Source organism: Spirochaetia bacterium (assembly GCA_022482625.1).
In the GTDB taxonomy this organism is placed as follows: Bacteria; Spirochaetota; Spirochaetia; order Sphaerochaetales; family Sphaerochaetaceae; genus Pleomorphochaeta.
The window spans coordinates 3,286,767-3,344,437 of record JAKVOU010000001.1; the positions used below are offsets into that span (position 1 = coordinate 3,286,767).

Annotated in this window: 55 protein-coding genes, 1 tRNA gene and 1 riboswitch (2 of these 57 cut by a window edge); of the genes, 27 read left to right on the plus strand and 29 right to left on the minus strand. The window is 44.2% G+C overall.

Annotated elements, in window-relative coordinates; translation table 11 throughout:
• On the plus strand, positions 1-129 hold the final stretch of the coding sequence (locus LKE40_14915; GenBank protein MCH3918719.1) for a mannitol dehydrogenase family protein. Its footprint begins 1,359 nt before the window's first position; only the last 129 of its 1,488 coding nucleotides appear in the window; the start codon falls outside the window, past its left edge; the stop codon is at positions 127-129.
• Positions 130-200: 71 nt separating this feature from the next.
• A complete protein-coding gene (locus LKE40_14920) occupies positions 201-1,265 on the plus strand; it encodes a DUF2786 domain-containing protein (GenBank protein MCH3918720.1) in 1,065 nt (354 codons plus the stop codon).
• Positions 1,266-1,276: 11 nt separating this feature from the next.
• Here LKE40_14920 and LKE40_14925 read toward each other — a convergent pair whose 3' ends face one another.
• Positions 1,277-1,864, minus strand: coding sequence for a hypothetical protein (locus LKE40_14925; protein ID MCH3918721.1), 588 nt, complete (start codon positions 1,862-1,864; stop codon positions 1,277-1,279).
• 10 nt (positions 1,865-1,874) lie between these two features.
• A complete protein-coding gene (locus tag LKE40_14930; protein MCH3918722.1) occupies positions 1,875-3,017 on the minus strand; it encodes a hypothetical protein in 1,143 nt (380 codons plus the stop codon).
• 285 nt (positions 3,018-3,302) lie between these two features.
• Here LKE40_14930 and LKE40_14935 point away from each other — a divergent pair, with 285 nt between their 5' ends.
• The 3 genes from LKE40_14935 to LKE40_14945 all read left to right on the plus strand — a co-directional run bounded on the left by LKE40_14935 (position 3,303) and on the right by LKE40_14945 (position 8,147).
• Entirely contained in the window at positions 3,303-4,607 is a 1,305-nt protein-coding gene (locus LKE40_14935; GenBank protein ID MCH3918723.1) for a trypsin-like peptidase domain-containing protein, read from the plus strand.
• A gap of 141 nt (positions 4,608-4,748) precedes the next feature.
• The gene (gene uvrB / locus LKE40_14940) at positions 4,749-6,734 is read left to right on the plus strand and encodes an excinuclease ABC subunit B (protein ID MCH3918724.1); all 1,986 of its coding nucleotides are present in this window, start codon (positions 4,749-4,751) and stop codon (positions 6,732-6,734) included.
• 102 nt (positions 6,735-6,836) lie between these two features.
• Positions 6,837-8,147 carry an amidohydrolase family protein gene (locus tag LKE40_14945; protein ID MCH3918725.1) on the plus strand — a complete coding sequence of 437 codons (1,311 nt, stop codon included), beginning with the start codon at positions 6,837-6,839 and terminating at the stop codon, positions 8,145-8,147.
• Here LKE40_14945 and LKE40_14950 read toward each other — a convergent pair.
• The 6 genes from LKE40_14950 to LKE40_14975 all read right to left on the minus strand — a co-directional run bounded on the left by LKE40_14950 (position 8,144) and on the right by LKE40_14975 (position 13,808).
• Positions 8,144-9,172 (minus strand): caspase family protein, encoded by a 1,029-nt coding sequence (locus LKE40_14950; GenBank protein MCH3918726.1) that lies wholly within the window; start codon positions 9,170-9,172, stop codon positions 8,144-8,146. The two genes, LKE40_14945 and LKE40_14950, sit on opposite strands and share 4 nt — an antisense overlap.
• Before the next feature lie 83 nt (positions 9,173-9,255).
• On the minus strand, positions 9,256-9,831 hold the full coding sequence (locus LKE40_14955) for a hypothetical protein (GenBank protein ID MCH3918727.1): 576 nt from the start codon (positions 9,829-9,831) through the stop codon (positions 9,256-9,258).
• Positions 9,832-9,867: 36 nt separating this feature from the next.
• Positions 9,868-10,398, minus strand: coding sequence for a hypothetical protein (locus tag LKE40_14960; GenBank protein ID MCH3918728.1), 531 nt, complete (start codon positions 10,396-10,398; stop codon positions 9,868-9,870).
• Positions 10,358-10,933 carry an ABC transporter ATP-binding protein gene (locus LKE40_14965; protein ID MCH3918729.1) on the minus strand — a complete coding sequence of 192 codons (576 nt, stop codon included), beginning with the start codon at positions 10,931-10,933 and terminating at the stop codon, positions 10,358-10,360. The genes LKE40_14960 and LKE40_14965 overlap by 41 nt, the downstream gene beginning before the upstream one ends.
• A complete protein-coding gene (locus LKE40_14970; protein MCH3918730.1) occupies positions 10,930-12,609 on the minus strand; it encodes an iron ABC transporter permease in 1,680 nt (559 codons plus the stop codon). Before LKE40_14970 ends, LKE40_14965 begins: the two co-directional genes overlap by 4 nt.
• A 143-nt stretch (positions 12,610-12,752) precedes the next feature.
• Positions 12,753-13,808: a thiamine ABC transporter substrate-binding protein gene (locus LKE40_14975; protein MCH3918731.1), complete on the minus strand. Its 1,056-nt coding sequence runs from the start codon at positions 13,806-13,808 to the stop codon at positions 12,753-12,755.
• 42 nt (positions 13,809-13,850) lie between these two features.
• Positions 13,851-13,940, minus strand: a riboswitch (TPP riboswitch).
• 61 nt (positions 13,941-14,001) lie between these two features.
• On the opposite strand from LKE40_14975, the gene LKE40_14980 reads away from it, so the two are divergent.
• The 3 genes from LKE40_14980 (at position 14,002) to LKE40_14990 (ending at position 18,259) form a co-directional block, all read left to right on the plus strand.
• Positions 14,002-15,504 carry an NAD(P)H-hydrate dehydratase gene (locus LKE40_14980; GenBank protein MCH3918732.1) on the plus strand — a complete coding sequence of 501 codons (1,503 nt, stop codon included), beginning with the start codon at positions 14,002-14,004 and terminating at the stop codon, positions 15,502-15,504.
• A gap of 415 nt (positions 15,505-15,919) precedes the next feature.
• Positions 15,920-17,044, plus strand: a complete 1,125-nt coding sequence (gene yqeC / locus LKE40_14985; GenBank protein ID MCH3918733.1) for a putative selenium-dependent hydroxylase accessory protein YqeC — start codon at positions 15,920-15,922, stop codon at positions 17,042-17,044.
• 18 nt (positions 17,045-17,062) lie between these two features.
• A complete protein-coding gene (locus LKE40_14990; protein MCH3918734.1) occupies positions 17,063-18,259 on the plus strand; it encodes a DUF2974 domain-containing protein in 1,197 nt (398 codons plus the stop codon).
• A gap of 148 nt (positions 18,260-18,407) precedes the next feature.
• Here LKE40_14990 and LKE40_14995 read toward each other — a convergent pair whose 3' ends face one another.
• The 13 genes from LKE40_14995 to LKE40_15055 all read right to left on the minus strand — a co-directional run bounded on the left by LKE40_14995 (position 18,408) and on the right by LKE40_15055 (position 31,631).
• Complete coding sequence (locus LKE40_14995) at positions 18,408-19,700, minus strand: glucose-1-phosphate adenylyltransferase (GenBank protein MCH3918735.1); 1,293 nt, start codon at positions 19,698-19,700, stop codon at positions 18,408-18,410.
• Complete coding sequence (locus tag LKE40_15000) at positions 19,697-20,089, minus strand: glycosyltransferase (protein MCH3918736.1); 393 nt, start codon at positions 20,087-20,089, stop codon at positions 19,697-19,699. Before LKE40_15000 ends, LKE40_14995 begins: the two co-directional genes overlap by 4 nt.
• Positions 20,058-21,149 carry a glycogen synthase gene (locus tag LKE40_15005; protein MCH3918737.1) on the minus strand — a complete coding sequence of 364 codons (1,092 nt, stop codon included), beginning with the start codon at positions 21,147-21,149 and terminating at the stop codon, positions 20,058-20,060. Before LKE40_15005 ends, LKE40_15000 begins: the two co-directional genes overlap by 32 nt.
• Positions 21,150-21,291: 142 nt before the next feature.
• The gene (trxB, locus tag LKE40_15010) at positions 21,292-22,230 is read right to left on the minus strand and encodes a thioredoxin-disulfide reductase (GenBank protein ID MCH3918738.1); all 939 of its coding nucleotides are present in this window, start codon (positions 22,228-22,230) and stop codon (positions 21,292-21,294) included.
• A 145-nt stretch (positions 22,231-22,375) separates the two neighbouring features.
• On the minus strand, positions 22,376-23,074 hold the full coding sequence (tsaB, locus tag LKE40_15015; GenBank protein ID MCH3918739.1) for a tRNA (adenosine(37)-N6)-threonylcarbamoyltransferase complex dimerization subunit type 1 TsaB: 699 nt from the start codon (positions 23,072-23,074) through the stop codon (positions 22,376-22,378).
• Entirely contained in the window at positions 23,071-23,493 is a 423-nt protein-coding gene (tsaE, locus tag LKE40_15020) for a tRNA (adenosine(37)-N6)-threonylcarbamoyltransferase complex ATPase subunit type 1 TsaE (protein MCH3918740.1), read from the minus strand. Before tsaE ends, tsaB begins: the two co-directional genes overlap by 4 nt.
• Entirely contained in the window at positions 23,462-24,706 is a 1,245-nt protein-coding gene (locus LKE40_15025; GenBank protein MCH3918741.1) for a tetratricopeptide repeat protein, read from the minus strand. The genes tsaE and LKE40_15025 overlap by 32 nt, the downstream gene beginning before the upstream one ends.
• 362 nt (positions 24,707-25,068) lie before the next feature.
• The gene (locus LKE40_15030; protein ID MCH3918742.1) at positions 25,069-28,122 is read right to left on the minus strand and encodes a DUF4981 domain-containing protein; all 3,054 of its coding nucleotides are present in this window, start codon (positions 28,120-28,122) and stop codon (positions 25,069-25,071) included.
• Between the two features lie 553 nt (positions 28,123-28,675).
• On the minus strand, positions 28,676-29,146 hold the full coding sequence (locus LKE40_15035) for an ATG16 family protein (protein ID MCH3918743.1): 471 nt from the start codon (positions 29,144-29,146) through the stop codon (positions 28,676-28,678).
• Between the two features lie 22 nt (positions 29,147-29,168).
• On the minus strand, positions 29,169-29,528 hold the full coding sequence (gene rplT / locus LKE40_15040) for a 50S ribosomal protein L20 (GenBank protein ID MCH3918744.1): 360 nt from the start codon (positions 29,526-29,528) through the stop codon (positions 29,169-29,171).
• A 15-nt stretch (positions 29,529-29,543) separates the two neighbouring features.
• Positions 29,544-29,741, minus strand: coding sequence for a 50S ribosomal protein L35 (rpmI, locus tag LKE40_15045; protein ID MCH3918745.1), 198 nt, complete (start codon positions 29,739-29,741; stop codon positions 29,544-29,546).
• A gap of 80 nt (positions 29,742-29,821) precedes the next feature.
• Entirely contained in the window at positions 29,822-30,376 is a 555-nt protein-coding gene (gene infC / locus LKE40_15050) for a translation initiation factor IF-3 (protein ID MCH3918746.1), read from the minus strand.
• 256 nt (positions 30,377-30,632) lie between these two features.
• A complete protein-coding gene (locus LKE40_15055; protein ID MCH3918747.1) occupies positions 30,633-31,631 on the minus strand; it encodes a class II fructose-1,6-bisphosphate aldolase in 999 nt (332 codons plus the stop codon).
• Between the two features lie 121 nt (positions 31,632-31,752).
• On the opposite strand from LKE40_15055, the gene LKE40_15060 reads away from it, so the two are divergent.
• Both LKE40_15060 and LKE40_15065 read left to right on the plus strand, forming a co-directional pair.
• Positions 31,753-32,238: a hypothetical protein gene (locus tag LKE40_15060; GenBank protein ID MCH3918748.1), complete on the plus strand. Its 486-nt coding sequence runs from the start codon at positions 31,753-31,755 to the stop codon at positions 32,236-32,238.
• Positions 32,216-32,605, plus strand: a complete 390-nt coding sequence (locus LKE40_15065) for a hypothetical protein (protein MCH3918749.1) — start codon at positions 32,216-32,218, stop codon at positions 32,603-32,605. Before LKE40_15060 ends, LKE40_15065 begins: the two co-directional genes overlap by 23 nt.
• Here the strand turns inward: LKE40_15065 and LKE40_15070 are convergent.
• Positions 32,532-33,311, minus strand: coding sequence for a TatD family hydrolase (locus LKE40_15070; protein ID MCH3918750.1), 780 nt, complete (start codon positions 33,309-33,311; stop codon positions 32,532-32,534). The genes LKE40_15065 and LKE40_15070 overlap by 74 nt on opposite strands.
• Before the next feature lie 330 nt (positions 33,312-33,641).
• Here LKE40_15070 and LKE40_15075 point away from each other — a divergent pair, with 330 nt between their 5' ends.
• The 9 genes from LKE40_15075 to LKE40_15115 all read left to right on the plus strand — a co-directional run bounded on the left by LKE40_15075 (position 33,642) and on the right by LKE40_15115 (position 42,596).
• Positions 33,642-34,976 (plus strand): hypothetical protein, encoded by a 1,335-nt coding sequence (locus tag LKE40_15075; protein ID MCH3918751.1) that lies wholly within the window; start codon positions 33,642-33,644, stop codon positions 34,974-34,976.
• A complete protein-coding gene (locus LKE40_15080; GenBank protein ID MCH3918752.1) occupies positions 34,948-35,355 on the plus strand; it encodes a hypothetical protein in 408 nt (135 codons plus the stop codon). The genes LKE40_15075 and LKE40_15080 overlap by 29 nt, the downstream gene beginning before the upstream one ends.
• Before the next feature lie 99 nt (positions 35,356-35,454).
• Positions 35,455-35,527, plus strand: a tRNA-Pro gene (locus LKE40_15085).
• A gap of 108 nt (positions 35,528-35,635) precedes the next feature.
• Complete coding sequence (locus LKE40_15090) at positions 35,636-36,265, plus strand: phage integrase SAM-like domain-containing protein (GenBank protein MCH3918753.1); 630 nt, start codon at positions 35,636-35,638, stop codon at positions 36,263-36,265.
• A gap of 225 nt (positions 36,266-36,490) precedes the next feature.
• Positions 36,491-37,810: a hypothetical protein gene (locus LKE40_15095; GenBank protein ID MCH3918754.1), complete on the plus strand. Its 1,320-nt coding sequence runs from the start codon at positions 36,491-36,493 to the stop codon at positions 37,808-37,810.
• Between the two features lie 46 nt (positions 37,811-37,856).
• Positions 37,857-38,789 (plus strand): JAB domain-containing protein, encoded by a 933-nt coding sequence (locus tag LKE40_15100; protein ID MCH3918755.1) that lies wholly within the window; start codon positions 37,857-37,859, stop codon positions 38,787-38,789.
• 36 nt (positions 38,790-38,825) lie between these two features.
• Positions 38,826-38,993, plus strand: coding sequence for a hypothetical protein (locus LKE40_15105; protein MCH3918756.1), 168 nt, complete (start codon positions 38,826-38,828; stop codon positions 38,991-38,993).
• Positions 38,986-41,442: an MMPL family transporter gene (locus LKE40_15110; GenBank protein ID MCH3918757.1), complete on the plus strand. Its 2,457-nt coding sequence runs from the start codon at positions 38,986-38,988 to the stop codon at positions 41,440-41,442. Before LKE40_15105 ends, LKE40_15110 begins: the two co-directional genes overlap by 8 nt.
• Positions 41,439-42,596: a glycosyltransferase gene (locus LKE40_15115; GenBank protein ID MCH3918758.1), complete on the plus strand. Its 1,158-nt coding sequence runs from the start codon at positions 41,439-41,441 to the stop codon at positions 42,594-42,596. Before LKE40_15110 ends, LKE40_15115 begins: the two co-directional genes overlap by 4 nt.
• On the opposite strand, the gene LKE40_15120 is transcribed toward LKE40_15115, so the two are convergent.
• Both LKE40_15120 and LKE40_15125 read right to left on the minus strand, forming a co-directional pair.
• Complete coding sequence (locus LKE40_15120; protein ID MCH3918759.1) at positions 42,563-43,159, minus strand: hypothetical protein; 597 nt, start codon at positions 43,157-43,159, stop codon at positions 42,563-42,565. The genes LKE40_15115 and LKE40_15120 overlap by 34 nt on opposite strands.
• Positions 43,134-43,487, minus strand: a complete 354-nt coding sequence (locus LKE40_15125; GenBank protein MCH3918760.1) for a hypothetical protein — start codon at positions 43,485-43,487, stop codon at positions 43,134-43,136. The genes LKE40_15120 and LKE40_15125 overlap by 26 nt, the downstream gene beginning before the upstream one ends.
• A gap of 663 nt (positions 43,488-44,150) precedes the next feature.
• Here LKE40_15125 and LKE40_15130 point away from each other — a divergent pair.
• Entirely contained in the window at positions 44,151-45,122 is a 972-nt protein-coding gene (locus tag LKE40_15130; GenBank protein ID MCH3918761.1) for an oligosaccharide flippase family protein, read from the plus strand.
• Complete coding sequence (locus tag LKE40_15135; GenBank protein MCH3918762.1) at positions 45,076-45,483, plus strand: hypothetical protein; 408 nt, start codon at positions 45,076-45,078, stop codon at positions 45,481-45,483. Before LKE40_15130 ends, LKE40_15135 begins: the two co-directional genes overlap by 47 nt.
• Before the next feature lie 90 nt (positions 45,484-45,573).
• Here the strand turns inward: LKE40_15135 and LKE40_15140 are convergent, their stop codons facing one another.
• The 4 genes from LKE40_15140 to LKE40_15155 all read right to left on the minus strand — a co-directional run bounded on the left by LKE40_15140 (position 45,574) and on the right by LKE40_15155 (position 49,476).
• Complete coding sequence (locus tag LKE40_15140; protein MCH3918763.1) at positions 45,574-46,356, minus strand: LicD family protein; 783 nt, start codon at positions 46,354-46,356, stop codon at positions 45,574-45,576.
• 349 nt (positions 46,357-46,705) lie between these two features.
• Positions 46,706-47,764, minus strand: a complete 1,059-nt coding sequence (locus tag LKE40_15145) for an NAD(P)-dependent oxidoreductase (protein MCH3918764.1) — start codon at positions 47,762-47,764, stop codon at positions 46,706-46,708.
• Positions 47,765-47,766: 2 nt separating this feature from the next.
• Positions 47,767-48,483, minus strand: coding sequence for a 2-C-methyl-D-erythritol 4-phosphate cytidylyltransferase (gene ispD / locus LKE40_15150; protein ID MCH3918765.1), 717 nt, complete (start codon positions 48,481-48,483; stop codon positions 47,767-47,769).
• Between the two features lie 105 nt (positions 48,484-48,588).
• Positions 48,589-49,476 carry a VIT1/CCC1 transporter family protein gene (locus LKE40_15155; GenBank protein MCH3918766.1) on the minus strand — a complete coding sequence of 296 codons (888 nt, stop codon included), beginning with the start codon at positions 49,474-49,476 and terminating at the stop codon, positions 48,589-48,591.
• 148 nt (positions 49,477-49,624) lie between these two features.
• Here LKE40_15155 and LKE40_15160 point away from each other — a divergent pair, with 148 nt between their 5' ends.
• Positions 49,625-49,912: a trp operon repressor gene (locus tag LKE40_15160; GenBank protein ID MCH3918767.1), complete on the plus strand. Its 288-nt coding sequence runs from the start codon at positions 49,625-49,627 to the stop codon at positions 49,910-49,912.
• A gap of 173 nt (positions 49,913-50,085) precedes the next feature.
• Here LKE40_15160 and LKE40_15165 read toward each other — a convergent pair whose 3' ends face one another.
• On the minus strand, positions 50,086-51,927 hold the full coding sequence (locus LKE40_15165; protein MCH3918768.1) for a DEAD/DEAH box helicase: 1,842 nt from the start codon (positions 51,925-51,927) through the stop codon (positions 50,086-50,088).
• Between the two features lie 498 nt (positions 51,928-52,425).
• On the opposite strand from LKE40_15165, the gene LKE40_15170 reads away from it, so the two are divergent.
• From LKE40_15170 to LKE40_15190, 5 genes are all read left to right on the plus strand, one after another.
• Positions 52,426-52,653, plus strand: coding sequence for a ferrous iron transport protein A (locus tag LKE40_15170; protein ID MCH3918769.1), 228 nt, complete (start codon positions 52,426-52,428; stop codon positions 52,651-52,653).
• Positions 52,653-54,686 (plus strand): ferrous iron transport protein B, encoded by a 2,034-nt coding sequence (gene feoB, locus LKE40_15175; protein MCH3918770.1) that lies wholly within the window; start codon positions 52,653-52,655, stop codon positions 54,684-54,686. Before LKE40_15170 ends, feoB begins: the two co-directional genes overlap by 1 nt.
• A 79-nt stretch (positions 54,687-54,765) precedes the next feature.
• On the plus strand, positions 54,766-55,383 hold the full coding sequence (locus tag LKE40_15180) for a TetR/AcrR family transcriptional regulator (GenBank protein ID MCH3918771.1): 618 nt from the start codon (positions 54,766-54,768) through the stop codon (positions 55,381-55,383).
• 90 nt (positions 55,384-55,473) lie between these two features.
• Positions 55,474-57,234: an ABC transporter ATP-binding protein/permease gene (locus LKE40_15185; GenBank protein ID MCH3918772.1), complete on the plus strand. Its 1,761-nt coding sequence runs from the start codon at positions 55,474-55,476 to the stop codon at positions 57,232-57,234.
• On the plus strand, positions 57,227-57,671 hold the start of the coding sequence (locus LKE40_15190; protein ID MCH3918773.1) for an ABC transporter ATP-binding protein/permease. 1,289 nt of this gene lie beyond the right edge of the window; the window shows 445 of its 1,734 coding nt (coding positions 1-445); it begins with the start codon at positions 57,227-57,229; the stop codon falls past the right edge of the window. The genes LKE40_15185 and LKE40_15190 overlap by 8 nt, the downstream gene beginning before the upstream one ends.

A 57,671-nucleotide genomic window follows, 5' to 3' on the forward strand; every position in this document is an offset into this window, starting at 1 on the left:
GCAAGTGCTTCCAATCTTTCTGAAGCGCAATGGGCATACCTGTCAAAGACATTTGTCCACTTTTTGGATGATTTCAGGGAGCTTGGTGCACAAGGAAGTCTTTCCAGATTTGAGGAAACACATAGCTGACTTGATATCTGTACTGAAGTCTTGGCTGTCTTACATGGAAAAATTCTCAATTATCAAGTAATATGCATTTCATGGAAAGACTGATAGAAAAATTCAATGGAAGTACCTGCTGTATCCGTGAGTATCTTCTTGGCCAGTCAGCAACAGCCATTGATTTGTTCCGATATGCAAGCGGATACCGGGTATTGCCTGTCAGGGATATCTTCTTTGCACAGATTCCTGTCTTGGGACAGTATAGGATAGGTACCGATTATCTTGTCCTATCGTCCTATCTGCTAGAAACTTCTGTTTCCATGGAATTCAGCAGGTCTGTGATGCTCCATGAGCTGGCCCATTACATCTGCTTTGCCTGTTGGGGAGAGTCAGGGCATTCCAAGAGGTTCGCTGAAGTGGCTTCCGTAATCCATGCACCGGAAGCCTTTGCCCATCCTTCCGTCAGCCTCGATCTTGCGGCGGATACTTCTTCACAGCTTTCGAAGATCAAGAAACTATTGGCCTTGGGCGATTCCAGCAATCCTTATGAAAGTCGCAATGCAATGGAAAAGGCGCGTAAGCTTATGGCCGGACTCGGCATAAAACATATTTCGTCTGACTTTGCTACCGATACAGTCTATTCAGCTGTTTTGGCTTCGATGGACCGTTGTTCTGTCAAGGAAAAAGTCCTGACGTATCTTTGTGATGAAATTGCGGGAGTCTATTCGGTTTTGGAGAGATTGGACAAAGGGTGCCGTGTACGAATATTCGGTACTGTAAGTCAAGTCGAAGTTGCCTGTTACGTCTATGATTATCTTGAAGGATCCTTGTCTGCTGAATACAAGGCCATGCGAAAACAAGGGATGATCAAGGGAAGGGCACTGTCAAGTTTCTACAATGGTGTCTATGCCGAGATGTCCAAACGTTTTGACGTGCGGTCGGTAAGTTCAGATGAAACAGCAAGGGCTTTGACCAAGGTACATGATGACAACAGGCATAAGGCTGAATCGTGTTACTATGGTTCAGGTGTCTTGCATGCCCAGCACAGAAGCTACTATCAAAGGAATGAAGCGGCATATGCAATTGGAAAGAAAGTAGGACAGCATACCCACATACGGAAAGCTGTTACCGTAAGCTCTTCCGGAGGTAGGCTTCTTGAATAATATTGTAGTAATCAGGTTGATGCGATGGTCATCTGTACTTTTATTGAATAATTGCCTGCAGGGATATCTTTCCCTGTTGTCTGCCAGTAGAAATGGAAAGAGAGGATGTTTCCCGATTGGATGCCTGATGAGATGGTGAATTTTGGTTCCAATACGTATGAGTCGGTGGAAATGTTGGTCGAGCCCTGTGTCTCGTTGTTGTAGAAGTACAGTGGAATTCCTGAATCGGAACCTGTGGAACTGACGAAATCCTTTGTGCCATACTGTTCCGTTACTGCAAAGGAAATGTCATAGGATTTTGATTGGTAGTAGTTGCTTTGGTACTCAAGGTAATAGTTTTGGGTTTTTCCATTTTTGCTGAAATCATAATTGTTGCTGTCGACATAATCGGAACCTTCCACATTCGTGTATCTGTCTGATTCCGTGTAGAGTCCAAAAGTGGCTATGGAACCGTCGTAGATGATGTCCATAGGATAGGAAAAAGGAATGGAGAGCTTTGGTCCGGGTAGGTTGATGTACGCACTGCTTACGTTTCCGTAAAGTGGCAGCAGGACTAGGGACATTAAGATTGAAGCTATGCCGAATGTATTGATTTTCATTGCTGCCTCCTTATAAATCTATTATGCTGTCCCAGCCATTTTTGTTGCTTTCGTCGGTAGTGAAATTGAAATAGATGATATCACGATAATGTCCGGCCTCTATGTTCGAAAGACTTACGCCGCTGTTCGGTTTGATCCTTATGTCCAGTCCGAGAGAGTACGACGGTTCAAAGCCTCTGAGAAGGAATTTCGTTGATGTGCTGAATATAGGCGCAGATGCCCGTTCAAATTTCAATTCATAGGGGATGTCCTGTTTGTAATCAGAATCAAGGTCAGGATGGAGGGCGAAATCATTTGCCGTGGAAATCTGGCAACCTATCTTGTATGTTTTGTCAGCCGGAGTATTTCCTGTGACATTCAGGTCAAGCTCACATAACTTACGGAACGTGTCAGCAAAACCGGTACTTTCGAATATGCCTTCAGGGTCCGCACCATATCCCTGCCATATGTTGAAGGTATAAGTTCTGACCTTGGTCTTTCCGCCTGTGATTTCAATGGGGCCGATAGATCTGTTGAGCCATTGGGAATTGATGAGATAGTATTTTGCCTTGTCCTGCGTGGTATTGTCATTCAATACGAAAGCATCATCGTCTTTCAGGTAGAAATAGGCATCAGTACTTTTGGACAGGCTGAATTGGAGTGAGACGGCAGAGCCGGAAGAGAGATTCTCTTCCCAGCTGTAATCGGTAAGCACATAGTAGAAATCGATGGTTTCACCGGCACTGACGTTGCCTAGGCGAAACCATGTCCAGTTGCTGCCTGCTGTATCGAACTGATACTTTGTCTGTGCGTCAGGGCTGAATTCCCCATAGCAGCTCGAATCGGTCTCAGAGGCAAAGAACGTCGAAAAAGTAGCAGAATATGAGTATTTTCCGTCATCAGTTACCACATTCAAGCTTCCGCTTGTTTGGAAATGATACTGTTCAGCTCCGATATAAAGGTTCTTGAAGTCCTTGCTGAAAGTGAATGAAGCAATCTTGATACAGATGATATTGTTCTTGCCTTGGTCTGAAAAACTGGAGTTGAGCGTCGTATAAGGTACCGAATTGAGAGCTGTATCATCCAGTGAAGTTATTTGGGTATTCTGATTGAAAAATAAATTTTCAGTTATGTCAGGATTGGTAAGGGAAGCAAAGAGCGGAGAAATTAACATGCTTAGTGCAAATAGGCAAGAAACACACATCTTCATGTATTTTTTCAATTCAGATTCCTCCTCAATATAAGCTTCTTATGTCAAGAGTTTTAAAACTTGTTAATTCACTCTTAGCTTTATTATACTCTTATTCGACCCATCTTGTCTACTTCTTTCTGGTAGAAATCAGTTTTTTTTGAGATAATGATTTTTTATAATAAATCAAATTATGACATATCTTGCAGAAAACATTCGCGCATGGTGTGATACTTGCCGTTTGTTGGATTTAAAGGTACCATGAAGGACATGAAACGGGATATTGGAACAACAGATGATCATAAAGGCACCCTGATAATAAAGTTGATAATCAGCATAGTTGTCCTGATAGTAGTCCTGGTAGTCCTTGGCAAATGGACCAAGTCCCTGAGACAGAAATATGAAGAAGAAAGACTTCGGACGGAACTTACTAAGGTAATCGACAAGGAAGGAACACAGGGCGTCCTCGGTCTTGCCGGGGTGAAAGTAAATGACATTGTCTATGGTAAGAGCGGTGTATCACTTGTCCTGGATGATGGCTCGGCTTGGCAGTATACCAGTGAAGAAGAACAAAACATGCGGGTATGGCAGAAGTGCAACAAGACTGTAGTCCATATCTCGACCAGTCAAGTCCGTGATAAAAGTAACATAATAGATGCTGAAGTAGTCAATGAATCAGGTTCTGGAGTTCTCTTCAGTACCAAGGGATATGTACTGACCAATTCACATGTCATCAGCAAGGGTGAAGCAATTTCCGTAACTCTTGCCGATGGATCTGCCTTTCCCGCCAAAGTCATCGGCAATGATCCTGTGGATGATCTTGCAGTCTTGCAGATTGATACAAAGTCAGATGTTTCCCTTGATTTGATTTCATTTGGAACAAGCGGAGATTTGAAGATCGGGCAGCGTGTACTTGCAATCGGCAATCCCTATGGATATGACCGGACAATGACCCAAGGTATCATCTCTGGGCTGGGAAGAGCGGTACAGACAAGCCAGAATGGTCTTATCATGGGAATGATCCAGACGGATGCCGCAATCGGTCCGGGAAACAGCGGTGGGCCTTTGCTTGACCTGCATGGAAATATGATTGGGCTCAATGCAGCCATAACGACTGGAACGGAAGGCGGAGCCAGCCTGAACTTTGCCATTCCTGTCGATACCGTTTCTTCAATCCTTCCTGATTTGATTGAGAAAGGCAAGGTTGAAAGAGGCTGGCTTGACTTGGTCCCTATCCAGATGACTCCACAACTTGCTGAATATCTGGGCAGCAATGTGGAGGAAGGGCTTTTGGTCAGTCAGGTAGTTGCAGGAGGAAAGGCCGAGAAAGCCGGTATCAGGGGCGGGACGACTTTGGTCAGCTATGGAGCTTCGAAATTTTATCTGGGCGGCGATATCATAACGGAAATCAATGGTGAAAAAGTGGCATCATACAATGATTATTATAAAGCTTTGCTACCGACCAAGAGCGGGGATAAAGCAGATCTTACCATCATCAGGGATGGGAAGACAAAACATGTTTCCGTGGTATTGATTGAACGTGAACAATCAGATGTGGCTGCCATATTACATTGAGGATGGCGACAGGTGAAGAAAAATAATGAAGCTGACTCCTTGGGAAAAGCTCCGGAAGAAAGCAAGATCGCATTCAGTGAGCCTTGGGCTGATGAAGGCTTCAAGAACCTACATGATGCATTGGGTGGAAAGGACCGGCCTTTGCATGTGGTTTCGCCTTATGAACCGGCAGGGGACCAGCAACAGGCCATAGACAAGCTTGCGGCAGGCATAAAGGCCGGAGACCGGGCTCAGGTACTCAAGGGTGTCACTGGCTCTGGAAAAACCTATACGATGGCGAAGATAATCGAAAAGGTTGACAGGCCGACATTGGTACTTTCTCATAACAAGACACTGGCAGCCCAGCTGTTCAGGGAATTCAAGGACTTTTTTCCCGATAATGCAGTAGAGTACTTTGTTTCGACATATGATTATTATCAACCCGAGGCATATGTACCGGGCAAGGATCTGTACATAGAAAAGACTGCAGATATAAATCAGGAAATAGACCGGTTGAGACTTTCTGCTTCATTTTCTCTGATGGAAAGGAGGGACGTGATCGTCGTCTCGACAGTTTCCTGTATCTATGGCTTGGGCAACCCTGTCAGTCTCCATGATATGGTACGGACTTACAGGAAAGGCCAGGTGTTTGACCATACTGTGGAACTGGAACAGCTGAGCCGCATGCTGTATGAACGCAATGATGCATTGTTGCAGCGAGGTTCCTTTCGTGTGCGGGGAGATGTCATCGAAATCTGTCCTGCATATCTTGAGAATGCAGTCAGGATTTCACTTGATTGGGATGTGATTGATTCCATAATTTGGTTTGATCCTCTTACAGGTGAGAAGCAGGCTTCGGTCGAAGCTTTTACGCTTTATCCCGCAAAGCAGTTTGTCATGCCACAGGATGCCGTAAAGAAAGCTATCGGCAGGATTGAATCGGAGCTTACCTCACAGATTGAGTTTTTCAGAAACAGCGGAAAGATCCTCGAGGCAGAACGGATAAAGACACGGGTGGAATATGACCTTGAAATGCTGAAGGAAATAGGGTATTGCTCCGGCATGGAGAATTATTCCAGGCCGCTTACCGGCAGACAAGAGGGAGAGCGACCCGCTTGTCTGCTTGATTATTTTCCGAAGGATTTCATTACTTTCATTGATGAAAGCCATGTTACCTTACCGCAGGTAGGTGCCATGTACGAAGGGGACCGCGCTCGCAAACTTAATCTTGTCAATTATGGTTTCCGTTTGCCATCTGCCTTGGACAACCGCCCGTTGAAGTACAGTGAGTTCGATACAGTCGTAGGACAGAGGGTATATGTTTCTGCTACACCGGGACAAAATGAACTTTCGCAAGCCAAACAGATAGTAGAGCAGATAATCAGGCCGACCGGTCTGCTTGATCCGAAGATTGAGGTTAGAAGCTCTGAAGGCCAGATGGAAGATTTATATAAGGAAATCAAGCTTACCATTGCAAAAGGCCAACGTGTGCTGGTTACGACATTGACGAAGAAGATGGCAGAGGACCTTACGGACTATTTTGTCAACCTCGGTCTCAAGGTACGTTACTTGCATAGTGAGATTGAGACGATTGAGAGAGTTGAGATCCTTAGGGATCTGCGGCTTGGTACATTCGATGTGTTGATCGGCATAAACTTGCTGAGGGAAGGCCTTGACCTTCCTGAGGTGGCCTTGGTGGCTATCCTGGATGCCGACAAAATTGGTTTCCTTCGTTCCACTACATCCTTGATACAGACGATAGGACGAGCTTCCAGGAATGCTGAAGGCAGGGTATTGATGTATGCTGACAGAGTCAGCGATGCCATGGAGGATGCAATCCACGAAACCGAGCGTCGGCGGACGATCCAGATGGAATTCAATACGGCACACGGGATTACACCGAAAACAATCAAAAAGGCCATCAATGATATCCTTGAAAGAGAAGTCGAAGATGACAAACAGGATGCAAAGAGTGATATTGCCATCCGGCGTGGTGGGTATAACCTCCTGATAAAGAGTGATCGGAACAAATATATCAAGGAATTGGAAAAAGAAATGTTACGTTTGGCAAAGGACCTGGAATATGAGAAAGCAGCAGTACTCAGGGATGAAATTGAGGCTGTGAAGGCAGGTGCCCTGACAAAGTAAGTCTGTGTTGCCATTTGTTGCATTTGACGTTACTATTCAGAGAAAAGTCAGATGCCGGAGTACGTGTATGATCTTATGGCATACGGGATGGAGGAGCAACTGGTGAAAGATAAGATGAATGGTTTCTGCCTCAAAGGCAATTTCATTTATATGAATGATGCAGGACAACTTCAGACTGTCGTAGGCGGATATGGTGTATGCGTTGACGGCATATCACAAGGTGTATTCAAGCAACTGCCTGCTGCGTATAAGGGTTTTCCTATAGAAGACAGGGGTGAAGAACTTATACTTCCCGGACTTGTCGATCTCCATGCACATGCTCCCCAATATGGTTATAGAGGCATAGGAAAGGAATTGGAATTGCTTGATTGGCTTGAAACATATACGTTTCCAATCGAGAAGAAGTTCGGAGATCTTGACTATGCAAGGCAATCCTATCAGCTGTTTGTCGATGATCTCTTGGCGTCTGCTACTACCCGTATCGTACTTTTTGCAACCATACATGTCCCCGCAACCTTGTTTTTGATGCAGTTGCTGGAAACCTCAGGTATGGTGTCGTTTGTCGGTAAAGTCAATATGGACCGTAACAGTCCTGATTATTACCGTGAGACATCTGCACGAGCATCATTGGAAGCAACCAGGAATTTCCTTGACGAAGTTGCATCATCCGGTTTTTCTTCAACGTATCCTATACTGACTCCAAGGTTCATACCTAGTTGCAGTGATGAGCTTATGCATGGATTGGGTAAGATTCAGGAAGACTATGATGTACCGGTACAATCCCATCTTTCCGAGAATCGGAAAGAAATCGCATGGGTCAGGCAACTGTGTCCGGATGCACGGTTCTATGGTGATTGTTACTATCGGGATGGCTTGTTCGGTGGGGGTGCCCCGACAATCATGGCTCATTGTGTCTCTTCTTCGGAAGACGAAATTGAACTGATGGCAAAGCAGGGAGTATTTGTTGCCCATTGTCCTTCGTCAAATGAATGTATTGCCAGTGGCATTGCTCCTATCCGCAGATATCTGGACCGTGGAATGAATGTTGGTTTCGGCAGTGATGTTGCAGGTGGATATACGCTTTCGATTTTCAATGAGATGGCAGAAGCATTGAAGCTGTCGAAGATGTACTGGAGATACCTTGATGAAAAATGTTCACCACTTTCTGTCAGAGAGGTATTTGATATGGCAACGAGAAGGGGAGGCAGGTTCTTCGGTAAGGTAGGAAGCTTTGATCCTGGCTACCAGTTTGATGCCGTTTCCATTGATGACTCGGCAATCAGAAGTTTGGTGTCCCATACGCTTGAAAATCGTCTTGAACGGCTTATATACCTACATGAAACTTGTAAGCTGACGCAGAAATATATCAAGGGAAAATTGGTCTTCAGCTCAAACCGGCACAACGGTCGCTAATAGGCAAATAAGATTAGATCGGATCTGCCTCCGTTTGTCATTGGGTGCTGATGACTGGTACCAGATCCGTTGTCAGATAGCGGAATCTGTTGATGGGTTATGATGTATGCATACAGGCTGTCGGTCGTCAGCAGATTGCAGCTGTCACAGGCGGGAGGCAGTCCATCGGACAGCTTTCCTTGTATGCCGTCTGCCTGTACCGCACTAGGAACGATCGTGTTTTCCAACTGTCCTTTCGTACCGTCACACCATCCAAGACCTTCCAAAAGGGCCTTTGTAAAATATCCATGGATATGGTCATGAAGCAATGGACTGGGCTCATGGCTTGTATTGTCCGATGTTGTTGCACAGAGCACGTAGATGTCGTCTTTATATGTCGGATCTGTACCATATAGCTTTTCCAATGCAGCTTTCCACACATTTCCTGCAGTCAGCTTCGAAATGGTCGTGCTGTTTTGCCTGATGAAATTTCCACAGAAGCAGGAATCTGAAATAATGAGTTTTTTCCCAGGGATCTTTGATAGTTCTGCAAATAGTTCTTCAGGACTGAGCAACTGGCTCTCATTTATATTTCCATTGCAGATTGTCCTGCCTGTCTTTTCATCAGTACAACCGAGAAGCCAGCTTCCTTTTTCCCTGTCACCATGTCCACTGTAGCTGATGATTGTCAGGTCATTTTCACTTGCAATTGTAATCTGCTGTCTCAAGTAGGACAGCAGGTGGTCTTTTGAGGGATATGAGGGACATGTGAGAGTTTCCGTTCCATACAGGGGACCAGCCTGCTGGAATTTTGTACCATGGAAGTTCCTCGCACATCTGGCAGTGTTTTCTTCGAAGGCTTTTGTAAGTTCATTGCTGTCATTGATCGTGCCTTTGAGTGTCGTAACATTTGTGTTTGCATAATCCAATGCTATGGAAAGCAGATATATATCTCCATGCTGTCTGGGGCTGTTGAATTCCATCGAGCAGCTGGTGGTGAGCAAACATGACAAGAGAACAAGTAGGATGCAACCTTTCTTTTTCATATCCAAGCCTCCTTCCTACTTGCATCAATTTCTTCTGTTTTGCTTGTATCGGGAGGAAAAGGAAAAAGTAAGTATGTGGAATGTCAGGTTGTCATGCCGCTGATACTGAGACCGATGCCGAATGCAGGACAGAGCAATTCCTTTCGGTAGATGAGGTTCAATGGTGTTACGATTGCAAGCTGGATATGATTGCTTTCACAAACTATGTAACGGGCAAGGACAGATGCCTGTAGATAAGCTTCAAGGTTGTCTGTTTTTCCCAAAGCTGCCATTCCTTGCATGAATATACTCAGTACAGACAGTTTCTTTGTGATTTCATAACCGATGTTGATACCGCCGGCATAACCATTGAAAGGTCTTTGCCTGTTATTGCCTACGAATGAAGATGAATCTATGTTGAGAAAGCCGATGGATAATCCTATGTAGAACTTATTGTATTTGAGAAAAGGACTGATGACCAGGTTGTTTCCGCCTGCATTGTAGGTTACCGCATCATTGCTTTCGCTGATATCATAAGAAGTTTCTATCAAGCCGGAGAAACTGGCCTCTATGCCTAGTTTGCTATCTACATTCTTTGCATGGAGGGAGGAGATGAACATGCTTAAGCATAATATCAGGAGTATTGTCTTTGTCTGTTTGTTTATATTTTTTCTTTTCATACTTACTTCTATCAACTTGAATAGTGTTTTCTGTTTCTACTCCAGTGAATGACCATCCTTGAATTCAGTGATTGCCCGTTTTCTGATGGAAAGACTGACAGCTTGATCAGCAGGCCGATACGGTGTCATCGCGGTGATAAGATAACCTCTCCATCTGCAGGAAAGCAGATAGGCATTGCCCCTGTATTCCGTTTTTGTTACAGTGGCATCCCGAAGCAGGACATAGGGGAAAAGTTCAGGATTTCCTAATCTCAGGCTATCTATTACCTTGATATCTTCAGGACGGATGAAGGCAAGATGGTCAGTCGTATCTATTTTTTCGGAGGAGGTAGCATCATTGCCAAGTGCAAGTCTTTCATCATTTCCTTGTAGCAGTGTCCATGGAAGGAGGTTGCCTTCACCGATGAAAGAAGCTGCAAACAAAGTCTTTGGATGATGGTAGATTTCTTCTCCCGTACCGACTTGTTCGATTTTTCCATCGTTCATCACGATGATATGGTCGCTGATGGTCAGGGCTTCCATTTGGTCATGGGTAACGTAGATCATCGTGACCTTTGGTACGGTCATGGATGTCTCTGATGGTCTTTCTGAGAATCATACGGAGCTTTGCATCAAGTGCTGAGAGCGGTTCATCAAGAAGCAGGAGCTTCGGATCTGATGCAAGTGCCCTTGCCAATGCTACCCGTTGTTTCTCACCTCCGGAAAGACTGTCAATTTTTCTTTTTCCGAAGCCTTCAAGATTGACTGTTTCCAATAATTCATATACTCGCTTTAATCTTTCTGTTTTCTTGATTTTCCTTAGTTTGAGCGGATAGGCAATGTTGTTTTCAACATTCAGGTGAGGATAAAGTGCATAGTCTTGGAATACCAGGGCCATACCTCGCTGATAGACAGGCTGGTTGGATATATCGATGCCATTCCATGTCAGTGTACCTTCATCAGGCCTTTGGAGTCCCGTGATCAGCTGGAGTGTCGTGCTTTTCCCGCAACCGCTTGGTCCGATGATGGAAACAAGTTCACCTTCCGGTATGTCAAAGGAAACCTCAAGTTCAAATTGTTCATATTCTTTACGTAGGGTACATGACAATCCGTTGTGTATCATATGCTTAGCCTCTTTGTATGTTCGCTTGTTACGAAGACGACGGCACAGACGGCAATAAGTATTGTTCCCAAGGCACATGCGCCGTTATAATTGTATGATCCTATCAGACGATACATGACGATCGGCAGTGTGACCAGATGGGAAGATGCAAGGGTCAGTGTCGCATTGATTTCCCCCATGCTCAAAGCAAAGGCAAAGATTGCTCCGCTGATCAAGGCATTCCGAAGCAATGGGATTTCAACGGTAAGAAAAGCTTGGAATGGAGTTGCTCCCAAGGTCTGTGCACTGCTGTTCAATGCTTGCGGCAGTTTCCTTAATTCAGGGGTTACTGTCCTCAGTACGAATGGCAAGGAGATGATCAGATGGGCCAATACCACCATGATAAAGCCATTGCCATGTATCCGGGCTGCTATAAGATAGTAACCCAGTCCGATGATGACACTTGAAATTGCCATTGGCAACATGCCTAAAAGTTCAATCAATGATGCAGACAATGAGTGTTGTCGTTTTGCTCCCGTAGCTATCATAAGAGACAGCGGCATTGAGAGAAGTGCAACGACTGTTGCTATGATCAAAGAATTCCTTATGGCAGGAAGGGCTTCTCCCATGCCCCCTGTAGCTGTCTTGTAGCCAAAGAGTTCCTTGTACCAGCGGAGCGTCAGCTGCATACCATTGACTTGCGAAGCTTTCGTCAGGAAAGATTTGACTATGATGGAAAGCATCGGTGCAAGGACAAATACAGCTACAAGAAAGGCATAGATGACTGCCGACATTTTACCAAAGGATGAAGCAGGACGTTTTTCCTTTTCAATTTCTTGGGTACTGTATTCACTGGTATGCATGCTTCTTGTTGCTGCATTATAAAGAATCAGGATCAACAGGCATAAGAGTATGGACACGATGGCATATGCACTTGCACCTCCTAAATCAAGGGTAATGCGTGCCCTACGGTAGATTTCCACTTCCATGGTCGTATACTGCGGTCCTCCACCAAGCACCAGGATGATGGCAAAACTGGTAAAGCAGAAGAGAAACACAAGTAGAGAAGAGGAAAGGATAGCCGGTATAAGCCTTGGCAGGGTAATGTACCTGAAGGTCTGCATCCGGGTTGCTCCGGAAACTGCCGAGGAAAGCTCAAGGCGTCCGTCCAGATTATCTTGATATGTAGTCACTAGATTAAGGATAATGGGAAAATTGTAAAATGCATGTGCCAGAATGATGGCTTTGAATGAATAGAGTATTTTCAGGGGAGGATCATCCAGATGGAACAGTTTCATCAGCAAAAGGTTGAGGAAACCGCTGTTACCATAGAAGATTACAAAACCAAGTACGACCAATATGGAAGGCAAGACGAATGGTATGGTGCTGATTCCCAGGATGAAACGCTTTTGCCTGATATTATACGTTGAAAGCAGATAGGCTCCCGGTAGGCCGATGGCAAGTGAGAGCAGGGTTGAAAGCAGTGCCTGATAGGTCGTGAACCAAAGTATTTTCCACGTGTATGGATCATCGAAGGTGTGCTTCAATAAGCTTAGGGTAAAACTTCCGTTGACGTAGAACGCTTGTAGGAGGGTGGACATAAGCGGTAGCAAGAACAACAGTAGCAACAGGACAATTGCAGGAACAGGGAGCAACGTAAGATAGAGTGGGTTGTCAGTTATATTTTTTTTTCTCATGTCCTTGACTCCGAAATGCAATATGATAAAACGGCTGTTTCAATGATACTCTTTTTTGCCATGGATTTACAATTGAATCATGAAAGGAAAAAATGACCCTCTTCCTTGTTTGTAAAGAAAAGAGGGTCTCTTGTCATGTATTGCTATTCGACCATTGCCTTTGTCCAATTGTCCAGCCACTTATCCAGGTTGTCCTGGACCCGCTGGGGATCGATGGATAATTTCTTGGGTTTCGGAGCCCACTTATAGGCATCCGGAAGCTTGATGGATGTATTGGCCGGATACATTGAATTTGCAATTGCTATGTCAAGCTGTGCATCGGTAAGCACGTAGTCAATGAAAGCTTCACTGCTTGCCACATCCTTGCAACTCTTTGTCAAGCCGATACCTTCGATGGTAGTTGCATGACCTTCGGGGAAGATGACATCCTGATAACGTGTCGTATTTTCATTCATGACATGGTAGACCGGACTGGTGGTATAGGAGAGTACCAAAGGAGCTTCTCCTTCAGTGAATGCTCCGTAGGCGCTTGACCAGCCACCGGCGATAGTGAGGGCATTTTTTTTCATTGCTTTCCACCAGTCAAGATAGCCGTTCTCGGAGAATTCCTCGATTGTCCAGATCAGCAGTCCGACACCGGTGGAGGATGTCCTCGGGTCAATCAGTATTACCTTGTCCTTGAAACGGGGATCGGTAAGATCTTCCAGGTCCTTTGGCAATTCATCCTTGCTGAGTTTCTGGCTGTCATAGACAAAACCATAGTTGCCATAGTCGAACGGAAGGAGCCTATGGGTGGGGTCAAAGATCAAGCTGGGATCGATATTGGCCAGGTTTGCTGATTCATAAGGAACGAGAAGATCAGCCTTGTAGGCTTTCGTTGCCATATCATCCGAAATGCCGATGACGACATCAGCTTTCGGATCATTCTTTTCCACTTCCATCCGGGTCAGCATTTCACCTGTAGTTCCGGCACTGACCAGATTGACGCTGATACCGGTCTTTGCCTGGAAATCCTTGATGAGCTTCGGGCCTGGCCCCCAATCCCCGCAGAAGGAATCGTTGGCATAGACGGTGATACTTTTGTTTGCAGGTGAACTGTTGCCTGCAGCAGTTGAAACTGTCTCCGCAGTACCGTTTGCAAACAGTAGAGCTGAAGATAAAACGATGGCAATTCCCATCAAAAATGGCTTATGATACATAAAGCCCTCCTTAATTGGTTTTGCCCTTGGGTATAGAAATTGTACTTGAGATTGGAGTCTCCCTACGCTGGTATTATCCAGATCAGGTAAACGGGTTTGTTCTCAGGCATACGCCACCCCAGGACTAAGTGTTTTCAACCTAAGCCAATGGTCGATTATTGTCAAGACCTGTAAGATGCGGTAGATTGGAAACATGAAGAACTTGTTACGTGGTGAGGATGTCGCGGCCATTGATGCAGATGCACAGAGGCTGTATGGCATCCCGGCTTTGGTCATGATGGAGCAGGCCGGACTCAAGGCCTGGCAGGCAATCAGACAGGATCTGGATGCAGAACAGCCGATAGTCGTCGCCTGTGGCGGGGGTAACAATGGTGGTGATGGACTTGTCATTGCAAGGGAAGCTGTCAATGATGGTTTTGTGCATGTGACGGTAATCTTGGTCGGACATCGGTTAAGTGATTGCAATCGGATCCATCGGTCGATTATCAAGGCTTATGGGATACCTGCATATGAGGAAGAAAGCCGCTTGGAAACTGCAGCTACCCAAGCTTTGTCTGCAGCGTCCGTGATCATAGATGCTGTGACGGGGACAGGACTGAAGAAAGAAATCGGAGGTCTTGCCTCGGAGCTTGTCAAGGCAATGAACGACAATCTGAAAGCAACTGTCTATGCCATTGACTGCCCCAGTGGGATGGGGGATGAGGTTTCTGCTTCATCCCTTCATGTGCATGCCCATTGTACGCTCTGCATGGGACCTCTGAAAAGCATGTTCTACCATCCTGCACTGCGGGCACATTGCGGAAAAATCATAGAGATAAATCCATCTTTTCCTCCAGGACTTGTAGCAAAGTCAAAACTTTCCGGTTATCTTGCGGATGATGAAGTTGCCAGCTTGGATCCTTTGCCTTCCGATGCTTATAAAAAGGATAGGGGACATCTTGCCATATTCGGTGGTTGCAGCAGATACACAGGTGCACTGCGCCTTGCAGGCCGCAGTGCTTTTGCAAGCCGTGCCGGACTGGTGAGTGCTATCTGTGACAGGGATATTTATCCGATCATAGCAGGCGAAAGTCCAAGTGTCATTGTAAGGATGCTTGATGAAACTGATACGGTAGAACCGTATACTGCTGTTCTTGCTGGTCCTGGCTGGGGTGGAGGAAGGGAAGAGTTGCTGACAAAGTTGCTCCGTTGCAGCAAACCGCTTGTCATTGATGCTGATGGTATCAGGGCTTTCGCCAATCTATATGCTGAGGGCAAGGTTGCTTCACATCAAGGTACGGTCATCTTGACACCACATTTGGGGGAACTGCATTGTCTCTGCAAGGCAGTGATGCCCGACAGGGCTGCTGGATTGGGAAAAGAGGACTCTCCTGCTTCTTTTCTTGAGACACTTTCTGCCTTGTCTGAAAAAATCGATGCAATTATCGTGGCAAAAGGAGGGGTTACCTATGTGGCTGTTCCAGGCAAACTTCCTGTTGCAGTCAGCGGAGGCAATCCTAGTCTCGGCGTTGCAGGAAGCGGTGATGTGCTGGCTGGATGCATGGCAGGTCTGCTTGCAGGTGGTTTGTCTCCTTTCAAGAGTGCTTTGTCTGCAGTCCTGTGGCACCAGGAAGCGGGAAGATATGCATTTGCCAAAGAAGGGTATTATTCGAGTGAAGATCTGATACCATTCCTTGCAAAGGTAATAGCCACATGATGCAACTTTGGCTACTGACCATCTTTTATTTGGTTTACACTGGTTTGTTGTTGTCAACGCCATATCTGGGAGTGAGAATTCCTTCGTTGCTCAACCTGCGTGATTTTCTCTTTTCTCATGGCAAATTGATAAAAGTAGTTGCGATAACCGGCTATATCATAGGGACATGCAATTTGGTTTTTCCATTGGAACCGGGTCCCATAGTGCTTGGAGACTTGTTTCCTGCATTGTTTACCTTTTGGTCTGCTATCTGGTATACATTCCGGATTCATAAAGGAGAAGAAGGTGGACAGTTTGGTATGGATGGAGAAGAGTGTAAGAAGTATTGGCGTCGAGCCATAACACTTCTTAGTGTCGCTTTTTTGCATTTTTTACTACCTTTCTGGGTATTGTTATAAACTAAGGAGTGTCTGTCTTGGAAACTGAAAAATGGGAAAGGGAAAGAATCACTACAAGTGGTATCTGCTTTGATGCCACAGGTAGGGTACTGATAGCAAAACGTGAGGATAAAGGTTCCATAGGTGGCAAGTGGGAATTTCCCGGAGGGAAAAACCGTGACCAGATCGGAGAAACCATAAGTGAGACTCTGCAAAGGGAATGGAAGGAAGAACTTGGAAAGGAAATTGAGGTTAAAGGCCTGCTTGCAACCCATGAATTCATCAACAAGGGAACGCTATACCATCTCAAGGCATACGAAGTAAAGCTGAAAGATGAAGGTCCGTTCACGTATGCGGTTCATACACAGTTCAAATGGGAAAGTCTGGATAAGCTTCGTTTCTATGATTTTGCACCGAGTGACAGGGCAATCATCGAAAAATTAGGGGGAAAGCCTTGTTTGCCGCTTATAGCCGATATGGGAAGAAGGCTGGAATCTTCTGATGGCCATACGGTCATTTGCCTGACAGGTGGAGGAGGAAAGACTTCCAGTATGGTAGCCTTGGGGGCATATTACAGAAGCCTTGGGAAAAAAGTGCTTATCGGGACAACTACCAAAGTCCAGTCTCCCCGCTGGTATGATTTCAAGGCGGATACGGTAATCTTGGATGAGGGAGAATTCTTTTCCCATGAACCGGAAGCAGGCAAGACAGTATTCTTTGCACAGGGAGAACTGATGGATCCTAAAAAAGTCCATGCCCCACGGGAAGAGATCTTTGACCTGATGACAAAGAACTATGATGTTGCCATTCTTGAAGCTGACGGAGCAAGGATGCTTCCTCTCAAACTTCATACGTCACGGGATCCTGTAATTCCAAAAAGTACGACGGCCGTCGTTGCCTTGTTGGGAATGAGTAGCTTTGGGCAGGTAGCGGCTGATGTCTGTATGGATGAAATACAATTATGCAGGGTCGATGGCCCGTATCTCCAGGCTCTGCTGGAGGACGAGGAGGGGGTTTGCAAAGGAATGCGACCTGATACGAAAAACCTTGTACTTTTCAATCAATGTGATCTTCTTGATGCACGGCAACTGGCGTCCATCAAGGCTTTGCAGTTTTCCTGCCCTGCTTTGTTTGGTTCTGTCAGGCATGATTGCCTGTGCTGAACATGAATAGGAGGAATTGTGGACAATCTATATGATTATCTGTACTGGCGTGGGGATCTGAGCTTTGATACTGTGGCTCCCAATGAGATAGACATGGTCATCTTTGCCGTGCTTTCCTATGTCGATTATTCCAGTGTGCTTCCTTTGGGCAAAGTAACAGAAGGCTATATGTTACCCGTACTTGTAGAGAAGATGGATAGTGCCGGTGCATTGAAGCCAAAGAAAGGTACTCCCGATTTTGAGGTAGAATGCTTGTCGCTGCTGCCGTTGCTTGCCAGTAAACCTCGTTTCAGCAAGACCCGGGTGTTTGCCTATTCATGCCATCTTGATAAGGACAATGCCCTTCAGTTCGCTGCCGTTTCCTTCCTGCTGGAAACGGGGAGCCTTGTGGTTTCCTATCGTGGTACCGATGCATCCCTCATAGGTTGGAAAGAAGATTTTCTGATGAGTTTCAAGGTTGCCGTCGGTTGTCAGGAGCTGGGCTTTGCTTATCTGAAGGAAGTTGCGTCAAAGACTTCTGGACAGGTATATACGGTAGGGCATTCAAAAGGTGGCAATGTTGCCTCCTATGCTGCAATGAAAGCTGATGCGGGTCTCCAAAAAAGGATCAAGGGCATCTATAGCTTTGATGGTCCTGGTTTCAATGAACAGACACTTTCCACATTGCGCTGTTCCCAAGTATGTGACAGAATTACCACTCTCGTACCACAGGGTTCTGTGGTAGGCATCCTGATGCAACATGAGGAACCGATACAGGTTGTGTATTCGGCAAAGAAATCCGGTATCATGCAGCATTTTCCATTTTCCTGGGAAGTTGAAGTCAACCATTTCAAGAGAATGGAGGAGCGGGACCGCTCTTCTTTGGTCTTTGATACCGGAATGAGAAAATGGCTTGAAGGCCTGAGTAAGAATGAGATGCAACTTTTTGTTGATTCGGTATTTGCCTGCGTCGATGAGGCAGGAGCCAATCGTTTCAGGGATGTCGTGACCAAACCGGGCAAAACACTTTCAAGTATGCTGAAGGTCTATTCTCTTACTGATCCTGAATCCAGGAAACAATTAGAGAAGGTGCTTCGGTCTTTCTTTGCTTCGATGGCTTCTGCTTCTTCTGACCAATATCAGACAAAACGCGAGGCCTTGCTGGACACCTTGCGCAAGAGCCGGAAGGTGAGGTCTGGTATTTCATTCGTAGAGAATAAGATAGGTAAAATATAACGCTTGAATAGATATTGAAAGAGGAAAAGTTTGACTTTTTTCTGTTAGCTATGTAAAGATAAAGATTTTGTTGATAGGAAACAAATCGGACCGAAGCTCTGTCAAGATACCTTTGGCCCGATTTGTTTTTTCCTATAAAGGATATATATTACAGTACTGTGTTGTCAGGAATAATTGCATTCTTTGTGATGACGATGATGCCGTCACGTATGGAATACATTTCCTTGTCGCAATTATCTCTTGGGAAATCATCAATTCCGATGCGGCAACCATTTCCGATTCTGGCGTTCTGGTCAATGATTGCTTTTCTGATCAACGTTCCCTTTCCTATGCCAAGGTTGGGGATATGTTTCCTTGCATTTTCTTTTTTGTCATCTGGCGTTTCATACTTGGAAGCGCCCATGCAGTATACTCCATCCAAGGAAGCTCCGCTTTCAATGATTGTCCGTACGCCTATGATTGAATTGACGATATAGGCATTGGTTATGATCGAACCTTCGCTGGTGAGGGAAGAACTGATATTGCAGAAGTTGAGCTTCGTAGCAGGCAGATGTCGCCTGTGTGTATATATCGGGTGATCCTCATCATAGAAGTTGAATTCCGGTTGCATTGAAGCCAGGTTGAGATTGGTTTCATAGAACGCTTTGATCGTTCCGATGTCCTCCCAGAACTGATCAAAGAGATAAGCGCATACTTTCCTTTCCTTGATTGCCTGAGGGATGATTTCCCTTCCGAAATCGGTCAGGTCATTGTCCAGGACCTGGTCCATGGTCTGTGCATTGAATATGTAGATTCCCATGGAAGCCAGGTATTCATTGGAAGCATCGACATGTTTATGAAGACTGTCCATCATAAGCTTGTCCGGTACTTTGTACTGGCTTATGTCCAGTTCATCTGAAGGTTTCTCAAGAAAGTTCTTTATTACACCTTCCTCATCAGCCCCGATGATGCCTAGTCCGGTTGCCTGCTTGCGGGAAATCGGCTTTGCTGCGATCGTAATCTCAGCACCGCTTGCAATATGATGGTCAAGGGCTTCCTTGAAGTCCATCCGATACAACTGGTCACCGGAGAGGATGATGTAGTATTCAACCTGTTGATCCTTGAAGTGCACAAGATTCTTCCTTACTGCATCGGCGGTACCCTGATACCAAGAATTGTTTGTTATCGTCTGTTCGGCTGCAAGGATTTCGACGAATCCGTCAGTAAAGGGCCCGAATTTGTAAGTGTTGGTGATGTGGTTGTGCAAAGAAGCTGAGTTGAACTGAGTCAACAAATATATCTGCATGACTTCACTGTTTATGCAGTTTGAAATAGGAATGTCTACCAAGCGGTATTTTCCCGCAAAGGGAACCGCCGGTTTCGCTCTGTCTTTGGTCAGTGGATACAGCCGAGTTCCTTTTCCGCCACCAAGGATGATTGCCATTGCCTTGTGTTTTTTCATTTTGTTTCTCCCATAGTATAGATCATATGATATTCTTTTGCAGAACGATCCCATGTGAAATCAGTCTGCATACCTCTGGTCCTCATAGTTTCTATGCAATCACTATCCTCCTCATATACCCTTAGGGCTATTTTGACGGCTTCTTCAATGCCATGTCCGCTCATTTCAGTAAAGAGGAAGCCTGTTGCATGCGTTCTGTCCTGTGTAAAATCAACAATAGTATCGGCCAATCCACCTGTCCTGCGCGCTATGGGTAACGTCCCATACCGCAGAGAATAAAGCTGGTTGAGCCCGCAGGGTTCATACCTGCTTGGCATAAGGAAGAAGTCGCTGCCGCCTTCAATCCTATGTGCAGCTTCATTGGAGAAAAGTATCTGTACAGGAAACATTGCCGTTCCTTTCTCCGATTGCGTGTAATTTGTTCTGGATATACTCATCTCCAGTACCGATGATCAGGAACTGAACCCTCAGTTCCTGGGCCATACGTTCAAGGGCACAAGGTTCTCCCTCAAGCAATTCGACGAACCCTTTTTGTTCTGCCAATCTGCTGATCATGCTGATCAGCGGCACATCTGCATTAGTTTCCAGTTTGAATTCTTTCTGGATTTCTGCCTTGAGCAAGCTTTTGCCATGCAAATCTTCACTGGAAAAATGTTGGGTAAAGAACCTGTCAGTCATACTGTTCCATTCGTTATAGTCAATGCCGTTCAATATCCCGGTAAGCACACCTGACCTTTCTCTTAGTATGCCATCCAGCTTACAGCCATATTCAGGCTCCTGGATCTGTTTTGCATATGTCGGACTGACAGTGGTAATCCTGTCTGCATAGACAAGACCAGCCTTGAGCATGTTGATTCGCTTGCCTGGACCAGTTCCCATAAAAATGCCAGCTTCAGGGATGAAGTCAGCAGAAAAAGCATCCAGTCTGGCAAAATCACCCTGGTAGGCAAGATTGTGGATAGTCAGTATGCTTTTTGTCTTTGCAAAGAAAGTATTTTCTGATGTCCTGAGCAGGAATGGTACAATACCTGCTGTCCAATCATGACAATGGATGACATCAGGCTTCCAATCCAGTTCCAGACAGAGGGGAAGTACCGCCTTGTCCATCAACATGAACCTGACGAAATTGTCCGGATAGGGGGCGAACGAGGTATCTCCGTAGATACCTTTCCTTTCTGTGAACAAGGGGTGACAGAGTGCAAGGTAACTGATACCGTCTATTACCTGTTTCCTGACCGTGACCTGTTCAATTTTGTTCCTGAGGGAAATGGAAAGGGTTGCAAGGGGTTTGGAAAACCCCGTAAGATCAACATTACCATATGCCGGCATCACAATGGCGACTTCATCGCCCTGTCGTACCAAAGCTGCAGATAAAGAGCCGACTACATCTGCCAATCCTCCTGATTTTGAAAAGGGGACCGCTTCACTAGTTACCATGAGGATTTTCATACTTTAATTACAGCATCATAGGGTACGCGCGTCAAGGAAAACCGCATTATTTTCCTTCGATTAGACAAAAGAATGACACGTTTGGGCAACGATGTCCCTTCCGTGTCATTCTCCGATGCACATTTTGTCAGATTATAGCATGTCAATGCGATGCGTAGGCATTACCTTCAATTTCATCAATGTATTCACTGGCAATATGAGCGGCAACAGCTCCGTCCGCGGCTGCAGTAACAACCTGTCTGAAAGGAGTATTTCTGACATCCCCGATAGCAAAGAGTCCGGGCATTTTCGTTTCCATCCTGTCATTCGTCATTACGTAACCTGTTTTGTCCAGCAGTTCCTTGTCAAGCATCTCAGTTTGGGGGAGCATGCCTGCAAAGATGAAGACTGCACTCGTCGGTTTTGTTACATGTTGACCGTCTACGGTAGATTCCAGTTCAATGGCAGTTACCTTTGTCCCATCACCTTTGATGCTGACAGGCTTGAAGTTCATCATTGTCTTGATTTTTGAAGCAGAGATTTGTCTGACCAAGTTGTCCTGGGCTCTGAAACGGTCGCGCCTATGTACGAGCGTGACGTCATCACTCAATTTGGAAAGATAGAGGGCATCAGTCAGGGCTGTGTCTCCTCCTCCAATCACATAGATGGTCTTATTCCTGAAGAAAGGGCCGTCACATGTGCCGCAATAGGATACACCCTTGCCGCTGTAGGTTGCTTCTCCGTCAATGTCGAGCACCCTATGTTTTGCTCCTGTTGCAATGATTACAGTCTTTGCCTGTACGGTTTCTGATTTCAGGTTGACTTCGAAATACTTGTCATCTTTCTTGATGGAAACCAGTTCATCATAAAGCAATTTTGCCCCGAAATTCTCGGCTTGTCTCTGCATCTTGTCTGCCAGTTCAAAACCTGTGATGGCTTCGTCGAAACCTGGATAATTCTCTATGCGGTCAATGAGCATTGTCTGCCCACCGGCAGCAAGTTTCTCTATGATCAGTACATCCCTGCCTGCTCTTGCACCATATTGAGCTGCAGCCAATCCCCCCGGTCCACCACCGATGATTGCTATATCAGTCTGTTTCATTGCGTTTTCCTTTGACCCTATTCATTGTTCTTAGCTATAGGGTAGCATCGAAAATGCAAAAAGAAAAGCGACAATGTCACAAAAAGAGGATGACCGAACTGACGGTACATCCTCTCATATGGTTATGAAAATGTTTGGTTATGGTTTAGCCTTCAGCTCTCAATTGCTGCAGTTTCTTTTCCAGAGCTATTTCAGCATCACTCTTCCTGACATAGACGGGACCTGTTCCCGTTTCATCTGCGCCTTTTTCCTTGAATTGTCTTTCTGCCAGATGTGCGAGCTGGACGCCGATATCCTTTGGCGTATCATCAAGTGACAAGCGATTTGCTTCGACGCCAGCACCGATAAGTTTCTGCTGGAAAATCTGGGAATCTGGACCTGTGATGAGTACAGGTTCCTTGTCTCCTAGCAGTTGGACTACTTCACTCTCATGACAATCCATGTCCCTTGTCAATCTCTTGTCTCCGCGATAAAGGGCTATATAAAATCGCTTTTTCCTGGCATCGATTGCGGTTACTGTAATACCGGAAAAGAATGTCGTAAAGGAAGCAAGCAGATCCATTGTCGAAACAGAAACCAATGGTATTGAAGTTGCACTGCTGATGCCTTTCATTGCACTCATGGCTATACGTAGGCCAGTGAATGAACCAGGTCCGGCTGTGCATGCAAGCAAGTCAAGGTCTTTGAGCTTTAATTCCTGTTCCTTAAGCAAGTCCAGGATTGAGGGGAGCAGGTTTTCACTATGGTGCATGCCATCATCCCTGCATAGGCTTGATGTTCCCTTTTCAGTAACCAGAGCCAGATGCATTAGCTGGGTGCTGGTATCAGCTGCCAATATTCTCATAGTTCCAAACCTCTTATTTCAATCTTCCTTGATTGGTCCGACTGTATTTCCAATGTAACGAAAACAGTATTCTCAGGGAGTAGGTCATCAATCTTTTCGGACCATTCAACCAAGGTAACGCCCTTGCTGTAGAGCATTTCCTCTCCTCCGATCATTTCAAATTCATCATCTCCTGAGAGACGATAAAGGTCCATGTGATAGAGGGGCAATCGTCCTTCATATTCCTGGACCAACGTAAATGTCGGGCTTACGATAGCTTCGCTGATGCCAAGGCTACGGGCAATTCCTTTTGCAATGACCGTTTTGCCGGCTCCAAGGCTTCCTCTTAGGGAAATCACCAGACCCTGCGTACACTTGTCTCCGATTTTTTCACCAAGCTTTTCAGTCTCATTTGCACTGTTGCTGATGAACACACTCATCCTTGTCTTCTCCTTGGTGCCCTTCCTGGTGCTTTTCTGCTTCTTTCAATGTTTCGTCATCAACGACTTCTTCAATGATAGGATCGGAAAGTCTGTCACCGGTGGCACTGCAATAATCCTTGCTCAACTGTATGACCACCGGGTCCCTTTGGTCAACTGCCCTGGCATTTTCAAGTAATTTCCTTGCCATGTCATATTCCTTGTCTTTTAGGCAAAGATAGGCAAGGTTGGACAGAAGCTTTACATTTCCCTTGTCAAGGTCGATGGCAGTGTTGAGGTAAGTCTTTGCCAATTCCCTTTCTCCGCATTCCAAGGTACAGATTGCCAATTCATTGTAGATTTCACCGTTCTTCTGGCCAAGTTTCAGACAGGTATAGAAACTTTCCCGTGCTTCATCGAATCTTTCAAGACGACGAAGTGCCCAGCCCTTCAGGAAATGTGCATTCCATAGCTTTGGATTTTCTTTCAGATATTCATTGAGTAACTCAAGGGCCTTTTCCTCATGGCAGAGCTGAATTTCATCATAGGACTGCAGCAGTTTCGTGTCGTTGCTGATTTTGCTATGGATGTCATCAAGCAGATGGCTTACATGTCCTCTCTGCTTGTCATCCTTGTCTGCAAACTCAAGGTACTTTTCCAGATAATCCCTGGCTGTATCTATATTGTTCTGGTAGACATGGAAATACCCAATCTCACGCAGTAAATCTGGATTTTCAGGAAAACGTTCCGTTCCTTCTTTCAGTGTATCCAAGGCTTTCTGCTGATAAAGATCAAAAGTCTCCGAATTGCCAGCTTCCTTTTCTGCCGTTGCCCTGGTTGAGTAATGGGTAGCCAGGTTGATATATGTGGTACTTTGCGGAAGCAAATGGTTTACAGCAAGGAAAAGCTCTTCGCTGAAATCATAATTCTTGCCTTTTTCCTTTGCAATGGCAGCAATGTTGAGTTCCTCTACGCAATCAGGCTGGGCAGCCAGGATGAAATCCTTGTAGTAGCTATAGAATTTGTTTTCCGGTTGCCAGGCAACGATTTTTATCATTGCTGCAACAATCATTTCGATGGTAATGCCGTCCGATCCAATTTCTTCCTGTCCGTCCGGAAGCTGGACTGGAAGCGGAATACTCGGATTGATGTGAAGATTGCCGATATCCTGTTCCATGCTTGCAGGAAGAGTGATGTACACTATTCCCCTCAAATGGTCATGTTTCATATCCATTGTGTTCTGTTTCCTTGGTAGCTGTCAGAAAAAGTGGTACGGAGGAAGCAAGCTCTTGAACCGTTGGGTTCAAGTGGGAAACCAGTTGGTGCGAAATTCTGTTCCGACGGTAGTCGGAGCAATGCAGTCGCACTATGCCGTGTCCCTTACATGTAGGTTGAGCCAAGAGACTAGCGCCTCTCTACCGTACCACGTGTCAGCAAATATAAATATATCTCTTGGGCCTGAAGCCCATCCAGCTGTACTATACAGTATTTCTCTTGAGTTTCATAGAGGAAAAACAAAAAATCTGAGTTCCTTCCCTGCAGGGTATTGCAGAAAGGGAAGCAACACAAGGAAAAAGGTCCTGTATCTTTTTATTTTTATTTTTCCCTGATTATCTGAAAGCAGACTTTCCAAGGTTCCTTAGGCCCATGATAGAGATATTGGGGATGTACGGGGGCTCCCCAGGTATCATCGCCTCCGATGCCGCAGCTGCCATGCATGATCCGTACGACATTGTAACTGTGGTTTGGTAGGTCTTCCAGATGTCTGGACTCCTCGATTTCGTGACATGACCATGGCAAGACGGAAGTCTCAAAGATGCTGTTGCAGGTAATCCTGAGACCTTTTCCCTTTTTGTTTACAATTTCGATGTATCTGATGTCAGTCTTGTTCCCTGTTTCCTGTGGATACATATAGGGCAATGCCTGGTCTTCTACGATTTCTTCACCGTAACCGAGTTCACACGATTCCTTTCTGTCTGCATAGGCCTCGCAGGTCTTGTTGCCATAGTAGCATAGATGGTCATATTGTTTGTCCATCGCAAAGCTGATTCCAAAGCATGGCATGTCGGAGCCAAAGCCTTCTCCACGGTCAAGTATCTTGATTTCTATCATTGCTCTGCCGTTGCTTGCAAATGAGAAATCCAAGCTGCATTTCATACTTGCCATATCTACGATTGACATACAGTGATTTTTCCAGATTTTGAAATCAATGACCTTCCGATAGAGGGAAGCGCATTTGTATTTTTCCCAGCGTATCGTACTGCCGTTTGCCAATTCATTTGATGTCGGGGCTCTCCATATCTCAAGTGAAATCGGAAGCTTCAGAATGTTTTCCTGTGCTGTCAGAATGGCAGTAAGACTGCCATAGTGCAGTTTGTTTACAAGAAACTGTATATCGTTTGCCTGTGCACCGACATTATCTTTGCCGATGATCAAAGGCAATGCTTCATTGTCTTTGATTGCAACAAAGCAAGGGTTTCCTGCTTTGTCTGACAGCGAAAGGGATGATGAGACGATGATATGCCCTGCAGACAGCCAACCCCGTCTTCTTGCCTGCTGTGCCTTTACACAGAGCACAAGTTCCCCTTTCTCCTGTACTTGGGGGATCTTATCAAGCCTGACGACAGTTTCCTGGCGGGGTAATATTATCCTGTTGATGCAGGTGCTCTGGATTTCTTTCCCGTCAAGCCGATAGGAAAAGATGAAGCGGAGATCGGAGGTATCGGTAAAAGACCTGCGGTTTTCGATCAGCACCTTGTCTTTTTCGATGATAATCCTGATCGGGCTATAGAGTTTCTTTACCTCTTCGGCCTTGGCACTTTTATCACTGTCGGCAAAGAAAAGGCCATTGCAGCAGAAATCTTCATCGGTAGGGTATAACCCATGGGTTCCGCTGTAAACTTTCCTGCTCTTTGGAATCAGAGCAAGTCCCTGGTCACGGAAATCCCAGATGAATCCTCCTTGATAAGCCGGATATCTGTCTTCAAGGTCCGTATATGCTTTCAGCCCACCGCAAGAATTTCCCATTGCGTGGCAGAATTCGCAGAGGATAAAAGGCCTGTCACCATGTATGTTAAGAAAAGTTGCGACATCCTGTGGTTTTGTGTACATTTGGCTTTCTATGTCACTGATTTCCCTGTATGGAGAATCAAAACGTACATTTTCGTAATGGATGAGCCGTCCGTCATGAAGATTCCTCAGGCACTTGCTTTCTTCCATGAGTATCGGTCCATCAAAGCTTTCATTTCCGCATGACCAAAGTAAGATAGAGGTATGGTTTTTGTCTCGCATAGCCATATTTCTTGCTCTGTCCAAGACCAATGGTTCCCATTCCATGTGATTTCCCGGAAGACGGTCCTGAGTCAAGTGCCCATAAGTATCGATGCCTGTTCCATGCGTTTCCATGTTTACTTCATCGATGACGTAGAAACCCATGCGGTCACACAGCCGATAAAACAGGCTTTGGTTGGGATAATGTGAAGTGCGAATGGCATCGATATTGTGTTCCTTCAGCAGCAGGAGGTCCCGGATAATGTCTGATGTCCCGATTGCACGCCCTTTGTCCGGTGCAAATTCATGCCTGTTGATACCATGGAAAACCAATCGTGTGCCGTTGAATTTCATAATGCCGTCGTCAATCTCGATACGTCTGAATCCAAACTCTTCTTCTTTTGTGTCCAATGTCATTCCTTGGGCATCGATAAGCAGCAGCTTGATGCCATAGAGCATAGGTGATTCGCTGCTCCACGCAAGCAAGTTGGACAGATGGAAGGTTGGAAATGTATTGGTTCCTTCCGAGACAGTGTATCGACCAAGGCGGGTAGGATAAGTCTTTTCCGTATGAGCCAATTGTGTTTCACTGATGCAGCTGGAAAGGTCGGCAACCTCACTGAGCCGGATTTCTATGGTTTTGGCCTGGTTGCCAAGAATTTCAGTTTCAATATCCAATGTTCCGTCCGTCAGGTTCTTTGACAACAACGGACGTACGAAGATGTCGTTGATCCTGTCTTGGTTCGGAAAGGAAAGATACACCGGTCTGAAGATACCGGAAAAACGCCAGAAATCCTGATCACCTAACCAACTTCCTGTGGTGTAATGGGCAACAATGCAGCTGATGATGTTTTTCCCTTTTCTAAGAAGTGGGGTGAGGTTGAAGACTGAAGGTGTAAATCCATCTTCCTTGTAGCCGATGAACGTACCGTTGAGAAAAAGTGCAATGCAGCTTTCGACTCCATCGAAAGTGATATGGGTGGCTTGTATTTGTTTTGCTATGAAACTCTTGCAATAGACTGCAATCAGATTGTCATGCTTCGGTATGTCTGGAGGGACCAATGCTTCTTTTCCATCCCATGGATATTGGGTATTGACATACTGAGGCATGTCAAAATCTTGCAACTGAAGTTCTCCAGGGACTTGGACTGGTCTCAGTTTTGCAGGAATCTGTCCTGCGAATACAGCTTCTGGAACTTCTGACGGGTTCCTGTATATTGCTACTTGCCATCCGTCTGCCAGGATGGTGACTTTTCGCCTGTCATAGGGATCTGCACATATTTTTTCCGTGCCTTCATTGAAATGTTCCAACGATGAAAACCAGCTTGCATCGAACATGTTGTCTTCTCCCTCTATCAAATCAAGCAGATAGGTTGCCATACGCTAAGTCTTGGTGCTGTATCGCAGAGCTGTCCTCTGTCAGAATACCTGTAGTGTAGGAAAATTTGAAAACACAGGGAAAGATCAGTCTTTGTTGCCATAGTACTCGTATGTCTCCTAGGATAGTTGCTAATATGTTATTGCCTTCAGTGCTGTAAAACAATTCTATATCTCATGACTACTGTTGAAAAGATATTGGCAGAGGAAAATATAAACGGATCCAACTTTATAAAAGTAGCTTGAAGTCATCTGTTGTTATCAGCCAGAATTTGGCTGGAAATTGCAATAGGCCACTTTGACCGTAAGAAAGTAGACTGACGTTGCGTCATAAATGAAAACATTGTTTCTGGATTCCAGTTCTCGGAGTGACAAGTATGATTTCATACTTGAGCGGACATATGCATTGGCTTACCATCGGAAATAGGGCCATTGACGAATCTATTTCATAGGGAGAACCGTAATATGACCCGAGACGTAATCGATCAGGACTGTCATAGAAAAACGGACCGGTAATCCGGTCCGTCCTAGATTGTCAGTTGACAGTACTGTAGCTTCAGACAGTTTTGTCTTCTTCTACAGGAATGTCTCCAGCGGGTACTTTTCCCTTGGAGTCATCGTCAGCATCCTTGATTTCACCATCAAGCATGGCATCATTGAGTTCAACGGTGTCACTGTTAAGTGCGTCTCCTGCTGTATAATTATCAGCAGCATCAAGTTCTGCATTCTGATTTTCCAAGAAATCAATGTCATCCAACCCATCAATGGAATCGAGAGTCTCCAAAGAACTTGCAATACTCTGAGTAATGAGTTCTTCCTGCTCCTGATATTTGAGAATAGATTCCTCAAGTTCTGCATTGTGCGTCTTGACGAAATTATAATCAGCCTGCAACCTGTTGTACTCAGCCTGAAGTGCATCCTTCTCTTCCTGGAGGTCTGCATTTTCTTTTCTGAGCATTGTAATCAGTGTTGCTGCTTTTTTTGTTCTAAGAGCCAGTTGCTCTATCTGATCAGTCAATGATGCCATTGAATTACCCTCCTTGCTGGTATTACTTTGACAACCCAACTTTTACCTGATTGACCAAGGCTGAAAAAGAAGTCTTGTCCTCAATAGCCATATTGGACAAAGCTTTTCTGTTGATCTGAATACCAGCCTTGTTCAAGCCGTGCATGAACTGGGAATAATTGAGACCCTCAGCACGAACTGCAGCATTGATTCTTGCAATCCACAGTTTGCGGAAATCTCTCTTTCTTTCCTTACGACCCCGGTATGCATATTGTCCGGCTTTTGCAACAGCATCCTTTGCTACACGGTTGTTCGTGCTACGACGTCCATAGTAGCCTTTTGCCTGCTTAAGGATTTTCTTCCTTCGGTCTTTTCTTTTTGTTCCGTCTACTGCTCTCGGCATTTTCTCATTCCTCCCTTAACTGTATGGCAGCATAACCTTGGCGGTCTTTGCTGCTTTCGGATCAAGAATACCGGAATGACGAAGATTTCTCTTTCGCTTGGTAGACTTCTTAGTAAGAATATGACGAAGTCCTTGCTTTTTGTAGCGGACTTTGCCAGTACCAGTTACACGGTACCGTTTTGCAACGGCCTTTCTTGTTTTCATCTTTGGCATTTTTCGTACCTCATATCTGCGCCCACAAGGAACAAGCCCCCTTGGAGCAACATTAATTCCTTATCCATACGGATAAGGTTTTATCCATTTTCAACAGGTTTCTTTACCGAAGGGCCCTTGATAGGAGAGATTGTCATACTCATCATCTTGCCTTCCATTACGGGACGCCTGTCTATATTATAGGATACACCATATCCAGTCAGTGTATCAAGTATCTTTTCTAACACTACTCGGCCCAGCTCCGTATGTGCAAGCTCTCTTCCTCTGAACCTGATGCTTACCTTTACCTTGTTGCCTTCTGCAAGAAAAGCCCCGATGGCTTTGCTCTTTGTTTCCATGTCGTGCTTTTCAATCTTAGGTTGCATCCTTACTTCTTTGATCTTCACGACAGTTTGGTTTTTCTTGGCTTCTCTTATTCGCTTTTCTTGTTCGTATCTATATTTGCCGAAATCAAGTATCTTGCATACGGGTGGTTTTGCATTCGGCGATACTTCCACCAAGTCCAACCCTTCTTCTTCTGCCAGTTTGATTGCGTCGAAAGTACTCATTACACCGCGCTGAACTCCTTCAGCATCAATGACGAAAATATCTCTTGCACGAATCTGTCTGTTGATTCTTAAATCCTTTGTTGCCATCGAACTCCTGTGTGTTTGTTCAAAACAAACACTGTTTGCTAATCTTAATTAATTTATGTATCAGCCATACTGACTTGGATAATATAGTAACATGCAATTACTAGAAATGTCGAGGGTAAATCCTGTACTTAGCTGGTTTTTTTGACTATTTCGGTATCATTGGCAGTATGGCATGCAAATTCTTTGATTGATACCGGACAATTTGAGGCGCTGTCTGTCCAAGGAAAGACAACGCCTCAAGAAGCATCAGTCCTGGTTAGTCAAGAGCATGTCCTGCACTGCCAAGAACGTCTTTGTTCTTATGTTCGTACATAAGCTTAAGGGCTTCACGGGCTGGTCCGAGATATTTGCGTGGATCAAATACACTTGGCTGTTCATCAAGGATACGACGAATGGTCCCTGTCATGGCAAGGCGTCCGTCGCTGTCGATGTTGATCTTGCAGACTGCGCTCTTTGAAGCTTTCCTCAGCTGTTCTTCTGGAATTCCGACATTGTCCTTCAGTTTCCCGCCATGATCATTGATCATCTTGACGAATTCCTGTGGGACGGAAGAAGACCCATGCAGGACAATCGGGAATCCTGGCAGTTTCTTTTCAATTTCTGCAAGGATGTCAAAGCGCAGCGGTGGCGGAATCAGGATGCCGTCAGCGTTGCGTGTGCACTGTTCCGGCTTGAATTTGTTGGCTCCGTGGCTTGTACCGATTGAGATTGCAAGGGAATCAACACCGGTCTTGCTGACGAAATCTATGACTTCGGCAGGCTGGGTATAGCTTGAATGTTCTGCAGATACTTCATCCTCGATGCCAGCCAATACACCCAGTTCACCTTCCACGGTTACGTCGAATTTGTGTGCATATTCAACGACTTTCTTGGTAAGTGCGATGTTTTCTTCATAAGGGAAATGGGAACCGTCAATCATGACGGAAGAGAATCCATTGTCAATACATTCCTTTGCAGTTTCGAAGCTGTCACCATGGTCAAGATGAAGCACGATTGGAATTGCACAGCCCAATTCCTTGGCATATTCTGTTGCACCTCTAGCCATGTTCCTCAACAGGTTGATGTTGGCATAATCCCTGGCGCCTTTTGAGACTTGAAGAATTACAGGTGACTTCGTTTCGACACAGGCCATGATGATAGCCTGCAGCTGTTCCATGTTGTTGAAGTTGTAGGCCGGGATGGCATAGCCACCTTTGACAGCTTTTGCGAACATGTCCCTTGTGTTGACAAGACCAAGTTCTTTGTATGATGTCATTGTTTACTCCTTGATGGTTTTTGTTTTGTTGCGTCCACAATGTTATCTCTTTGTGTACTTTCGGTCAACAAGGAGCATAGGTTTATTGACTTATCAATACGGCTGTTGTTAGACTTTCCGCATGAAACCTGCCGATCGACATCCATGTGTAGCTGTTTTTGTTCCTTTGGGAATTTTTATAGCGTGCTTTGTTTATTATAGCTGTTTTATGCCACGGATTCTCATCGTTACGGACAGCATATATAATGATGCTGTCATTGCCCATGAACAGGGGGCCATACGCAGGAAACTGCTTGCCAGGGGAATGTCTGAAAAGGTCATTGAACTTGATTCGATGGATGAACCGTGGAAAGAAAAAGTCACGCGGCGGGATTTGTTTGTCGTGCTTTCCCCGTTGGTGTCCAGGACTGCATCCCAGTTGCCTGTCGATACGAAGATTGTTTCACTAGCAAAGGGCCTTGACGGTGCTTCCGTCGTCGCTGACCGAGGAAGTGAAGACGATGGGTGGAAGCAACTTGCTGATTGGCTGCACTATAAAGGCGACCCCATATATCTGATAGACAGCAAAGGCTTGGACCGGCAGCTTGGAAAAGGCCGATGCCTTTGAAGCTGCCTTCGGCACAGATGGGCTGACACGGATTGACTGTGAAGGTGATGAGCTTCAAGTCTATGCAGATGACCTGGCTCATACCATCGGACAGAAAAATGTCGCCACGGTAGTCGTTACGGGAAGCAAATTGCTTTCTTTGCTATCAAGTAGTGATACATCCCTGCAGTTCTGTGTCGGACAGTACCAGTATGCCAGTGTTCCTCGTTCGGCGCTCAGTGCCATAGTAGCTGATGACCTTCCTGATTTTCTTGCTTCTTTGAAAGATGGGGATTCCTTGCTGCATCAAAAAGTCATCGACCTGCAAGGAGGGTTCCGAAATTGGTTACAACTGTCTCTGCAAGCTGTTCAAGAGAAACTTTTCTGATTTGTGCAGCAGTCCTGTAGGTCAATGGGATGTTAAGTGGTGTATTGTAACTTCCGCGCAATGGTTCGGGAGAAAGGTAAGGGGCGTCTGTTTCCAATAATAGCCTATCATGAGGGATTTGCCCTAGGATTTCTCTCAGTGCTGTGTTTTTTGCATAGGTAATGGGACCTGCAAAGGATATGTAAAGGTCTTTGTCCAATGCGGTCTTTGCAAGTTCTTGGCTGCTGGAAAAGCAGTGGACGATTCCGGAGAAAGAAAAGGTCCTTTCCTTCAGTATTGCAATCATCTGTTCATCAGCATCCCTGGTATGAATGATAATTGGAAGTTTCAGGCTCTCTGCAAGTTCCAGCTGGTTGATGAAGAGTTCTTCCTGCAGTTCCCTGCTGCCATAATCCCAGTGATTGTCCAGGCCGATTTCTCCTATTGCAACAATTTTCTCTGTAGTAATGTTATTTTTGAGTACTGTAAGCTGTGCATTGGTGGAGCGCTGGTCAAGCAGACCCCATGGGCCGATACCGGCACTAAGACGGATAGACGGATGCTTTTTCAGGAGCTTTTCCCGTTCAGGCAAATCATCGCAGTCAGTACCTACGTCAATGCCGCCGGCAAATCCTGAGTGTTCCATCTTTGTGAGGATTTCTTCAATATCTTTATGTTTTGCAATGCTGTTGCAATGGAAATGGCTGTCTATGAAAGGGCAATTCATTCCCTTCCAACATACTGTTGAGTTCTGCAATTCCTTTTTCTTTTTTGTTCATGTTGACAGCATATGGTAATGTCATGAAAGTGTGAAGGACTGGCAGGATTGTAAAATAAAGAAGTGATATGTGGTATGCGCTGTAACAAGATGGTGCTTGAAGTGTTTGTCCTCTTACATCGTGACTGGAAAAACTCCTGAATATAGTATCGGATGATAACCTGAGATGTGATACCATCATGCAGGTCTTGTCAGACTATACAAAAAACTGTTCATATTGCATTATAATTATGATATCCCTATACTATAGGGCATCAGATGTCTATAAGGGGTCCCTGTTTGAAACGTAAGGCGCTGTTTTTGTTTTTAGTAACTGTTGCTTCTTCCAGTGTGTTTTCAGCTGCATCGAACAAACAGGAGATTATTCCTGTTACTTCAGATTGCCAGGAAGCAATGGATATCCTTTATGTCCGACAGGGCCTTGCCTTACCTTCACAGACCGCCTCCTATAGTGTAGCTGAACTTGAGGGCATGCTTCAAAAAATTGACACAAGTAAGATGGATGCCGATCAGAAAGCTACCTATGCCTATGTCAGAGAGGTGCTTGATGCCCATTCATATGCAGGAAAGGGAGTAGGCTTCAAACTGAATGCCTATCTTAATCCAGAAGCTTATCTACATGAGAATACCGAAGATTTTTCTGGCCGTTATGGTGATGAAACTACGCTACGGGAACAATGGTTCCGTGGGTGGATGCAGCAACAGCCTGCAGCTAGTGTAGATATCGGTTTTTATGCTGCTGATCAATTATATGCACAGACTGATTTCTCATATGGCCCTACATGGGCTTATAAGGCGTTCGGAACTTCAAATTTTTCCATGAATATTCCAGGTGCCTTTGGCATGGCGTTGACTGAAGTTGATGCAAACATACCTTACCATGCCTATACTTCGTTCGGTACGGACTATTGGAACGTAGAGATTGGCCGAGACCGTTTGAATTGGGGACCGGGACAGACGGGGAATCTTCTTATCGGCGATAATCTCAAATACCAGAATATTGCAAAATATACAGTATTCGGGAAGTCGTTCAAGTTTACTTTCTTGGTTTCATTTTTTCCTCATCAGATGAATTATAAAGGTAATGAGGGTACCAACAGCCAGTATGACGAGCTGGAAGGTCTTGAAATGCTTCTGGCCCATAAGCTTGAATGGCGGCTTTTCCATGACAAGCTGAACCTTTCTATTGCCGAGGCCATTATGTATGCCGATGAAGATGGCGTCCTTGACTTCAGTGTGCTCAATCCAATGAATGTTTTCCATAGCTATTTTATGAAAGCGAACTGCAATTCCATTGCTTCCCTTAATTTGGACTTTACTGTTGGAACTACCAATTTTTATTTCCAAGGTGTTATGGATGAATATACGGTTCCATACGTTGAATCCAAGTCTGGTTCATACTATCCGGATGCATGGGGTGTGCTTTTTGGTTTGCGCAATTACCAGCCGTATGGCAAGGTGACGGAGATAACGTCACTTGAAGGAGCTTATACACTTCCATACCTTTATCTCAGAGGTAAGAGCGGTGAGGATGTCCAGGATGGCTATGGTATCAATTTTGTCGTTGCAACACGGGTATTCAGTGATGGTGATACTGACTGGGATTTCCTATGACAAGGAATTCCTGGGGTACAAGTATGGCGGGGATGCCATTGTGTTCAATGTGAATAAGAAGTTCGTACGTTACGGCAAATGGAAATTTGAAATCAATAGTTTTAATATGATTCATGGTACATTTAACATTAACACCTTGTGGCGCACGGTTACCTCTGATGTTTTTACACCGACAACTTCCAATCCTGATGCCGACAAGACGGATCTTGACGCGATTGAATATACTTCTGTATTGGGATTCTATGGAGACTTTTCTCTTTTAAATACAGTCAAACCATATTCCCAGGTGGATTTCGTGGCAATCAAGAACAAGGGCAATGTTTCTTCTTCTTTTGATTTTGACGTACAATTGACGGTAGGAGCCAGAATTAACCTTTGATTTGCTCAAGGGAGGAGTGTTTCATGGCTGTTTTTTACATGATAAGACTTGACATTAATGTACGTTGAAAATATTATCTCACACGTATGTTACAAATATCGGATAGTAGCGCAGGGGCTAGCGCACTTGGTTCGGGACCAAGGGGTCGGAGGTTCAAATCCTCTCTATCCGAATACTAGTTCCTTATAATATATAGACTTACGTTTTATAGTCTCCTAATCTAAAAATGCAGTGCTAACAAAACTGCTAACAAAGATTTTTTAGAGGTAGGGTAAAACGCATGAGAAGTCTGTACACGTTATTCAAACGAAAGAACGTTTACTATGGTATTTTCACTGTTGTATCCGACGGTAAGGAAAAACGTCGGTGGGTATCCACTGGATGTACCTCAAAAGCAAAAGCATCCAGATATCTCGATCAGCTTATAGCATCAGGGCGCATGGCTCCGGAAAGTTCCGATACGTTCGCCTTCTATGCAAAGGACTGGTGGCTTCCTGGCAAGTGCCCCTATATAAAGGAACATGAGCGTAACGGCCGTATCCTCTCAAACAACTTCATCAGGTCTTCCCGCAGTGCATTGTTGCGGTACATCCTTCCTGCATTCAAAGCAAAACACTTATGTGACATCACGACCCACGACATTGACGAGTGGAAGTATGCCCTTGTAGAGAAAAAGGGACTTTCAAACAAGTCTGCCAATTGCTACCTGTCCATAGTGAAGACGATGTTCGACTACTGGTGGCGTCATGGCTTCATCAAGGAGGACCCTGCGAAGAAGGTCAAGCAGATGTATGCCAGATGCAGGGAGCGAGGTGAGGTGTACTACGACTTTGACTATACGAAGACAAAGAAAGAGATCCCTCAAAACCTGTCGGTCTCGACTAACCAGGTCCGGCCGCCCTCAAGCTGAGAGTCTCTCTACCATCAAGGATAGACGACTTCTGCAGCTTTTGCAAGGGGATTTCTCAAAAGTCCTTGATGAAAACGGAGAACCACTTGTTCTGTGTCATGGGATAGGGGAGGAGTTCAAGAAGCAAGAAGGGAAGACACTTGTCAGACAGGTCGATGAATATTTTAAGCAGAACTAATAGGCCTGGGGACGGTAAGCCTGAACTGGAGGGGCATACAATCATCCTTGGCTCATGGTATCGGCCGGAACAAGGCTGTGGCATTTCATGCAGTTCCTGAAGTAATCAAGAATGGCCGTATCCTCGGCGAAACAGCAGATTACAAAGGCAGGGGCTATGATGCCATTGTGATCGCTGCTCCGATTACCATTGGAAATGAATCGTATATCTGCGAAGTAGTTGTCAACAAAAGGAAATCTTCAAATAATTTTTACTTGCATGAGGTCGAGGTGAAAGAAAAACTCCAGCTTGGTAACCAAGTACGAAATTACATGGATAAAAATCCAAACCGTAATACCAAAACTGGAGCTTCCAGACTCATTATAGCAAAGCTGGCGGCAGAAGGCAAGTTCAATTTTTCAAAGGCAGTCGATGAGAACGGTGAACCGCTTGTCCTGTATCATGGGACAGGAGAAAAATTCGACACCTTCAGGAAAGACAAGCTGGGTCCGCATGAGCGGGCATTCTTCTTTACGTCCAACAGGCAAAGTGCCGAAGAATACGGTGCGACTGCCATGCCCGTCTTCCTCGATATGAAGAATCCTGTGTTCCTTGATGATGGCTACAATGATGCCGAAGGGAAATCCTATGATCCGGAATCGGATGGGTTCTGGAAGGAACATGACGGCTATGTAGTGGACAGGGACGAGGACTGGAATGAATATGTCGTCAAGGAACCCAATCAGATCAAGTCTGCAACAGGCAATGCCGGTACCTTCAATCCTGGTACTGACAACATACTGTTCCAGACCATCGAACGCAACTATAATCCGAAGAATTTCAAGGAGAACCAAGAATCACTTGATAAATTCGACAAGCAAATAGAGAAACACGATACTGACAAAAGATACAAGGCAAACGAATACTATACTGCATATGCCCATACTCCCCTGGTGTATCGCGAACTTGGCTATGGTGACCTTCCTCTTGTCCTGTTCAAAAGCAAGGTGAACCAGGTACTTGCCATGCCAGGCAAACCTGCAGGTAAGGGAACACCTTATGGGGACACGATCGACATCGGAATCATCAGAAAAGCTGTCCATGGCCTGTCTGACCCACTGGCAATATTCAACAGTGTAAGACGTGACAAAGATACCAAGACATACAAAGCAGTTCCTGGTTCTTTTGTTACGCTTGTTTCTGCAGTAGACAAGAAAGGAAACCCTGTAGTAGTCCCTTTGCACATGGAACGAAAAGTTGACCGTCTCGATGTAGATGTGATTGCATCTGCTTATGGCCGGATGAAGAAGGACATCAAGGCATGGGCAGATAATGGATCCCTACGATATATTGATCAAGAAAAAGCCTCTGCTTCGGTGCTTATGTAGGGGGGGTCCCTGGGAAGGCCGTGAGTGAGGCTGAATTATACATCATGTGAATAAAAACAAAGCCAGCAGATCCGAATCCATGCAGGTCCAATTCCTGGGGGAGCGACAATCTCTGGTCTCTGATTCCAATATTATCACACGTGACGATATTGTCAACAAGTATGGGCTGACACAACAGAAAAATGACCTTCTTTTCCAAAAAGTACAGGAAAACGCTTCTCAGCTGTCGGAGGAACTGCGGAGTACCGAAGCATTGAAGGGCAAGGATGTGGCCGTAGACAAGTTGGTCAAGCATCTTGGCGATGAGGGCATGTCGCTTTCCAAGGACGATGTCGACATAGTGGACGGGATGCCGATCATCAAGGATGATCCGGGCAATGCCTATGGTCCTGATGACGTGAGAGACCTGAAGGCCGAAGTCTCCGATTCCATGGATGCCTATCCCCAACCACAGGTCCGGCAGTACTATACGGAAGAAAAGGGTTGGTCAGGAGAAGAGCCGGCTCCCATGGCGGTGAAAGACCAATGGGACAAATTCGGCTATGTGAGTTTCTTCGGAACAAGGATTGACTCTCCTGATGAGCTTGCCATGATGTATTCGATCTATCGCAACCCGAAGCTGGAATACTTCCATGTCATCATGGTCAAGGGTGACAGGGTAGTCAGGCAAGTTGCGATGTCGTCAGGTCTGTCAGCATCATCGATAGCTGTGCCGATAGGTGAGGGTTTTGGACCTGTCCGTGTGGCCATGATTGCATCCAATGCCGACGGCTACTATCTGCTGCACAACCATCCGGGTGGTGACATTACCCCTTCCCGAGCTGATATCAACGTAACAGGGCGGTATATACGCGAGCTCGAAGGATACAAGGCCTATGAACTGAAAGCAGACCATGCGAACGTGTGGTTTTTTATTGTACTTATACTTGGCCTGTTGACTGAAGCTGAGTTGGCAAGTACTATGCAGAGTAGACTTTGAAACTTGGATGGACAGATTGTTCCTGATGCATAAACAATGTCAATAGTGGACTTGATTTGTAACATTGCATTCACAAAGATGTATTGGAAAGTGAATGTATTTTCAGGAACATTTTGGTTTGCAAGTTTATTAGCGACTACAGCGGGCAAAAGGTTGCCATTACTTGTGGCAACAAACGATAAGGCTGAAGAAAACTATGATTGAAAGATATTTTGAATTTCAGGAACGGCATAAGAAGATTATCCTAGCTCTTATTATCTTGGTGACTGTTTTCTTTGCTTATCATGCTTCCCAGATCAAAATAGATGCCAATTACAGTGAACTCATTGATTCAGTCAAAGGTGATTTGCAATATGAGGGAGGAACAGGGACTTTCGATGCAACAAAGTTTTCTTTTCCGTCCAAAAAAGAAGTTGACCTTGATTCCATCATAAACACACCCATTCCTAAGGACTTTTCTGCAGAAGCCGAACATGTCTATCCCAAAAGGATAAAACAGGTCGGTGCTGATGAGCCGGTACATTCGAACCTTGTCGTGCTTGTTGATTCTCCGAATCTGTTGACTCCCGTATTCCTGACCACCTTGCAGATTGTCATGGAAAACATGCAGAATCAAACTGATGTCATTTCCATCAGTTCCTTGTTCTCGATGTATACGGTCCAGAAGAAGGGTAGCCGATTGGTCATTGTTCCGCTTTCTCCTCATAAAGGGGACCAACCTTGGACAGATGCAGAGGCTTTGGAATTCAGGAAACGGCTTGCTGCTGATGGAATCGTCAAGGAAAACTTGATCAGCAATGATTTGGATGCCATCATGTTCTCTTTCAAGATTTCATCAATCGGAGATGCACGGTTGCAGGAATTGGTCCAGCAGCTCAAGCCTTTGCAGGATCTTGGAGCTACTATTTCGGTTACGGGGGGAACACCTATACAATTGGCTATGTTCAAATATCTGCAGCATGATTTGGGTGTGTTGCTTGCATTCTGTTTCCTCATGATCTTACTTGTCTACTACCTGTCATTCAAGGCAAAGAGAAGTATGCTTCTTCCTCTTTCCCTGTCAATCATAAGCATTATCTGGACTATAGGTACGATGCAATTGCTTGGGTATTCGATTACCTTGATGAATGTAATTACTCCTTGCATGGTAATGACGTTAGGCAGTTCATATGCAATCCATATGCTTAGTGAATATTATACTGAGGTATTGGGAGGCAAGGGGTGTGTTTCTGTTCCTTGCGTGGCATCCCGTATTTCGTCGACGATTGTTTTGGCGGCAGTAACGACGGTAATGGGGTTCCTGGCTTTGCTTATTTCAGATACGGATGAAATGAAACAGTTTGGCATTGCAGTTTCCCTTGGCATCGTTTATTGTGCCTTCCTTTCGTTGACATATCTTCCTATTTTGCTGTCTTCGATGAGAATTCCACCGCAAAGTCAGCAGGAATCTTATGAGAATGGTTTCTTTACAAGAATCATCAAGAAACTTGCTGTAGCCGTAGTTGAGAAGTGGTGGAAGCTTTGTCTTGTGTTGGTCCTGATTGTTGTTGGTTTTGGGCTGACCTATGCCAAAGTATCGGTCAATTCGAACTATATGTCTTATTTTCCATCCGATGATCCTGTGTACAAGAGTTCAAAAAGCCTTGCAATGAGAATCGGAGGCGATACCTCTCCCCAGATAATCAAATTGACGGCACCCAAAGGCAGTACCCGTTTTTTTGAAGATGCCAAGAATCTGAAGGAAGTTGAAAATTTCCAGAACCAGATTATGAAGAGTCCAGATGTCCGGCAAATACTGTCATTTCCTGGTTACGTATCCTATATCAACAAGGTGTATTCGGGACATGACGGGATTCCTGATAATCCTGCAATGATTAACTTTATCCTTCGTATGATTGAGTTGCTGGAAAAACAGCAAGGTGATACGGCCAGTGTAATCAGCAGCATTATCAGTGATGACGGAAATACCACGGAACTTTTTGTCAGGAATTTTGATTCACAAGCAAAGGATCTGACGACGATAGCCAGCAGTACAAGGTTGAAGCATGTCATTGAAGCCTGTCTGCCTTTGTTGCCTGCAGGGACTTCAGTTACGGTCTCAGGTGCAAACGTAAGTGCTATGTTGTTCAGCAATCAACTGATGCATGACCAGTTCCTTTCTTCCCTGCTTGCTTACCTTTTGGTATTCCTTGTCGCCAGTCTGGCATTCAGGTCCTTCAAGATGGGATTGTATCCACTTGTGCCGGTCGGCATAGCCATAATGATGAATTTTATTTTTATGTATATTCTAGGCATCCCTTTTGATATGGTAACCATTTGCTTTGCGAATGTAGCCATAGGAGCCGGTGTGGATGATTCCATACATTTCTTGATTCACTATAAGGAGAACAAGCATCTGTTTCCCAGTTATTCTGAAAAGCAGACGATCAGATATACTATCGAAACCACAGGCAGGCCTATTGCACTTACGACTTTGTCCATTGTCGCCGGTATGCTGATGTTGGTCTTTGGGAAATATGTGCCGATACGTTACTTTGGGATTCTGATGAGTATTGCTTTGTTCAATTCAATGCTGGCGACGTTGTTGATTCTTCCTTCGGTCTTGATTTTCATTGATTTTTTGAAAAAAAAGGCCCAGAGGACAATTGGATGAAAGTGCTGATTACGACTGATATGTATTTCCCAGAAGAAACCGGTGTTGCTGAGGTTATCAGGACACAGGCTCGAGGACTGAGAAAACTGGGACATGATGCAAGGATACTTACTATATCTGAGTGTAAGAAATCTTTTTATGATACTTCTGGCAATGTGTATCGTCTCAGAGCTGCAAAATTGAAACCCTACAAGGATTCTTGGCTTTCCATTAATTATATTGATTCGCTGATACGTGATATCATCGAATGGAAACCTGATATCATACATTCACAGTGTGAATTCTTCACTATGAATTTTGCCAAGAAGATAGCTGCTGAAACAGGGTGCAAGATCATCCATACCTGTCATACCGATTTCCCTGCTTATGCTGATTATTTCATACGGAATAGGAAAATTTGGAAGACCATAGTACCTAATGTTATCCGTTACCAGCTAAAAACCGTTGAGCTTGTCATTACGCCTTCTGAAAAGAATGCCCAGATGCTTAAGAATTTTGAAATTGACAAACCAATAAAGATATTGCCCAGCGGCATTGATTTGGAAAAATTCAGGCAACGGTTATCCATTGATGAAAAGAAGCAATTGCTGAAAAAATATGGATTGTCCCCGGATGATTTTATTCTTGTCTCCATCTGCAGGCTTACAAAGGAAAAGAATGTCCAGGGAACCATCACTGACTTTTCGCATATTGATATTCCAGGTTGCAAATTGCTTGTTGTCGGTGATGGAGATTACAAAGTACGTCTTGGACAGCAGGTACAGGAACTCGGTTTGTCCGATTCTGTACGTTTTGTTGGTGCGGTGCCATCTGCTGAAGTATGGAAATACTATCAGTTAGGTTCTCTTTTTGTCAGCTCTTCGCAATCAGAAACACAGGGGCTGACGTATTATGAAGCCTGTGCTTCTGGTGTACCTATTATATGCAAACGTGACAAATGCCTTGAAGTGTTGCTTGAAGAAGGCCAGAACGGCTACTACTTTGATGACTGGAAAAGCTTTGTGCGTGTAGTAGAAGAGTGCCTTGATGATTCTCAGCACTTGGCAATGATGCAACAGATGGCTGTTGCATCAGCGGAGAAATTCAGTGAGGAAAACTTCGTCAAGAAATTACTTGCTATTTACCGTGAATATATTCGCGATGGAGCTTCTTGAGACTTTATTTCTTGGTTTTTTTCTTTTTGTAGAAAAATTGTTTCCTCAATCAATTCCCTGCAGAATGCTTCTGTGTCAAATTGAAGTGGCAGATGTTGCAGATTGTTTGCCATTACCTGTTGCTGGCTGTTGTTTTCGCTGTAGGCTTTGAGAGTTTCAACTTGTTTCTTGACGTTGTTTTCTACCCAGCCTACATGATGTTTTGCAAAGAAATCTTTTGTGGAAAGAGCAGCATATAACAGTTCCGAAATCATGAACGGACGCTTGAGGTAAAGCGATTCCATCAAAGAGTTTGCACCGGCTTTCCCTACTTGGACATCACAGGCACAGATGTATTCTCCCATGTTGTGCACGAAACCAGGACGACTCAGATGAAAATTCGGATGATGCTTGACAAACGTGTTGTATTTTGCTGATGTGGTTATGCTGAGTTTACCCAATACGACAATTTGCCAGTCTAGCCCAAGCTTGCATACTTCCTGTACAAATGAAGTATCCCCGATTCCTTCGCCACCCAGATTGAGCAGAATGGTAAATTTATCCGGTTCCAATCCTAATTTCATTCTTGCCTGCATACTTGTCCATAGGAGTGAACTTCTGCAAATCTGCTTTGAGTGGGAATGGACATACACGTACCTGTAAAGGAAGCTGGCCATTTCTGATACAGTTTTCTCTTCCAAGGATTGTAGGTACATAAAGTATGTCAATATTCCTGTTTGTACCGGAAATCGGATTATTGAAGGCATCTGCGGCATAGATGTATACAGGGACAGGCAGATGATATTTTTTTACCAAAGTCGGAAGTACTACACCTCCCAGGAAAATTGGTACAAAGAAGAAAATCAGGTTTTTCTTTTCTATACCAAGCAAGAAAAGAGACACCCATGCCATGATGGAGCCTTACAACCAACGTCATAAGGACTTCACTTATCTTCGTATCCCAAAAACTATGTTGTATATACTCAAAACGTGGATGATGGAGCTGGAAGCGCCAGCTTTTCTTACAGTACCAATTCCAGAAGGGAGAATTGCAGGTTACCAATAGATTCAGGACTTCTGCTTCGTTTCCCATTTCCTTGAATGTATCTGCAAGTGCTGTTGCCGGTGTGTAATGACCCATTCCTGCATCTACATAAAAAAAAGCACCTTTCACGATAGCTCCTACTGTTCAATTTACAATTATCGAGACTTCAGCATACACCTGGCAACTTCTCAAGTCGTTCTGTATCATATGCCTTCCAGGCTACCTTAACCTCGGTCTGAACAATCCTATAAGATGTGCCATATAATTGCAATGGTATTTTGTCATTACGGTTTTATAAAGCAAATAATTCCTTGTGGATTATAAAATATCCCTATGACCTGACATTGCAATGATACAACGTATAAACCATAGCATAATAACACCGTCTTGGTAAAAACGTTACTCCCAAGGATGAAGATTCATGAAAACCACATATAGAAAAAACGTAGATGATAAATCTGCAAATTGTACACAACTATTAGTGAATTCCCTCTAGAATAATTTGAGCAAATTATGTAATGCTATGAGCTATGGCCAAGCATGAAACCAAGCATGAAAGACGAAACATTGCAAAGAAGTCGTTGATTTATTCAATAGGTACATTGGTCTCAATTTCCGTTACTATGATATTGATTCCATTATATTCCCGTTGTCTCTCTCCTGCTGATTATGGTAACTATGAACTGTCGATGACCTTGATGATCCTTTTGACTACTGTGGGTTTTCTAAACATACATACGGTAATGCTGAGGTTTATGTATGGCGTGGAATACGAGGATGAAGAATCTAAGAAAAGTGCCATATACAGCGGTGCTTTGATTCAGGCTTTCTGCCTTGGGTTTTTATTCCTGACCGTTTTTGTTACTGAAAGAATAACTACGTTTCCATATCCTAAAGCCGGCTTGTTTTATGGTATTGCTTTTACCTTGAGTGCTTTCTTCCTTAATTGTACAAGAGGCATGGACAAAGAACGGGAGTATACGATTGGCTTCTCAATTTTCCATATTACCAATCTTGTCTGTTCTCTTGTCCTGTTGGTTTGGAAGGGCTTGGGAGCATATGCAATTTTCATTTCTGCTGGGATTGCCTATCTGGTTCAGGTAATCTATCTTGAAAGCAGAATACATATCATCCCGAAATTCCGGTTCAGGTATATCAAGTTTGTGTTGATGGTTAGAATGCTGAAATTTGCCTTCCCTTTGGCTTTTGCAGCCATTGGAACCTGGGTTATGAAATACTACTCAAGTATTATCATCGTCAAGATCCTTGGTTCAAAAGAAAATGGCATGTATACCATGGCTCTGAATTTTGCCCGTGCAATACCTACGATTGCAAATGGTCTGCTGGTAGCATGGCAGGAAATTGCTTTCTCCACGCGAGGAGAAGCAAGCAACAGGCGTGCTTTTTTCCAGGGCACGCTTGAACAAGGTACTGATAACTTTTGCCTGTACCCTTATGCTTTTCATTCCTGCCATCCATCTGGTGATTCCTTATTACCTTGATTCTGCTTATTCAGGAATCATGCCGTTGATTACTGTCTGTACGGTTGCCTTCCTGTTTGACTGTTTCAGCACGATTTTGGAAGGTGTCTTCGGCAATTCGATAAACAGCATGCCCATATTGATTTCTACTGTAGTAGGTACTGTGACGGTTCTCTGTATCATCGTGCCTTTGGTGACACGGTTCGGGACAGTAGGTGCAGCTGTTACTACGGCAATTGGCTTTTTTCCTTGTTGCCTCAATCAAGCTGATTTGGCTTTCCATAGAAAATCACTTCAGGATGAACGTAAAAAGGATCTTATTCTATTTGCTATCGGCCGGTATAGTTTCCTATTATGCAACCATTGGTTCTGTATCAGTTGATGTATTCCTTCTGCTGGCAGCTCTGGTTCTGAGTTATCCATACTTCCGGCCGATGATCAAATACAAGAAAACTAAAAAACAAGAATAAAACTACTGCACATTTTGTTCTTTCCACCAAACAGTATGTTTTGTATGTGTTGTTGTTCTTTTGTTTTCTGGCGGTAATTTCATGTAATCCCCGTACCATCCTTTTAGTATTTCATCATAACCTCGAGGGATAGGCATTTGTGTATCTTCAAAGGCCATATCTATGGGCTTTCCTAAAAGTTTTTTTCCCATTGGAAGATTACCAAGTGAACCAGATAATATACCTACTCTTTCTGCGGTGTCGTAGCTTCCTGTTTTTCTTGCTGTTTTAACCATTCTACCCATTAAATATGGAGTTGAAGCCCAAAATGAAATAATGTTGAGCCCTGTTATTGCTAATTTTTCTTTGAAAGTATCGTTTTGCTTATAAGTAAGTTCATGAGCCCAACTAAAAAACCGCCTAGCTTTATCTACTTCTTTGGTTAGGCACCCTTTAGGACAAGCGTCAATTGGGTAAACATCGATATATACACCAAGAAGACAATTGCAGCGAAAATGCTCATCTAGCACCGTTCTGTTATCCATAATTTTTCCAAACGGAAGATAATAGTTTTTGTTGTTCTCAAAACAAATGAATGAGTATTTTCCAGTTGGATCAACATAGTTTTCAATAAGATAATCATAATCAGGCCTAGGCATTATGACATCAATATCATCATCCCAAGGAATAAACCCTTTATGTCTGACTGCGCCTAATAATGTTCCATAAGCTAAGTAAAAGGTAAGATTATGTTCATTGCAATATTTTTTGAAATGCTTGAGGATATCCAATTCAATTTCTTTCATCTTATCAGTTGATATATATTTTTTTCCCACTATAAACTCCGAAATGCTAACATTTTTCTAACATAATCGATGAGAATTGGAAAAAAATCAACTGAACAGCTTAAAATTTTGCTTGGTCATTAGGCCTTTTTTAATTTGCCTGAAAGAATATTTGGTCATGGCTATTTTGCAATTCTAAAATTTACAGTTTCCGTGATTTTAACGATTGATTACTTTTGCTATATTTCTTGGTGATGCTTATTTTGTTATCATCTTTCTTTTGTAAGCCTAAAAGGGGGAACAGTAACCAACTGTGTATTAGAATCCATGCTAACTATAAGTTTTCCCCCGATTTTGACTTTCTTTATGTTTATTTATTATTTCTTTGTATTCTATAATAAACTATCATTCTTTTTATTGCTTCTTGTAAACTTACTTTTGGAACCCACCCGAGTTCACGTAATTTGTCGCTTTTAAGTTGAATCTTCATCGTCGGATTATACCCTAGTTTTTCTGCAGATTCAGAAAGGTCAAAAATCCTTTTGCAAAATTTGTTTTCACTTAAATCCACAATTTCCTGTGCCACATCAGCAATAGAGCAAGTTGTTGCCTCATTTGCAAGGTTATAGATTTCTCCTGGCTGTCCCTTGCATAAAATAAGCAATAGCCCTTCAATTACGTCGGTTATATAGCAGTAATCTCGAAGAGAATCACCTTTTGTTTTCAATACTATTGACTGTCCTTGTACTGCAGCACGTATAAACTGGGCGAAAACGCGTTGGTCAGAGTCATCAAAGCCTGAACCTATTATTTGCCCTAGACGGACAATAACAGCAGGAACCTTATATTCTGAATAAAAAGCCAAAGAAAGACATTCTGCCATACGCTTGCTTTCGGAATAAGAACTACGTATTTTTGTCCAATCAAGATATCCAGCGTCTTGTTCTGTTACTGCGATTTTGTTTGGAATTCCATATACTTCAAGAGAGGAAAGAAATACTATCTTTTTTACAGACTTCTTTCTAGCAAAATCTAAAACATTTTTTGTTCCCTGAAGAGTTGTCCCAATAGTTTCGACAGGAGAATTAACAAAGAACTTAGAGGATGTTGAACTAGCCCCATGTACAATATACTCTACATTTCCCTCATAGGTAATAGGTGAAGTTATGTCACCAACACAGAAAACTAAATGTTTATCATTAAGGAAATCTGAAAACTGTTTCTTTGCTTTTTCACTATTCCTGCAATGTGCAATTATGGTAATGTCTGTCTTGTTTTGTATATTTGATGTCAAGACTGTTCTGATAAACATACTTCCAATTAACCCGGTAGATCCACTGACAAATATTGAAGAACCGTTAAAGGGCTGCAAAATGTTTGTATTTTGAATTATTTCTTCAATATCATGTTTGACTTGCATATTATTCATAATCATATACCAAATATCTGTTGATTTTCTCGCACATCGTACAAGGCTCGAAAAACATAAAAATCAGACGGTGTTGTAATTTTAATGTTATCATAATTTCCAAAAACAACATATAAGGGGTATCCATAGTTTTTCATCAATGAAGCAGAGTCAATCATTTCTCCATGACCTTCTTTTCGAGCTTGTTCATGGGTAGCAAGCAATTCACCTAGGAAGAAACACTGTGGAGCCTGTGCCAAGCAACATTTACTTCGATCTGTTATTGAATCTACTTTTTCTCCATCCAATTGGATAAAGGTTTCAACCGCGGGAACAACGGTTATAGCTGAATGATGTTCTTGTGTACAAGAAATACATTTGGAAATCAATTCAGCATCAACAAAGGGACGAACTCCATCATGCACTAGGACTATAGTATCTTTTTCAACATGTTTGCTAAGTTCAAGAAGTCCTTTATAAATAGATTCTTGTCCTGTCGATCCCCCTGGCACAATCCATTTGACTTTGTCGAGTTTATATTTCACAAGCAACTCTTTAAAATAGGGAATCCAATTTTCTTTGCATACCACGATTATGTTATCTATCTCCGGATGCTTCTGAAAGTTTTCTATGGTATAAACAAGTATTTCCTTGCCATATAATTGAAGAAACTGTTTTGGCTTAGATTTTGTATTCATTCGCCTACCAGATCCACCAGCAAAAATGAGCGCACTATTCATAGCTACCTCCTGTTTAAAACGAGAATTGAAAACACGCATATATTAATGAAGTTGTTATTTATTCGTTAATACATGTTTGTTATTTTTTTAGATGTTTAATTTGCCTCAGATGCTGATACCGAGGAATTGCTTGACCAACAGACCGATGACGAAAGATATTGCTGCGACTCCCAGGCTGATACCTGCCATTTCCAAGAAACGGGATCTGAAGGGTAGGTCCTTTGCAACGGCAATGTAGAAACTGAAACAGAAAATGACCAGTACTACGATGACCAGCATTGTTACGAGAGCCCCGATATAATGAGCTGGAGAAAAAAGCAAATAAGGCAAGATAAGCAATGTGACCGTAATCAGATAGGTGAGGCCTGTATAGAAGGCACTTTTTTTTGCTTCCCTTCCTCCTGAAGTCTTAGCAGAAAGAAATTCACTGGAAGCCATTGAAAGTGTAGCTGCAATACCTGTAATCAGACCAGACAAAGCTATCAACCGTGTATTTGCCAAGGCAAAGGTAAGCCCTGCCAATGTTCCTGAGATTTCAACGATTGCGTCTGACAGCCCGAGTACCATGGAACCTACATAGTGAAGCTTTTCTTCATCGAGCATCTTGAGAAGGGCATTCTCATGGCTGTTTTCGTCCGCAATGATCTGTTTTGCTTCAGGGATTTCATCAATGACCTTGGTATAGTAATTGTCTGCTTTGCCTTCGCCGTTTTCCATCATCTTGAGCACAAAGGTCAGACCCAATAGCCTGGCGAGGAAGATAACCCGCCGTACCTTTGCCATATCCGGTTTCTGTTCCTTGCCGGTATACTGTTTCCAAATACTTGCGTGGTGTCCTTCTTCATTGGAAACTTGCTGCAGAATTTCTTTGTTGTGCTTGTCCTTGCATTTTTTTGCCAAGCGGGAGTAGATCAATTGTTCTGTCAGTTCACTTTTCTGGAACCGCAGTAAAAAAGCATATGTTTTTTTTGACAATCCATTTTTTTCGTTCATTTTCATTACCTACCTGGTCCGTAGTATGTGCCGGATGAAAGAAATTATCAACTGTTTTGATTAAGGATTCCGGTTGACGAAAAGAGTTGCCTTGCATACTATTTATAGAAACAATGTTGCCTTGAAAAGCAGGCACGGGGAGTATGCCATGGAAAAATGTTATGAAGATCTGATAACTATATTTGCAACTACGACTGATCGTGAGAAGATGAAAAAGCTTTTTGAGGAAATGTTTACTCCCAATGAAGAGAAGGACTTTATACTTCGGTGGGAACTGATGAATGAGCTATATCAAGGCATTCCCCAACGGGAAATTGCTGCACGGCATAAGATAAGCCTTTGCAAGATTACCCGCGGGTCGAAAATTCTTAAGGAGAAGAAGTCCTATGTAAGAAGTCTGCTAAGTGCACGTTATGATGACCATCTCCATCTTTAGGAATATCTTGCCTTTGTCTGATAATTCTTTGGATACTGTTTGTCAGGTGTGGAGTTCCTGAAAAACATCTAAGCCCAATATTATCTGTAATCTGAAAAAAAGATGCCCGCCGGTTTTTCTTGCCAGCGGGTATCTATTCTTATATATGGGGATTGAATGCAATCGGAAGCGATTTAATATCGCTTACCCTTGTGACCTTTTTTATCACTCGGTCCGAATTTGCTTTTCTTTGATGACCGTCTTTCATCTTCCCAAGAGAAAGAGTGCCGATCCCTGCGGTCTCTGTCCTTATGGAAACTGTTGCTACGTTTTTTATTCTCGCCACGATCCCTGTGACCATACATGTGCTTGCCATTGGGGTTGTCCGGCCTTGCTTTTGTAACAATGGGACGGTCATCAGGTGCATTTTCATTCAACGTCGTGATAATCCTTTCAGCTACAGCCAGTGGAGCAGTAACAAATGAGAATTCATCACGGACCGCTACATTTTGGATATCTGCATCTGCAGCGTCTGTTCTTTCGATCAGATAATCAATCAGGTCGCGTTTCTCAAGGCCATCCTTACGTCCTCGGGCAATGAACAATCTGACGGTACCATTGTCATCGTCCTCATATGAATCCCGTCTCGAAGAATTGCTGTTCCGCCTGTTTTCGTTACGGCCTTCATTTCTTTCCCTATTCTTAGCTGACAGCTTGATGTCCTTATAACGTGTGACATCAAGTTCATCCTTGTAGAAATGGGATAGGATGCTGGACAATACATGGTCTGCTTCCCTGTCTTTCAGAAGCTCCTGCGCAAGAGGCAGGAACTGGGAACAGTCTTCCCCTGATTCCATTTGTTGAACCAGGCTGTTATGAATTCTCTCTTTCTTGATTGAGACTACATCTGAGGCAGCAGGGACTTCTTCCTTACGGATTTCTGCATTGGAAACTCTTTTGATGAACTTGAATTTCCTGAATTCCTGCGGGGTGATGAATGTAATTGCAGTGCCCATCTTTCCGGCCCTGCCTGTTCTGCCGACCCTGTGTATGTATGCTTCTGGGTCTTGTGGAATTGAATAGTTAATGACGTGTGTCAAATCATTGATATCAATACCACGTGCGGCAACATCAGTAGCAACGAGGATACTCAGTAGATGGTCTTTCATCCTACGAAGAATCTTTTCCCGTTGTGCCTGCGAAAGGTCTCCATGCAGTGCTTCAGCATCATAACCTCTTTCCTGCAATTTCCTGCCGATTTCATCGCATTGTACTTTTGTCCTGCAGAACACCAATCCATAGAAATCATCTTCCATATCAACGATTCTGCACAGTGCCTCAAGTTTGTCCGATTCCCTGACTTCAAAGTATATCTGGTCTGTAAGGCTGCTGGTCAGGTCCTTGTTCTCGACTCTGACAATTGTCGGGCTTTCCATGAACTTTCTGGCCAATTTGAGAATGGGATCAGGCATGGTTGCTGAAAAACACAGCATACGTTTCTTGTCGGGTGTCTGTGAGAGGATGTTTTCAATATCTTCAATGAATCCCATGTCCAGCATTTCATCAGCTTCATCAAGAACCGCAAACCTGAGGTGATCGAGTTTCAATGTACCTCTTTTGAGATGGTCCTGTATTCTGCCCGGTGTTCCTACGACAATCTGCACGCCCCTGCGCAACTTCTTGAGTTGGAGTTCCATTGAGGCTCCGCCATAAATAGCGGTGATATCCAAATGACGATCTCCCTTGAGAGATGTTATTTCGTCTGAGACCTGTATGGCCAGTTCCCTGGTCGGTGTGAGTATCAAAGCCTGTACGTCTTTGCAGTCCGGGTCGACGATTTCAAGAATCGGCAAGCCGAATGCGGCTGTTTTACCGGTACCTGTCTGTGCCTGTCCAATGACGTCTACCTGATCTTTCAGCAACAGGGGAATACACTGTTCCTGGATCTTGGTCGGTTCCTCAAACCCTTTCTTTTCCAGGGCTTGCAAGGTCTTTTCGCTAAGACCCAATTGTGAAAATTTCAATAAATCTGACATATTACTCCTAGTATGAGTGGCGTATCAAGCCATTTTTTTGGCAGAACCATAGCGAGGAAGTATGCTGTGCGCATATTTCCTATGTGCAAAATGGAAAGATACATTTGGATTTTGTTTTTTTCATCCGCCAGCTCGTGCAACCACTCATTGCTCAGGGGCAATATCATCGAACATTTGGATGTTCTCACTCAAATCTTCCCTAGCATACTGAATACCGACAAGCGTTGCAAGGTGAAAGTAGTCTATTTTGAAAAATAATCACAAATGATAAAGGCTTGTCGTTTGGTGAAAAATTAGGATTGTTTGTTTATATCCATTGATTTGGAAGAATTCATTGATTTGGTTAGCTTTAGATAACAAAATGGTTGACAAACAGCACGCTACTTATATATCATAGGCGTTAGTTAGCATTTGCTAACAATTAAAACCAAGCTTGCATGCGAAAAATGACAGGATTTTGAAGACATGACAACTTGGGGAGAGAGTGTGGGAGTATATATGAAATCTGTGGAAATGATGCCTGAAGGTTCTGTATGCCATGTAAAGGCTTTGCAGGGGTGTCCCCGGTTTCTCGGAAGGATTACGGCAATCGGGATAACCGTAGGGAGTCAGCTTACGGTAATCAAGAACAATAGGCATCAACCGATGCTTGTCTATGGAAAAGATACGTTGATTGCTGTCAACAGAAAAGACTGCGGTGGCATCTTCATTGAGGCTGTACAGTGATGGAATGTACGATTGCACTGCTCAGCCAACCGAATGCTGGCAAGTCTACCCTTTTCAATGGCTTGACGGGAGCACGGCAACATGTCGGAAATTGGCCGGGAAAAACAGTGGAAAAAAAGGAAGGGGAATTTCTTTTTGAAGGCAGACATATTCGCATTATGGATTTACCAGGAAGCTATAGCCTATCGGCAAATTCTGATGAGGAAATGATTACCAGGGATTTCATTGCAAGTAAGGAAGCCGATATCGTATGTTTGTTGTGTGATGCATCTCAGTTGGAACGGAGCCTGTTCATGCTGGCTGATTTCTGCGGTATGGACAAACCGGTTATGCTTGTGCTGAATATGATGGATGTGGCTTTGTCAAAGGAAATCCGAATTAATGTTGACGGTCTTGCCGAAAGATTGGGTATTCCTGTGGCACGTATGTCTGCTACAGACAAAAAGACCTACAAGGCCTTTTATGATAAGTTAGGCGGCGCACTTCATGCTCCTTGCACGCTATCAAGTAAAAATCTTGACACGATCTATGAGGAGATTCTGGGACCTCCCTATGCTGTTGTTCGGAACATGCTTCCTGACTCCGGTTTGGATGGCTATGGACCTATCTGGATTGCTGCAAAACTGGTTGAAGGAGATGTACCTGCGTGGAAGTTGGCTGAAAAGTTGTTGTCAAAGAAACAGTTGGAACAAGTTGCACACTTGCTTGAAGGTATTTCCGATGGAAAAGTGCTCGCATCTTCTGCCAAGTTTCGATGGATTGATACTATCATTGCTGACTGTGTGACTAGGGAAAACAGTCAGCCGATTCCGAAATTAAGTCGGTTTGACAGGATTATTACTGATGCATTTTGGGGAAAATCTCTTTCCATTGTCATTATTCTGGTAGGACTGCTTGTTTCGTTTGTACCTGCTTATCCGTTTATGATGTTGGGAATGGCAATTCCTACTTCTGTCAGTCCTGTGGTTGCTTCTTATCTTGCTTCCATAGGAGTTGCAAGGATTCTTGTAGAAATCATTGCAGAAGTGTTGCTTGCTTCTTTTGGATTTTGTCTGGCAATGGTCGGGTTTGTTTTGGGAGTCAGCTTCGTTTTCGGGCTTATGGAAGAAACGGGACTGATGGCTCGCATATCATATGTATTTGACGATACGATGCATGGGATGGGGCTGCAAGGTAAGTCGTTGATGCCGATTCTGGTGAGTTTCGGTTGCAATATGGCCGGAACAGCGGCTGGCAGGGTCATTGACTCCTGGGGGCAGAAGACGTTGACTATTGCCATGGCATGGGCAATACCATGTGGTGCGTCGTGGAGCGTATTTGGACTTTTGGCGAGTACGTTCTTTGCCGGGGAAGCTCCTATTGTCATGGTTGCTTTTTTCTTGGTTCTGCTTTTTCAGATCAGATTGACTGCAAAAGTATTCAGTTCCCGGCTTGTTCCTGAAAATACCCAGCAGGGATTGATCATGGAATTGCCTCCTTATCATAGACCCCGCTGGCTTGATCTGCTGAAGTTTGTGTTTGCCAGGTTTTTCAAGGTCTTTAAGAAAGCTTTCAGTGTTGTGTTTTTTGTTTGCCTTTTTATTTGGGCTTTGAGTTATTCTGCAAGCGACAATCCCCAAGGATCATTGCTTGTCCGTTTCGGAACTGCGGTTGAGCCTGTAACTATGTTCTTTGGTCTACGGTGGCAGCTTTTCGTAGCTTGGATTTGTTCGGCTATGGGGAAAGAATCTGCGGTAGGGGTATTGGCTGCGCTGTTCTCCGTTTCTGATAATGGTATTTTTCTTTCTGAGGCTATGAAATATGCAGGAGGCACAGGACTGGGCGCTGCAATGGCTGCTGCAGTTACAAAGCCGGAGGCTCTTGCTTTCCTTTTTGCCTTCATGTTCAATATCCCTTGCTTTATGACAGTTATTTCTACCAATCAGGAAATTCACTCATGGAAATGGACGTTGAGGATTGCGTTGTTCTATATCGTATCGGCGTTGGTATATGCCTTTGTTGCATATCATGTAGGATTGCTTATCTGGAGGTGAAGTGCTGTTGTTGTGATGATTTTCCTTGAAACAAAAGGAAGGGTATCATAGCATTCTCTTTGAGAGAGGAGAATGAGAAATGAATGATTTTGGACAGACCGATGAAAACATAAGGAAAGCCGGTATGGATTTGTTTTTATCGTATGGTTTTCAGAAAACTAGTCTCAGGGAACTGTGTAAGGCAGCAGGAATTACCACCGGAGGATTTTACAGGCATTATGGTGATAAGGAGAGTCTGTTCCATGCGTTGGTGATTCCGGCTATAACTAAAATCGAGGCATTGGTACGAGAAGGGAAAGCTATGGGGAATAAGGCTATTTCGCAAGGGAAGTCAGAATTGATATGGACTATGGACGGCCTTTTGACCGAGCATTTCGTACAAGTGATCTATAGTGATTTCAATTGTTTCAAATTGTTGTTTACCTGTGCCCAGGGAACAAGATATGAAAATTATATCCATACCATAGCAGTTGAAGAGGCTGAGATTGCTGAAACTACCATGGAAAGACTCCGTGGCTTGGGACAGGATATCCGCACTGTGCGTTTGGATGAATTGCATGTGCTGGCACAGGCGGAACTTTCCGCTATGTTGGAAGTTGTAGTACATGAGTTTACGAGGGAAAAGGCAGTGAAATATATGAAGACCATTGAAAAATTTTATTCTGCTGGATGGAAGGCACTTTATACGGAGGCTTAGATACTTCCGTTTCTTTTATTTGATAACACTGTTAGCTAATACTGTTATCTAATCTGATATGCATATGTACGTATATGCGAGGAGGAGAAAATGGTCGAAGAAAAGACCACATATTATTGGATGGAACGGTGGGCACGTCCTTTCAGGGGGTACTACATCGCTTCTGTGGCAATGGCGCTTGTACAGGTTGCCTGCAGCTTGATGCCATACTTCATCATAGCTTCCGTCATCCGGTCTTTGGTTGCTGGGACTGGTAATTGGTCTTACTATGTGATTGAAGTTGGCATTGCCGTCCTTTTTACAGTTGTATCAATGCTTTCCTACACGGTAAGTACGACATTGTCACATAAGGCTACTTTTTCGGTCATAGGTGAGGTTCGGAAAAGACTATGTGACAAACTGACCAACTTACCGATGGGATATCTGCTGGATACTTCTTCAGGTGAACTGAAGAATAACATTGTTGAAAAAGTGGATTCGATAGAGCCGGTTTTGGCACATGCCGTGCCTGAAATGACTTCAAGCCTGCTGGTTCCTTTGGGTATCCTTGTCTATGAAATGGTCCTTGATTGGCGGATGGGATTGGTATCCTTGGTTACGTTGCCTGTCGGTCTGCTTGTCATGATGGGCATGATGAAGGGCTACGAGCAGAAATATGCTCATTATGTACAGGCGAACAAGGAACTCAATGCAACGGCTGTCGAATATATCAGGGGCATAAAGGTAATAAAAGCCTTTAACCAGCGGGCATCATCCTATGAAAAGTTTTCGAACAAGGCCAAGCTGGCGGCGGATTCTGCCATAGAGTGGATGCGTGATTGCCAGCTTTATTACTGCCTTGGCATTGCAATCGTGCCTGCTACCTTGATTGCCATCCTACCGGTAGGCTGCCTTTTTATACTGAATGGTACTCTGTCCAGCAGCATGTTTATCCTGTTCATTATCCTTTCTTTGGGGATCATGAAGCCTTTGCTCCATGCGGTATCCTTTACGGATGATTTTGCCAAGGTAAAGGTAGTCGTCCATGATATCGCAGACATACTCGGACGGGAGAACCTGCAGCGGCCGAGAATGGAGGCAAATATAGACTCTTATGATATTGCACTTGAACGTGTCAGCTTTGCCTATGGCAAGGAACCGGTACTCACTGACGTGGATCTGAAACTGCCGGCAGGATCAGTCACTGCCTTGGTAGGGCCATCCGGCAGCGGGAAGACAACCATTGCAAGGCTCATAGCTTCCCAATGGGATGCGAAGGAAGGAAACATAGCTGTCGGAGGTGTCAGGATGGAAAACATTCCGCTCAGCCAGCTCAATGATATGGTTGCTTTCGTCACACAGGACAATTTTCTGTTCAATGAAACGGTCATGGAGAATATCCGATGTGGCAGGAAGGATGCAACCGATGAGATGGTAATGGACATTGCAGTGAAAAGCAACTGTGACACATTCATAAGAAAACTTGAACATGGCTACCAAACCGTCTGCGGCAGTGGAGGCGGACATCTTTCAGGTGGAGAAAAACAACGCATCAGCATCGCCCGTGCCATGCTGAAGGATGCCCCGATCATTATTCTCGACGAAGCTACCAGCTATACGGATCCTGAAAGTGAAGCAGATATCCAGCAGGCTGTTTCCGGCCTTGTACAGGGAAAGACCTTGATTGTCATAGCTCATAGGCTTTCTACCATTATACATTCAGATAAGATTGCGGTGATCAATGAAGGAAGGGTAGAAGCAGAAGGAACCCATGAAGAACTGCTCGCACAGTGCAGGCTGTACAAGGATATGTGGGAAGCTCATGTCAGTTCACGAGAAACAGATATAAGAGGAGCGCAAGAAAATGTTTAGGACCCTACGTAAATATTATTCATTCTGTGCTACATATAGCAAGGAACTTCACAAAGGAACAATAAGCAGCTTGATATACTCATTTTGCTGGGGCCTGAAGTTCGGTGCAATTGCCGTGGTGCTTGCTGCTCTGTTTTCCGGGACAGTTTCTTATACTACCGTCTGGCTGTCGTTTGGACTGATGCTTGCGGATGTCATAATCGAGGCTATCAGCAAAGACAAGCAGGTGATGGCTGATTGTATCGCTGGATATCAGGTGGCAGCTAACAAACGTATGGAGATTGCAGACAGGATGAAAGCTATTTCCATGGGATACTTCAATGACCAGAAACTTGGGTACATCGTGTCTGTCACTACCAACAACTGTGAGACAGTACAGGAGGTCGGTACCCGAATTGCACAGACAGTGACCGACGGCCTGCTGATTACCGCTGTCA

Bases quoted from the DNA above. Each gene is read 5' to 3' on its own strand.
- LKE40_14920 (MCH3918720.1), top strand. From the start codon at position 201: ATGGAAAGACTGATAGAAAAATTCAATGGAAGTACCTGCTGTATCCGT.
- LKE40_14925 (MCH3918721.1), bottom strand. From the start codon at position 1,864: ATGAAAATCAATACATTCGGCATAGCTTCAATCTTAATGTCCCTAGTC.
- LKE40_14930 (MCH3918722.1), bottom strand. From the start codon at position 3,017: ATGTTAATTTCTCCGCTCTTTGCTTCCCTTACCAATCCTGACATAACT.
- LKE40_14935 (MCH3918723.1), top strand. From the start codon at position 3,303: ATGAAACGGGATATTGGAACAACAGATGATCATAAAGGCACCCTGATA.
- LKE40_14950 (MCH3918726.1), bottom strand. From the start codon at position 9,172: ATGAAAAAGAAAGGTTGCATCCTACTTGTTCTCTTGTCATGTTTGCTC.
- LKE40_14955 (MCH3918727.1), bottom strand. From the start codon at position 9,831: ATGAAAAGAAAAAATATAAACAAACAGACAAAGACAATACTCCTGATA.
- LKE40_14960 (MCH3918728.1), bottom strand. From the start codon at position 10,398: ATGACCGTACCAAAGGTCACGATGATCTACGTTACCCATGACCAAATG.
- LKE40_14965 (MCH3918729.1), bottom strand. From the start codon at position 10,933: ATGATACACAACGGATTGTCATGTACCCTACGTAAAGAATATGAACAA.
- LKE40_14970 (MCH3918730.1), bottom strand. From the start codon at position 12,609: ATGAGAAAAAAAAATATAACTGACAACCCACTCTATCTTACGTTGCTC.
- LKE40_14975 (MCH3918731.1), bottom strand. From the start codon at position 13,808: ATGTATCATAAGCCATTTTTGATGGGAATTGCCATCGTTTTATCTTCA.
- LKE40_14980 (MCH3918732.1), top strand. From the start codon at position 14,002: ATGAAGAACTTGTTACGTGGTGAGGATGTCGCGGCCATTGATGCAGAT.
- LKE40_14995 (MCH3918735.1), bottom strand. From the start codon at position 19,700: ATGAAAAAACACAAGGCAATGGCAATCATCCTTGGTGGCGGAAAAGGA.
- LKE40_15000 (MCH3918736.1), bottom strand. From the start codon at position 20,089: ATGTTTCCTGTACAGATACTTTTCTCCAATGAAGCTGCACATAGGATT.
- LKE40_15005 (MCH3918737.1), bottom strand. From the start codon at position 21,149: ATGAAAATCCTCATGGTAACTAGTGAAGCGGTCCCCTTTTCAAAATCA.
- trxB (MCH3918738.1), bottom strand. From the start codon at position 22,230: ATGAAACAGACTGATATAGCAATCATCGGTGGTGGACCGGGGGGATTG.
- tsaB (MCH3918739.1), bottom strand. From the start codon at position 23,074: ATGAGAATATTGGCAGCTGATACCAGCACCCAGCTAATGCATCTGGCT.
- tsaE (MCH3918740.1), bottom strand. From the start codon at position 23,493: ATGAGTGTGTTCATCAGCAACAGTGCAAATGAGACTGAAAAGCTTGGT.
- LKE40_15025 (MCH3918741.1), bottom strand. From the start codon at position 24,706: ATGGATATGAAACATGACCATTTGAGGGGAATAGTGTACATCACTCTT.
- LKE40_15030 (MCH3918742.1), bottom strand. From the start codon at position 28,122: ATGGCAACCTATCTGCTTGATTTGATAGAGGGAGAAGACAACATGTTC.
- LKE40_15035 (MCH3918743.1), bottom strand. From the start codon at position 29,146: ATGGCATCATTGACTGATCAGATAGAGCAACTGGCTCTTAGAACAAAA.
- rplT (MCH3918744.1), bottom strand. From the start codon at position 29,528: ATGCCGAGAGCAGTAGACGGAACAAAAAGAAAAGACCGAAGGAAGAAA.
- rpmI (MCH3918745.1), bottom strand. From the start codon at position 29,741: ATGCCAAAGATGAAAACAAGAAAGGCCGTTGCAAAACGGTACCGTGTA.
- infC (MCH3918746.1), bottom strand. From the start codon at position 30,376: ATGGCAACAAAGGATTTAAGAATCAACAGACAGATTCGTGCAAGAGAT.
- LKE40_15055 (MCH3918747.1), bottom strand. From the start codon at position 31,631: ATGACATCATACAAAGAACTTGGTCTTGTCAACACAAGGGACATGTTC.
- LKE40_15060 (MCH3918748.1), top strand. From the start codon at position 31,753: ATGAAACCTGCCGATCGACATCCATGTGTAGCTGTTTTTGTTCCTTTG.
- LKE40_15070 (MCH3918750.1), bottom strand. From the start codon at position 33,311: ATGAATTGCCCTTTCATAGACAGCCATTTCCATTGCAACAGCATTGCA.
- LKE40_15080 (MCH3918752.1), top strand. From the start codon at position 34,948: ATGGTGATACTGACTGGGATTTCCTATGACAAGGAATTCCTGGGGTAC.
- LKE40_15090 (MCH3918753.1), top strand. From the start codon at position 35,636: ATGAGAAGTCTGTACACGTTATTCAAACGAAAGAACGTTTACTATGGT.
- LKE40_15105 (MCH3918756.1), top strand. From the start codon at position 38,826: ATGTCAATAGTGGACTTGATTTGTAACATTGCATTCACAAAGATGTAT.
- LKE40_15110 (MCH3918757.1), top strand. From the start codon at position 38,986: ATGATTGAAAGATATTTTGAATTTCAGGAACGGCATAAGAAGATTATC.
- LKE40_15115 (MCH3918758.1), top strand. From the start codon at position 41,439: ATGAAAGTGCTGATTACGACTGATATGTATTTCCCAGAAGAAACCGGT.
- LKE40_15120 (MCH3918759.1), bottom strand. From the start codon at position 43,159: ATGAAATTAGGATTGGAACCGGATAAATTTACCATTCTGCTCAATCTG.
- LKE40_15125 (MCH3918760.1), bottom strand. From the start codon at position 43,487: ATGGCATGGGTGTCTCTTTTCTTGCTTGGTATAGAAAAGAAAAACCTG.
- LKE40_15130 (MCH3918761.1), top strand. From the start codon at position 44,151: ATGGCCAAGCATGAAACCAAGCATGAAAGACGAAACATTGCAAAGAAG.
- LKE40_15135 (MCH3918762.1), top strand. From the start codon at position 45,076: ATGCTTTTCATTCCTGCCATCCATCTGGTGATTCCTTATTACCTTGAT.
- LKE40_15140 (MCH3918763.1), bottom strand. From the start codon at position 46,356: ATGAAAGAAATTGAATTGGATATCCTCAAGCATTTCAAAAAATATTGC.
- LKE40_15145 (MCH3918764.1), bottom strand. From the start codon at position 47,764: ATGAATAATATGCAAGTCAAACATGATATTGAAGAAATAATTCAAAAT.
- ispD (MCH3918765.1), bottom strand. From the start codon at position 48,483: ATGAATAGTGCGCTCATTTTTGCTGGTGGATCTGGTAGGCGAATGAAT.
- LKE40_15155 (MCH3918766.1), bottom strand. From the start codon at position 49,476: ATGAACGAAAAAAATGGATTGTCAAAAAAAACATATGCTTTTTTACTG.
- LKE40_15160 (MCH3918767.1), top strand. From the start codon at position 49,625: ATGGAAAAATGTTATGAAGATCTGATAACTATATTTGCAACTACGACT.
- LKE40_15165 (MCH3918768.1), bottom strand. From the start codon at position 51,927: ATGTCAGATTTATTGAAATTTTCACAATTGGGTCTTAGCGAAAAGACC.
- LKE40_15170 (MCH3918769.1), top strand. From the start codon at position 52,426: ATGAAATCTGTGGAAATGATGCCTGAAGGTTCTGTATGCCATGTAAAG.
- feoB (MCH3918770.1), top strand. From the start codon at position 52,653: ATGGAATGTACGATTGCACTGCTCAGCCAACCGAATGCTGGCAAGTCT.
- LKE40_15180 (MCH3918771.1), top strand. From the start codon at position 54,766: ATGAATGATTTTGGACAGACCGATGAAAACATAAGGAAAGCCGGTATG.
- LKE40_15185 (MCH3918772.1), top strand. From the start codon at position 55,474: ATGGTCGAAGAAAAGACCACATATTATTGGATGGAACGGTGGGCACGT.